55 protein-coding genes (1 of these 55 only partly in view) are annotated in these 57,671 nt (G+C 33.7%); 41 read left to right on the top strand and 14 right to left on the bottom strand.

The window, feature by feature from the left end; all coding sequences use genetic code 11:
* The 6 genes from V1468_RS11165 to V1468_RS11140 form a co-directional block, all read left to right on the top strand.
* A protein-coding gene (locus tag V1468_RS11165; protein WP_331810325.1) for an alpha-ketoacid dehydrogenase subunit alpha/beta crosses the window boundary here: on the top strand, positions 1-2,388 show its 3' portion. It extends 24 nt beyond the left edge of the window; 2,388 of the gene's 2,412 nt are visible here — the last part of the coding sequence; the start codon falls outside the window, past its left edge; it ends in the stop codon at positions 2,386-2,388.
* Positions 2,389-2,467: 79 nt separating this feature from the next.
* A complete protein-coding gene (locus V1468_RS11160) occupies positions 2,468-4,078 on the top strand; it encodes a class I SAM-dependent methyltransferase (RefSeq protein WP_331810324.1) in 1,611 nt (536 codons plus the stop codon).
* Positions 4,079-4,351: a DUF202 domain-containing protein gene (locus V1468_RS11155; RefSeq protein ID WP_331810323.1), complete on the top strand. Its 273-nt coding sequence runs from the start codon at positions 4,079-4,081 to the stop codon at positions 4,349-4,351.
* A gap of 26 nt (positions 4,352-4,377) precedes the next feature.
* Positions 4,378-4,851 (top strand): hypothetical protein, encoded by a 474-nt coding sequence (locus V1468_RS11150; RefSeq protein WP_331810322.1) that lies wholly within the window; start codon positions 4,378-4,380, stop codon positions 4,849-4,851.
* Between the two features lie 45 nt (positions 4,852-4,896).
* Positions 4,897-5,700, top strand: coding sequence for a class I SAM-dependent methyltransferase (locus V1468_RS11145; protein ID WP_331810321.1), 804 nt, complete (start codon positions 4,897-4,899; stop codon positions 5,698-5,700).
* 80 nt (positions 5,701-5,780) lie between these two features.
* Positions 5,781-6,350: a DUF4136 domain-containing protein gene (locus V1468_RS11140; RefSeq protein WP_331810320.1), complete on the top strand. Its 570-nt coding sequence runs from the start codon at positions 5,781-5,783 to the stop codon at positions 6,348-6,350.
* Here the strand turns inward: V1468_RS11140 and V1468_RS11135 are convergent.
* Positions 6,347-7,510 carry a THUMP domain-containing class I SAM-dependent RNA methyltransferase gene (locus V1468_RS11135; protein WP_331810319.1) on the bottom strand — a complete coding sequence of 388 codons (1,164 nt, stop codon included), beginning with the start codon at positions 7,508-7,510 and terminating at the stop codon, positions 6,347-6,349. The genes V1468_RS11140 and V1468_RS11135 overlap by 4 nt on opposite strands.
* 55 nt (positions 7,511-7,565) lie before the next feature.
* Here V1468_RS11135 and V1468_RS11130 point away from each other — a divergent pair, with 55 nt between their 5' ends.
* From V1468_RS11130 to V1468_RS11025, 22 genes are all read left to right on the top strand, one after another.
* Positions 7,566-8,297: an SAM-dependent methyltransferase gene (locus V1468_RS11130; protein WP_331810318.1), complete on the top strand. Its 732-nt coding sequence runs from the start codon at positions 7,566-7,568 to the stop codon at positions 8,295-8,297.
* 1 nt (position 8,298) lies between these two features.
* Entirely contained in the window at positions 8,299-8,973 is a 675-nt protein-coding gene (locus V1468_RS11125; protein ID WP_331810317.1) for a ZIP family metal transporter, read from the top strand.
* Complete coding sequence (locus V1468_RS11120) at positions 8,974-9,405, top strand: DUF4268 domain-containing protein (protein ID WP_331810316.1); 432 nt, start codon at positions 8,974-8,976, stop codon at positions 9,403-9,405.
* Between the two features lie 81 nt (positions 9,406-9,486).
* Positions 9,487-9,891, top strand: coding sequence for a hypothetical protein (locus V1468_RS11115; protein ID WP_331810315.1), 405 nt, complete (start codon positions 9,487-9,489; stop codon positions 9,889-9,891).
* Between the two features lie 126 nt (positions 9,892-10,017).
* Complete coding sequence (locus tag V1468_RS11110; protein ID WP_331810314.1) at positions 10,018-11,106, top strand: efflux RND transporter periplasmic adaptor subunit; 1,089 nt, start codon at positions 10,018-10,020, stop codon at positions 11,104-11,106.
* A gap of 18 nt (positions 11,107-11,124) precedes the next feature.
* A complete protein-coding gene (locus tag V1468_RS11105; RefSeq protein ID WP_331810313.1) occupies positions 11,125-14,373 on the top strand; it encodes an efflux RND transporter permease subunit in 3,249 nt (1,082 codons plus the stop codon).
* On the top strand, positions 14,366-15,814 hold the full coding sequence (locus V1468_RS11100; protein ID WP_331810312.1) for a TolC family protein: 1,449 nt from the start codon (positions 14,366-14,368) through the stop codon (positions 15,812-15,814). Before V1468_RS11105 ends, V1468_RS11100 begins: the two co-directional genes overlap by 8 nt.
* Positions 15,815-15,953: 139 nt before the next feature.
* The gene (locus V1468_RS11095; protein ID WP_331810311.1) at positions 15,954-16,541 is read left to right on the top strand and encodes a hypothetical protein; all 588 of its coding nucleotides are present in this window, start codon (positions 15,954-15,956) and stop codon (positions 16,539-16,541) included.
* A gap of 217 nt (positions 16,542-16,758) precedes the next feature.
* Positions 16,759-17,421 (top strand): hypothetical protein, encoded by a 663-nt coding sequence (locus V1468_RS11090; RefSeq protein WP_331810310.1) that lies wholly within the window; start codon positions 16,759-16,761, stop codon positions 17,419-17,421.
* Positions 17,422-17,616: 195 nt separating this feature from the next.
* Entirely contained in the window at positions 17,617-17,856 is a 240-nt protein-coding gene (locus V1468_RS11085) for a ribbon-helix-helix domain-containing protein (protein WP_036118677.1), read from the top strand.
* Positions 17,849-18,136 (top strand): type II toxin-antitoxin system RelE/ParE family toxin, encoded by a 288-nt coding sequence (locus tag V1468_RS11080; RefSeq protein ID WP_331810309.1) that lies wholly within the window; start codon positions 17,849-17,851, stop codon positions 18,134-18,136. The genes V1468_RS11085 and V1468_RS11080 overlap by 8 nt, the downstream gene beginning before the upstream one ends.
* A gap of 182 nt (positions 18,137-18,318) precedes the next feature.
* Positions 18,319-19,002: a hypothetical protein gene (locus tag V1468_RS11075; protein WP_331810308.1), complete on the top strand. Its 684-nt coding sequence runs from the start codon at positions 18,319-18,321 to the stop codon at positions 19,000-19,002.
* 63 nt (positions 19,003-19,065) lie between these two features.
* Positions 19,066-19,563 (top strand): hypothetical protein, encoded by a 498-nt coding sequence (locus V1468_RS11070; protein ID WP_331810307.1) that lies wholly within the window; start codon positions 19,066-19,068, stop codon positions 19,561-19,563.
* A 138-nt stretch (positions 19,564-19,701) separates the two neighbouring features.
* The gene (locus tag V1468_RS11065) at positions 19,702-20,343 is read left to right on the top strand and encodes a DUF1801 domain-containing protein (RefSeq protein WP_331810306.1); all 642 of its coding nucleotides are present in this window, start codon (positions 19,702-19,704) and stop codon (positions 20,341-20,343) included.
* A 3-nt stretch (positions 20,344-20,346) separates the two neighbouring features.
* A complete protein-coding gene (locus V1468_RS11060; RefSeq protein WP_331810305.1) occupies positions 20,347-20,739 on the top strand; it encodes a DUF1801 domain-containing protein in 393 nt (130 codons plus the stop codon).
* A gap of 24 nt (positions 20,740-20,763) precedes the next feature.
* Positions 20,764-21,231 carry a DUF1572 domain-containing protein gene (locus V1468_RS11055; protein WP_331810304.1) on the top strand — a complete coding sequence of 156 codons (468 nt, stop codon included), beginning with the start codon at positions 20,764-20,766 and terminating at the stop codon, positions 21,229-21,231.
* Positions 21,232-21,365: 134 nt separating this feature from the next.
* The gene (locus V1468_RS11050; protein ID WP_331810303.1) at positions 21,366-22,694 is read left to right on the top strand and encodes a TolC family protein; all 1,329 of its coding nucleotides are present in this window, start codon (positions 21,366-21,368) and stop codon (positions 22,692-22,694) included.
* Between the two features lie 11 nt (positions 22,695-22,705).
* Entirely contained in the window at positions 22,706-23,938 is a 1,233-nt protein-coding gene (locus tag V1468_RS11045; RefSeq protein WP_331810302.1) for an efflux RND transporter periplasmic adaptor subunit, read from the top strand.
* A complete protein-coding gene (locus V1468_RS11040; RefSeq protein WP_331810301.1) occupies positions 23,938-24,681 on the top strand; it encodes an ABC transporter ATP-binding protein in 744 nt (247 codons plus the stop codon). Before V1468_RS11045 ends, V1468_RS11040 begins: the two co-directional genes overlap by 1 nt.
* Positions 24,682-24,683: 2 nt before the next feature.
* On the top strand, positions 24,684-25,904 hold the full coding sequence (locus tag V1468_RS11035) for an ABC transporter permease (protein WP_331810300.1): 1,221 nt from the start codon (positions 24,684-24,686) through the stop codon (positions 25,902-25,904).
* Between the two features lie 9 nt (positions 25,905-25,913).
* Positions 25,914-26,945, top strand: coding sequence for a sensor histidine kinase (locus V1468_RS11030; protein ID WP_331810299.1), 1,032 nt, complete (start codon positions 25,914-25,916; stop codon positions 26,943-26,945).
* Between the two features lie 3 nt (positions 26,946-26,948).
* Entirely contained in the window at positions 26,949-27,689 is a 741-nt protein-coding gene (locus V1468_RS11025; RefSeq protein WP_331810298.1) for a LytR/AlgR family response regulator transcription factor, read from the top strand.
* Here the strand turns inward: V1468_RS11025 and trhA are convergent, their stop codons facing one another.
* Complete coding sequence (gene trhA / locus V1468_RS11020) at positions 27,690-28,319, bottom strand: PAQR family membrane homeostasis protein TrhA (protein ID WP_331810297.1); 630 nt, start codon at positions 28,317-28,319, stop codon at positions 27,690-27,692.
* Positions 28,320-28,322: 3 nt separating this feature from the next.
* A complete protein-coding gene (locus V1468_RS11015; RefSeq protein WP_331810296.1) occupies positions 28,323-29,012 on the bottom strand; it encodes a DUF4294 domain-containing protein in 690 nt (229 codons plus the stop codon).
* A gap of 124 nt (positions 29,013-29,136) precedes the next feature.
* On the opposite strand from V1468_RS11015, the gene V1468_RS11010 reads away from it, so the two are divergent.
* The 6 genes from V1468_RS11010 (at position 29,137) to V1468_RS10985 (ending at position 35,291) form a co-directional block, all read left to right on the top strand.
* Positions 29,137-30,225: a M42 family metallopeptidase gene (locus V1468_RS11010; protein WP_331810295.1), complete on the top strand. Its 1,089-nt coding sequence runs from the start codon at positions 29,137-29,139 to the stop codon at positions 30,223-30,225.
* A 133-nt stretch (positions 30,226-30,358) separates the two neighbouring features.
* Positions 30,359-30,916 carry an NUDIX hydrolase gene (locus tag V1468_RS11005; RefSeq protein WP_331810294.1) on the top strand — a complete coding sequence of 186 codons (558 nt, stop codon included), beginning with the start codon at positions 30,359-30,361 and terminating at the stop codon, positions 30,914-30,916.
* Positions 30,913-31,590, top strand: coding sequence for a PrsW family intramembrane metalloprotease (locus tag V1468_RS11000; RefSeq protein WP_331810293.1), 678 nt, complete (start codon positions 30,913-30,915; stop codon positions 31,588-31,590). Before V1468_RS11005 ends, V1468_RS11000 begins: the two co-directional genes overlap by 4 nt.
* Before the next feature lie 126 nt (positions 31,591-31,716).
* Positions 31,717-32,193 (top strand): acetyl-CoA carboxylase biotin carboxyl carrier protein subunit, encoded by a 477-nt coding sequence (locus V1468_RS10995; RefSeq protein ID WP_331810292.1) that lies wholly within the window; start codon positions 31,717-31,719, stop codon positions 32,191-32,193.
* A gap of 110 nt (positions 32,194-32,303) precedes the next feature.
* On the top strand, positions 32,304-33,743 hold the full coding sequence (accC, locus tag V1468_RS10990; RefSeq protein ID WP_331810291.1) for an acetyl-CoA carboxylase biotin carboxylase subunit: 1,440 nt from the start codon (positions 32,304-32,306) through the stop codon (positions 33,741-33,743).
* 6 nt (positions 33,744-33,749) lie between these two features.
* Entirely contained in the window at positions 33,750-35,291 is a 1,542-nt protein-coding gene (locus tag V1468_RS10985; RefSeq protein ID WP_331810290.1) for an acyl-CoA carboxylase subunit beta, read from the top strand.
* Positions 35,292-35,360: 69 nt separating this feature from the next.
* On the opposite strand, the gene V1468_RS10980 is transcribed toward V1468_RS10985, so the two are convergent.
* The 4 genes from V1468_RS10980 to V1468_RS10965 all read right to left on the bottom strand — a co-directional run bounded on the left by V1468_RS10980 (position 35,361) and on the right by V1468_RS10965 (position 39,721).
* Positions 35,361-37,148: a ribonucleoside-diphosphate reductase subunit alpha gene (locus V1468_RS10980; protein WP_331810289.1), complete on the bottom strand. Its 1,788-nt coding sequence runs from the start codon at positions 37,146-37,148 to the stop codon at positions 35,361-35,363.
* 2 nt (positions 37,149-37,150) lie between these two features.
* Complete coding sequence (locus V1468_RS10975; protein ID WP_331810288.1) at positions 37,151-38,425, bottom strand: ribonucleotide-diphosphate reductase subunit beta; 1,275 nt, start codon at positions 38,423-38,425, stop codon at positions 37,151-37,153.
* A gap of 316 nt (positions 38,426-38,741) precedes the next feature.
* Positions 38,742-39,272, bottom strand: a complete 531-nt coding sequence (locus tag V1468_RS10970; RefSeq protein WP_331810287.1) for a GNAT family N-acetyltransferase — start codon at positions 39,270-39,272, stop codon at positions 38,742-38,744.
* A 5-nt stretch (positions 39,273-39,277) separates the two neighbouring features.
* Entirely contained in the window at positions 39,278-39,721 is a 444-nt protein-coding gene (locus V1468_RS10965; protein ID WP_331810286.1) for a DinB family protein, read from the bottom strand.
* An 83-nt stretch (positions 39,722-39,804) separates the two neighbouring features.
* On the opposite strand from V1468_RS10965, the gene V1468_RS10960 reads away from it, so the two are divergent.
* Positions 39,805-41,016, top strand: coding sequence for a multidrug effflux MFS transporter (locus V1468_RS10960; RefSeq protein ID WP_331810285.1), 1,212 nt, complete (start codon positions 39,805-39,807; stop codon positions 41,014-41,016).
* Here V1468_RS10960 and V1468_RS10955 read toward each other — a convergent pair.
* Positions 41,002-41,622 carry an L-threonylcarbamoyladenylate synthase gene (locus V1468_RS10955; protein ID WP_331810284.1) on the bottom strand — a complete coding sequence of 207 codons (621 nt, stop codon included), beginning with the start codon at positions 41,620-41,622 and terminating at the stop codon, positions 41,002-41,004. The genes V1468_RS10960 and V1468_RS10955 overlap by 15 nt on opposite strands.
* Positions 41,623-41,707: 85 nt before the next feature.
* Between V1468_RS10955 and V1468_RS10950 the strand changes: the two genes are divergently transcribed.
* Together V1468_RS10950 and V1468_RS10945 are read left to right on the top strand one after the other, a co-directional pair.
* A complete protein-coding gene (locus V1468_RS10950; protein WP_331810283.1) occupies positions 41,708-42,682 on the top strand; it encodes a pepsin/retropepsin-like aspartic protease family protein in 975 nt (324 codons plus the stop codon).
* The gene (locus V1468_RS10945; RefSeq protein WP_331810282.1) at positions 42,679-43,626 is read left to right on the top strand and encodes a hypothetical protein; all 948 of its coding nucleotides are present in this window, start codon (positions 42,679-42,681) and stop codon (positions 43,624-43,626) included. Before V1468_RS10950 ends, V1468_RS10945 begins: the two co-directional genes overlap by 4 nt.
* A 17-nt stretch (positions 43,627-43,643) precedes the next feature.
* Here V1468_RS10945 and V1468_RS10940 read toward each other — a convergent pair whose 3' ends face one another.
* From V1468_RS10940 to V1468_RS10930, 3 genes are read right to left on the bottom strand one after another with little or no spacing between them, the layout of a single operon-like run.
* Entirely contained in the window at positions 43,644-44,327 is a 684-nt protein-coding gene (locus V1468_RS10940; protein ID WP_331810281.1) for a hypothetical protein, read from the bottom strand.
* Positions 44,305-44,997: a carboxypeptidase-like regulatory domain-containing protein gene (locus V1468_RS10935; RefSeq protein ID WP_331810280.1), complete on the bottom strand. Its 693-nt coding sequence runs from the start codon at positions 44,995-44,997 to the stop codon at positions 44,305-44,307. The genes V1468_RS10940 and V1468_RS10935 overlap by 23 nt, the downstream gene beginning before the upstream one ends.
* 53 nt (positions 44,998-45,050) lie before the next feature.
* Positions 45,051-47,378, bottom strand: a complete 2,328-nt coding sequence (locus V1468_RS10930) for an ATP-dependent helicase (protein ID WP_331810279.1) — start codon at positions 47,376-47,378, stop codon at positions 45,051-45,053.
* 139 nt (positions 47,379-47,517) lie between these two features.
* On the opposite strand from V1468_RS10930, the gene V1468_RS10925 reads away from it, so the two are divergent.
* Entirely contained in the window at positions 47,518-49,080 is a 1,563-nt protein-coding gene (locus tag V1468_RS10925) for an FMN-binding glutamate synthase family protein (RefSeq protein WP_331810278.1), read from the top strand.
* A 4-nt stretch (positions 49,081-49,084) separates the two neighbouring features.
* Positions 49,085-49,603 carry a DUF7935 family protein gene (locus tag V1468_RS10920; RefSeq protein WP_331810277.1) on the top strand — a complete coding sequence of 173 codons (519 nt, stop codon included), beginning with the start codon at positions 49,085-49,087 and terminating at the stop codon, positions 49,601-49,603.
* Between the two features lie 71 nt (positions 49,604-49,674).
* Here V1468_RS10920 and V1468_RS10915 read toward each other — a convergent pair whose 3' ends face one another.
* Together V1468_RS10915 and V1468_RS10910 are read right to left on the bottom strand one after the other, a co-directional pair.
* Positions 49,675-50,559 carry a patatin-like phospholipase family protein gene (locus V1468_RS10915; RefSeq protein ID WP_331810276.1) on the bottom strand — a complete coding sequence of 295 codons (885 nt, stop codon included), beginning with the start codon at positions 50,557-50,559 and terminating at the stop codon, positions 49,675-49,677.
* Complete coding sequence (locus V1468_RS10910; RefSeq protein WP_331810275.1) at positions 50,559-52,532, bottom strand: M1 family metallopeptidase; 1,974 nt, start codon at positions 52,530-52,532, stop codon at positions 50,559-50,561. The genes V1468_RS10915 and V1468_RS10910 overlap by 1 nt, the downstream gene beginning before the upstream one ends.
* Before the next feature lie 123 nt (positions 52,533-52,655).
* On the opposite strand from V1468_RS10910, the gene recG reads away from it, so the two are divergent.
* Positions 52,656-54,758 (top strand): ATP-dependent DNA helicase RecG, encoded by a 2,103-nt coding sequence (recG, locus tag V1468_RS10905; RefSeq protein WP_331810274.1) that lies wholly within the window; start codon positions 52,656-52,658, stop codon positions 54,756-54,758.
* Positions 54,759-55,098: 340 nt separating this feature from the next.
* Here recG and V1468_RS10900 read toward each other — a convergent pair whose 3' ends face one another.
* Positions 55,099-55,734 carry an SDR family oxidoreductase gene (locus tag V1468_RS10900; protein WP_331810273.1) on the bottom strand — a complete coding sequence of 212 codons (636 nt, stop codon included), beginning with the start codon at positions 55,732-55,734 and terminating at the stop codon, positions 55,099-55,101.
* Between the two features lie 259 nt (positions 55,735-55,993).
* Between V1468_RS10900 and V1468_RS10895 the strand changes: the two genes are divergently transcribed.
* Positions 55,994-57,385 (top strand): short-chain fatty acid transporter, encoded by a 1,392-nt coding sequence (locus V1468_RS10895; protein ID WP_331810272.1) that lies wholly within the window; start codon positions 55,994-55,996, stop codon positions 57,383-57,385.
* Positions 57,386-57,671 lie beyond the last annotated feature (286 nt).

Raw genomic sequence — 57,671 nt, 5'->3', positions numbered from 1 at the left:
ACAGAAATTACCTTCGAAGATTTTAAAGCAGAAGTAATCAATGATTACAAATTAGCTGTTACAAGTAGAGAATGTAGTTTACTTGGTCGTAGAGAGGTTTTAACTGGTAAAGCCAAATTTGGGATTTTTGGTGACGGTAAAGAAATACCACAAATTGCTTGGGCAAAAGCATTTGAAAATGGTGATTTTAGATCAGGTTATTACAGAGATCAGACCTTTATGATGGCTATTGGTGAATTAACCATAGAGCAATTCTTTGCAGGATTGTATGCAAATACAGACTTAAAAGAAGAGCCAATGTCTGCTGGTCGTCAAATGGGAGGGCATTTTGCTACACATAGTTTAGATGAAAGTGGTAATTGGAAGAATCTAACAGAACAAAAAAATTCGAGTGCAGACATCTCACCTACTGCTGGGCAAATGCCAAGATTGTTAGGTTTAGCACAAGCTTCTAAAATATACAGAAATGTTGAAGGTATAGACACAACTAACTTTTCTAAAGAGGGAAATGAAATTGCTTGGGGAACCATAGGAAACGCAAGTACAAGCGAAGGTTTGTTTTTTGAAACCATCAATGCTGCAGGAGTACTACAAGTGCCAATGGTTATTAGTATTTGGGATGATGAATACGGTATTTCAGTACATGCAAAACATCAAACGACTAAAGAAAATATCTCAGAAATATTAAAAGGTTTTCAACGTGACGAAAACAACAATGGTTACGAAATATTTAGAGTAAACGGCTGGAATTATGCCGAATTAATAGACACCTACCAACGTGCAGCCAAAGTTGCCAGAAAAGAACATGTGCCTGTAATGATTCATGTGCAAGAGTTAACACAGCCACAAGGACATTCTACTTCTGGATCTCACGAACGTTATAAAAACGAAGAGCGGTTAGCATGGGAAGCCGAGTACGATTGTAATGCTCAGATGCGTCAATGGATAATTGAAAATAACATAGCAACAGACGAAGAATTAACTACTTTAGAAAAAGACATTAAAAAAGCTGTGAGAGATGGCAAAAAAGCGGCTTGGGCTTCTTATATAAATCCAATAAAAGAAGAAAAGAAAGAAGCCTTAACATTAATAGAAAGCGTAGCCAAAATAAGCTCTAACAGTGTATTTATCTCTAAATTAAAAAATGATTTAGAAGCAATAGATGAACCTTTACGAAAGGATATTCTATCATCAGCTCGCAAAACCTTGCGCTATATCATTTCAGAAGAATCTAATGAAAAGTTAGCGCTTCAAAACTGGATAAACAGTTACATAGAAAAAATACAACCTAAGTACAGCTCTCACTTATACAGTGAGTCTAAACATAAAGCCGAATTTCAAAAAGAAATAGTACCGACGTACAACGGAGACACTACAGAAGTAGACGGACGTGTAATATTAAGAGATAATTTTGAAGCCATTTTTAATAAGTATCCTGAGACTTTAGTTTTTGGTGAAGATGCGGGACATATTGGTGATGTCAACCAAGGTCTAGAAGGCTTACAAGAAAAATTTGGTGAGCTTAGAGTTTCTGATACTGGTATACGAGAAGCTACAATTTTAGGTCAAGGAATCGGTATGGCTATGAGAGGTCTTAGACCAATTGCTGAGATTCAGTATTTAGATTACATTTTGTATGCTTTACAAATAATGAGTGACGATTTGGCTACAGTACAATACAGAACCAAAGGTCGCCAAAAAGCACCATTAATCGTAAGAACACGTGGTCATAGACTAGAAGGTATCTGGCACTCTGGTTCTCAAATGGGAGGTATTCTTAACCTAATTAGAGGTATTCATGTTTTAGTACCTCGTAACATGACTAAAGCTGCAGGCTTCTACAACACACTTCTAGAGAGTGATGAACCTGCTCTTATCGTAGAATGTCTTAATGGTTACCGTTTAAAAGAAAAGATGCCAAGTAATATTGGTGAGTTTAAAACACCTATTGGAGTTGTAGAAACTATTAAGGAAGGTGAAGATATTACACTTGTATCTTATGGTTCTACTCTGCGATTAGTAGAACAAGCCGCAAAAGAATTACTAGAGGTTGGTATTGATGCTGAAATTATAGATGTACAATCTTTGTTACCGTTTGATTTAAATCATGATATCGTTAAGAGTATTGCAAAAACTAATCGTGTTATGGTTATTGACGAAGATGTAAAAGGTGGTGCATCAGCTTACATTTTAGATCAAATATTGAACGAACAAAATGCATTTCAACATTTAGATAGCCAACCAAAAACATTAGCTGCTAAACCTCACAGACCAGCATATGGCACAGATGGTGATTATTTCTCTAAACCATCAGTAGAAGATATTTTTGAAGCTGTATATGATGTGATGCACGAGTCAAATCCTGCGGATTATCCTAAATTGAGATAAACCCATTAAGAATATTATAAAATCAAAAACCATCATAATTATGATGGTTTTTTTATATTTAAGTACTAATATATTCTTCATGCTAACAAAGTCAGATAAATCTCAATTGAGAGGTATAATTTTTCGTCATTTAGATGGTATAGCTACAGCAACTTCAGCATTTGCTTTGCATAAAAAACAAATTCTAGATTATATCTTAGAAAAAAAATCTATTAATTTAAAATCACTCTCTGACATTTTTAATGCTAATGAAGGTTACCTTAATGTTGCACTTAGAGTTTTGTGCTCTCAAGGTTGGCTAGAGCAAGACCTCAGTAATAAAGACAATACAGTAACATACTCTACCAACGAAAAGTCAGAGGTAGCATTTCAATTGGTGTACCTTTATGAAGACGCAGTAAACCTATTGCGCTATTCTGATAGATTTGCTACCGAAAAAATGATAAGTACAGATGCGTTTATTGCATTAGAACGCATTTTTAAAAAGTTTGAAAATAACTTTGGCCTAGACATTTCGGATGAGACTTCAATAGAATACCAAATCTACAAACATATTGAAGGCACCATTGCAGGACCTATCATTGTTTTATTAGGTGTTAACGGATTGTTTCACAAGTATTTTATGGAAGCCTCCTTTACGGCTGAAGAATACCATAAAGATCCTGAAAGCTTTAAAAAAATCCTCGATTTCTTTTCACATCTAGGATGGTTTAAAAAGAAACGAGATACGTATCAATTTACTGACAAAGGTCTCTTTTTTGCAAAACGTGCCAGCGCTTATGGTGTAACCGTATCTTATTTACCAACATTTTTACAACTAGACGAACTCATTTTTGGTAATCCATTAGTACTTAAAACAGATTCACCAAATGATACTGAAAAGCACGTACATCGTGAAATGAATGTTTGGGGAAGTGGTGGTGCTCATGCCACGTACTTTAAAGTTATAGATAAGGTGATCATCGATTTGTTTAACAGACCTATTGACCTTCAGCCTAAAGGCATTTTAGATATGGGTTGTGGTAATGGTGCATTTATAGAGCATATTTTTAATATTATTGAGCAACAAACCCTTCGTGGTAAACTATTAGACGACCATCCATTGTTTTTGGTTGGAGCAGATTTTAACAAAGCAGCTTTAAAGGTTACTAGAGCCAACCTGATTGCAGCTGATATTTGGGCCAAGGTGATTTGGGGAGATATTGGCAGACCAGATCTTTTAGCTTCAGATTTAAAAGAAGACTACAATATAGATCTCAAAGATTTACTCAACGTTAGAACATTCTTGGATCATAATCGTATTTGGGAAGCACCAAATAACAAATATGATTTTATTAGCACATCAACAGGCGCATATGCTAGTGCTGGTAATCGTTTAAACAATAATGATGTGGAAGCATCATTACTAGAGCATCTCAGCAAATGGAAACCTTATGTTGATAAATTTGGCTTGTTAATCATAGAATTACACACCATTGATCCTTCTCTAACAGCAAAAAATATTGGTAAAACTGCAGCTACAGCTTATGATGCCACTCATGGTTACAGTGACCAATACATTGTAGAAGTTGATGTGTTTAGAAACATCGCAGAAAAAGCAGGCTTAGCACCAGACGACATGCACTTTGCTAAATTTCCTGATAGCGAACTAGCAACTGTAAGTATTAATTTATTAAAAGGAAAAGATTAAATGTCAGAAATTAATAAAGACGAAAGTAAAGCTTTAATAACTCGTGATTGGCTGGCAATTGAGCGCACTAAGCTTGCTAACGAACGTACCTTTTTAGCTTACTTTAGAACATTTTTGGTAATACTCGGTACAGGAGTCACTATTTTAAAACTCGAGTTCTTTTCAGATTTAAAATCTTATGGTATTATTCTTATCATAGTCTCTGCTTTTATTCTAAGTATAGGTATTTTCCGATTATTTAGAGTGAAACGTACCATTAGAAAACACTATTAAAATTCCTTTATAAAGATTATCTCTAAATGAAGATAGAATCTATCGTTACCATAAAAAAAGAACTTCAGCACTTACCAAAAGAAGATTTATTAGAGCTTTGCCTTCGTCTTGGTAAGTTTAAAAAAGAGAACAAGGCACTACTCACCTATTTATTATTCGAAGCACATGATGAAGATGGTTACGTTGCAAGCGTAAAATCTTCGTTAGATGAATTGTTTGATGGTATAAACACAGATAGTTACTTCTACATGAAAAAAACCATACGGAAGATTTTGCGTCAGATTAGAGTATATAGCAGATATTCTAACAAAAAATCTACCGAAGTTGAGCTCCTACTCTACTTTTGCGAGCAACTAAACGAGCTTAGACCATCCATACATAGAAATAAAACACTAAGTAATCTATACCAAAGACAAATTCTGGCTTTAAAGAAAAAAATCAGTGTACTTCATGAAGATTTACAATACGATTATAATTTGCAATTAGAAGCACTACGGTAATTTTTCAATACACTATATTTGCCTTCAAATTTTATAGAATCAAAAATGAATAAAGCGAAACTTTCTAACCTATTAAGGCAACTCAATCTTATCTATGTTGCTGATCTTATTAGATTTCGCATTCAAAAATTCAAAAACAGAAAAGCTAACGCTCAGTTTAGAAAAGCACATCCAGAAGTTGTACTTCCACCAGATTATTTAATGTATGAGTCATTTCAGATGAATTATGACAAATACTATAATGGTGGGAGAAACATGGCTAAAAACCTATCGGAATACTTTAAAAAACATATAGAATTAAAGGATAAAAGTGTTTTAGATTGGGGCTGTGGACCAGGCAGAATTATTAGGCATATGCCAGAAGTAATAAATAATGGCTGCCAATTCTTTGCAACAGACTACAATAAAAACTCTATAGATTGGTGTTCTGAAAACTTACGAAACATCCAGTTTAATAAAAACGAATTAGAAGCAAAACTATCATACGAAGACAATTCAATGGATGTTATCTATGGTATTTCAATTTTCACACACCTCTCAGAACAAATGCATTACGATTGGTTTAACGAATTACTTCGTATTTTAAAACCAAATGGTATTATGCTATTAACCATGCATGGAGATAATTTTAAAGTAAAACTAACTGAGGCTGAACTTTCAGATTATAATCAAGGTAAATTAGTGGTTAGAGGCAGTATTAAAGAAGGCCACAGAACTTATGCCGCTTTTCACCCAGAGGCATTTGTTAAAGATTTATTTAAAGCAACCACTGTATTAGAACACATACAGTTGACTTCAGAGACAAAATCTTGGGTACCACAAGACATCTGGATTATTAGAAAACCGTAACATACTCTTAAACTTGACAAATGTCATAGTAATTGTGATGTAGAATTTAGAACTTTAAGAACATTCTAAATTACTGCGTTATGAGAGTTTATTCAATAATTTCGGGATTTATATTACTACTGCTTTTTAATTGTGCTGCAACAAGCGAAGTCGTTTACGACTACAACTTAGATGTGGATTTTAACCAATACGATACCTACGTACTCTGTATTGAGGATTTTACTGTTGAGCATCTTAACTATCCGCTACTAGATAACGATTTGGTAAGACAAACCATTGGTGATGCTGTTGCTTTAGAAATGGAAAACAAGGCACACAGAACCAATGTTCTTAATCCACAATTGCAGGCTGGTTTTAGAATTATCATCAGCGAAGAAACCGTAGAGTTTGAAAACTGTGAGCATTCTAAACATTTAGAATATTGGGAAAGTTGTACCATACATGAGGAAACCTATGAAGAGGAAACACTAATTGTGTATGTTGCCGATTTTGAAACCAATAAGGTATTATGGCATGCTTCTGTATTGTGCGAACTCAACAAACCAGAAAAAAAATTAATACCATACATTAATGGTTTGGTTAAAGATTTGTTTGATACCTACCCAAAAACACAAGTAGGTCGCAATCCTGATGAACAAAAAGAACTTTAATCGTTTTGTTTTTTGGCTTTTCGGCTGCCTTCGTACATTTCATATTTAACTAAGCGCGATTCTAATTTTGCGTTAAATACTTTTATTTTTCGAGATGGTCGCAAACCAATGTATTTTAAAGCTTCGAGATTAGAGGTTACCAGCCATGCATCCGTATTTGGGTAACCATGTTTTAGTGTTGTGCCGATATTACCATAAAACTCTTCGATATTAAGATTTTCTAAACGCTCACCATATGGAGGATTAAAAACCATATGTAATTTAGATGAACCTGCTTTTTGAGTTTTAAAGAAATCCTCATGCTGTATATGAATAAACTCATCTAAATGCGCATTCTTAATGTTTTCCTTAGCTTTTTTTACAGCAGAAGGAGACTTATCATAACCTATAATTTTATGATGAAAATCTCTGGTTTTTTTCAGTAAAGATTCTTCAATTTTTTCAAATAAATCCACGTCCCAATCTTCCCAACGTTCAAAAGCAAATTCCTTACGCATTAAGTTTGGCGGAATGTTACATGCAATCATAGCTGCTTCTGCCAAAATAGTACCACTACCACACATAGGATCCATAAAATCGGACTGACCATCCCAACCACTCATCATAATTAATCCTGCTGCCAAAACTTCGTTTATCGGAGCAATATTAGTTGCTGTTTTATAGCCTCGTCTATGTAAGGATTCACCAGAAGTATCTAATGAAATGGTACAGCGTTGACGATCTATATGCACGTTAATTTTTAAATCCGGAAAACGTAAATCTATATTAGGTCTGTTGCCATCTTGCTCTCTAAAACGATCTACAATAGCATCTTTGGTTTTTAAAGCTGTGTATTTAGAATGTGTAAAAACACTATGATGTACCGTAGCATCAACAGCCAAAGAACCATCAGACTTTAAGTAATCTTCCCACTTAATACTTTTTACGTTATTATACAGATCTTCCTCTCTGGCAACTCTAAAAGATTTAATAGGCTTTAATATTTTTATTGCTGTTCGCAATCCCATGTTTGCTTTGTACATAAAACCTTTATCACCAACAAAACTCACGTTTCTAACACCCTTTTCTACTTGCATTGCTCCAAGTTGAGTGAGTTCTTTAGCTAATATATCTTCAAAGCCAAATAAGGTTTTGGCTACCATTTTGAAATTATTGTCCATATAACACGTCAAATAGATTGCAAATTTAAACTATTTTTGCAGGACGTAATATGTTATGACAAATTCTACAAAACAATGGTACGCTTCGTGGTTTGATACACCATACTACCATATTTTATATAAAGACAGAGATTATACTGAAGCACAGCTTTTTATGGATAACCTCACCGATTACCTCAATATTCCAGAAGGTGGAAAAATTCTGGATTTAGCTTGTGGTAAAGGCAGGCACTCCATATACCTAAACTCATTAGGTTTTAACGTTACTGGTGTGGACCTGTCGGAGCAAAGTATAAAACATGCCAGCCAGTTCGCTAATGATACATTAAAGTTTGCTGTGCACGATATGACCAAACCGTATCCTGAAACTTTTGATGCTGTCTTTAATTTATTTACAAGTTTTGGCTACTTTGAGGATGATACTTGTAACCTAAAAACCATAGCAGCCATTAAAGAAGAATTAAACGATTATGGTTTTGGTGTCATAGATTTTATGAACGTTAACTACGTTACAGAACATCTAGTTGCTGAAGATATAAAAACAGTTGAAGGTATAGATTTTCATCAAAAAAGAAGTGTTAAAGACGGTTATATCGTTAAAGATATTAGTTTTAAAATTGATGATGAGCCTTACCAATTTCAAGAACGTGTAAAAGCTTTAACCTTAAATGATTTTCAAATTTTATTTGAAAAAGCAGGTGTCCATTTATTAGATGTTTTTGGAGATTATAAATTAGGTAAATATTATCCTCAAAGCTCTGAGCGTTTGATTATGATTTTTAAATAGAATGAACAAGTACCTTTTTCCCATTTATGCTATAATAATTGGTGTTATCATCGCATTTCTAACCAAAAAGCAAAAGTCAATATATACTAAATTACTACTATCATTTAGTGGAGCTTTTTTACTGGCACTTACACTTTTTGATTTACTGCCAGAGGTTTATGAGCATTTAGAAGCCAAAAAAACTGGTCTTTTTATAATGTGTGGTATTCTGTTGCAAATTATATTAGAGTTTTTATCTAAAGGTGCCGAGCATGGCCATGTACACATACATAAAAAAGACACTGCTTTTCCTTGGTTATTATTTATAAGCTTATGTATTCATAGTTTTTTAGAGGGTTTTCCTATTCATCAGCATAATGATATGGTCTATGGTGTTTTAGTACATAAAATACCTATTGCTGCACTCTTAACATCTTTTTTATTACAATCAAAGTATACAAAAGTTCAAGCTTTAAGTTTTATGTTGGTCTTTGCTGTAATGACACCTCTAGGTACACTGGTATCTAATACAACGTCTATTGGTACTACCCTACTTATGAGTATAAATGCTTTGGTAATTGGTATCTTCCTACATATCTCTACCACCATTTTATTTGAAACAGGTGATGGACACAAGTTTAATTTATCTAAACTAATAGCTATTAGTATAGGTGTATTAATTGCATACTTTATATAAATGTATAGTAAAGAAGAAAGCCGCCTATTACGACAAGAATTCTGGACCAGCTTCGGTAAATCATTTCCAAGAAAGTGGTTGCTGTATAATACTAAAATTAAAGGGCTTTCTTTTAAATTTCATTTCGACACAAAAAAAGCTCTTATATCTCTTGATTTAGAAGATGATCTCGAAAACCGTATTAATTGTTGGGAAAAACTAGAAGCACTCAAAAATATACTTCATACAGATTACTTACCTGATGCAATCTATGAGGAAGAATATTATTTAGAAAACGGTAAAGAAATATCGCGTATTTACCTTCCATTAGAACAGAAAGTATCTATCCATAACAAAAATACATGGAGAGCTGTTATGGAATTTTTTAATGTAAATATGATCTTATTTGAAACCTTTTTTGAAGAATATAAGGATATTATAAAAGGATCGTAAGCACTAAAACTCTTAAATTATAATTAAAAATTCTCTTTTTTTTGTTAATGTGTATCGATTGCAATAATTTTGGATGCTGAAATGAGAAACACTTTTAGAACATATCTGTATCTTACACTGGCTTTGTTACTAGGCTCCTTGTCTAGTTTCCATGCCTATGCAGTTACCTCTATAAGTAGTAATGAAACATATTCAAATCAGTATTTACAGGATTCTGATATTGATTCATTTCATTTCACAGGAGCTCATCAAACATCTGATAAAGATTACTTCGCAGAAGTACCAGAAATTGATGAATCTGAGAATGAAGAGTCTACTACAAAAACAAAATTAGACTCTACAATTTTTCACGCAACAGCATTTATTAATGCGCTTCTTTTTGAAAACTCCTCTAAAGAGCTTGAAAAGAGTGTTTTCCGTTCACCTAATACAATAACCAGACCTAAGGAAAGGTTATTTCTCTATTTTCAGGTTTTTATAATTTGATTTTGTACAACCGAAGAAGAACTCTAAAGTTCTTACTTTCTTAAGGAGTATTTTACTCCTAAGCACATTCCATCTGAGTACAGATGCTTAAGTACAATTATATCACATTATAAAAATTTCAAAAAATTGAAAACAAAATTTATTGTAACCATTTTTGCAGTATTACTTACACTACTATTTTCAAGCTGTGAAACCAAAAAAGAAAAACACGAAGAATCTACAACCTTTCTAGTAACGCACCCTGTTAAGAAAGACACCTCAACAACAAAGGATTATGTAAGTCAGATTCACTCAATAAGACATATAGAGCTCAGAGCTTTAGAAAAAGGCTATCTAAAAAACATTTATGTAGACGAAGGTCAATTTGTAAAACAAGGCCAAAAGATGTTTCAAATAATGCCAAACATCTATGAAGCTGAACTAAGTAGAGCTAACGCAGAATTGCATGTTGCTGAAATAGAACTACAAAACACGCAGTTATTAGCAGATGGCAATGTTGTATCACCTAATGAACTTGCTATGGCTAAAGCCAAATTAGACAAAGCTAAAGCAGAAGTAGCTCTAGCTCAAACGCATTTAGGGTTCACCAATGTAAAAGCACCTTTTGATGGTATTATGGACCACCTAGAAGTTAGAGAAGGTAGTCTTTTGGATGAAGGAGAGCTTCTTACAAAACTATCAGACAACAGTAAAATGTGGGTTTACTTTAATGTTCCTGAAGCTGAATATTTAGATTACATTACAAGTAAGGAAAAAGGTAATAAACAAAAAGTTTCACTTCTAATGGCTAACAACAAACCTTTTAATCAAACAGGTATTGTTGAAACTATTGAGGGAGAATTTAACAACCAAACAGGTAATATTGCATTTAGAGCAACCTTTCCAAATCCTGATGGCATTTTAAGACATGGCGAAACTGGAAGTATACTTATGACAGCACCTTACAAAGATGCTATTATAATTCCTCAAAAAGCAACCTTTGAAATACTAGACAAAACATATGTTTTTGTAATAGATAAAAACAATACTGTGATGCAGAAACAAATATCCATTGCTGCAGAACTACCTCATCTTTTTATTGTAGACAAGGGTCTCTCTGAAAACGACACCATACTTTTAGAAGGTATAAGGATGGTAAAAAACAAGGAAAAGATTAAAACCGAAATGGTAAATCCTACCGAAGTTTTATCCCATCTCGAATTATACGCAGAGTAACCTAAATCTACAAACATTATGTTTAAACAATTTATAAAAAGACCTGTTTTGGCAATTGTCATTTCGGTCATCATACTATTTATTGGTGGGCTTTCCATTAAGCAATTGCCAGTATCACAATTTCCACAAATTGCACCTACTACTGTAAATATTTTTATTGCATATCCAGGATCCAGTGCTGATGTACTGGTAAAATCTACATTAATACCTCTAGAAACAGCAATAAATGGTGTACAAGACATGCGCTATATTGCCTCTGATGCCACTAGTGCTGGTGAAGGCACAATTCGTATTATTTTCGATCCAGGTACAGGCCCAAATGAAGCTGTTGTAAGAGTAAAAACAAGAGTCGATCAGGTGATGCCATTATTACCAGAATTGGTTCAGCGAGAAGGTGTAATCATTACACCAGTTCAGCCAAGTATGCTAATGTACGTTAACCTTTTTAGCGACGATGATCATACAGACGAAAAGTTTCTTTACAATTATGCTTACACCAAAATTGTTCCAGAAATACAGCGTATTAAAGGTATTGCCAGTGCCCAGATATTAGGAAGTAGAAAATATGCGATGCGTGTTTGGTTAAAACCAGATCGTATGCGTGCTTACAAAGTATCGGCTGAAGAAGTATTAGAGGCTATGGATGAGCAAAGTATAATTGCACGTCCTGGTCGTTTAGGAAGAAGTTCGGGTATAAAAGCACAATCCTTAGAGTATGTACTCACCTACCAAGGTAGGTATAATGAACCTGAAGATTACAAGAATATCATTATTAAAGCTAATGAAGAAGGTGAAATTCTTCGTTTAAAAGACATTGCAGATGTTGAACTTGGTAGTGAGTTTTTTGATATCTACTCTAATCTAGATGGCAAACCATCTGCATCAATTGTACTAAAACAAACTTTTGGTAGTAATGGTAGTGACGTTATAGATGCTGTAAAAGAAAAGCTTAATGAGCTTAAGGAAGACCTTCCTCCAGGAATAAATTATAAAATAAGCTATGATGTTTCTAACTTTTTAGACGCTTCTATAGAACAAGTAATTCACACTTTGAGAGACGCATTTTTCTTAGTAGCCGTTGTAGTATTTTTATTTTTAGGAGATTGGCGTTCAACATTAATTCCAATAATCGCTGTTCCTGTATCACTAATTGGTGCATTTTTTATTATGCAATTATTTGGTTTATCTATAAACCTTATTACGCTTTTTGCCCTTGTTTTAGCCATTGGTATTGTAGTAGATGATGCTATTGTTGTAGTTGAAGCAGTACACGCCAAAATGGAAGAAGAACACTTAACTCCCTTCGATGCTGTTAAAAGTGTTATTGGAGAAATTGGTGGTGCAATTATTGCCATTACCCTAGTTATGGTATCAGTATTTGTACCTATATCCTTTATGACTGGACCAGTTGGTGTTTTCTACAGACAGTTCTCTATTACCATGGCTGGTTCTATTATTATTTCAGCATTAGTTGCACTAACACTAACACCTGTATTGTGTGCAATGCTCTTAAAGCACAATACTGGAGGAAAGAAAAAATCTCCTATAGATCGTTTTATGGACTGGTTCAATAGAGGTTTTGAACGTCTTACAGGCAGATACATAAAGGTGTTGAACAAAATTGTAGCACGTAGAGTATTAACTTTTGGTATTCTGGCTGCATTCTGTGCAGGTATATATCTAACAAACAAAGTTTTACCTGCAGGTTTTATTCCTAGTGAAGACCAAGGAATGATATATGCTATTATACAAACACCACCAGGTGCAACATTAGAACGCACAAATGAAGTTGCCAAAAAACTTCAGGAAATATGTGAAGAAACCGAAGGCGTACAATCGGTATCGTCGTTGGCTGGTTACGAAATTATGACTGAAGGCCGTGGATCTAACGCTGGTACATGTTTAATAAACCTTAAGCCTTGGTCTGAACGTCATCACTCGGTTCATGAAATCATGGAAGAGCTTGAAGAAGAAACTAAAAACCTTGGAGCTGTAATAGAATATTTTGAACCTCCAGCAGTTCCTGGATTTGGTTCTTCAGGAGGATTCTCAATGCGTCTATTAGACAAAACAAATTCTACAGATTACCATGAATTTGAAAAAATAAATAACAATTTCATGGATGCCTTACGAGAGCGCAAAGAAATCACTGGTTTGTTTACATTTTATGCTGCTAATTATCCACAGTATGAAATAAAAATAAATAACAAGGTTGCCATGCAGAAAGGAGTTTCTATTGGTAAAGCCATGGAAAACCTAAACATCCTAATTGGTAGTACCTATGAACAAGGTTTCATAAAATACGGTAGATTCTTCAAAGTATATACGCAAGCTGCTCCAGAGTACAGAGCCTTACCTACAGATTTAGACAAACTTTTTGTTAAGAACGAAGAAGGAGATATGGTACCTTATTCATCATTTATGACCTTAGAGAAAAAATTAGGACCTAACGAAATAACACGTTACAATCTGTACAATTCTGCTGCAATTCGTGGTTTACCAGCTGCTGGCTTTACAAGTGGTGATGCCATTAAAGCCATACAAGAAGTTGCAGAAGCCACTTTACCAAGAGGCTACGATGTTGCTTGGGAAGGCCTATCTTATGACGAAGCGTCTCGTGGTAACGAGTCTATTTACATTTTTGTAGTTGTACTCATTTTTGTGTATTTGGTTTTAGCCGCACAATACGAAAGTTTCCTATTACCACTTGCTGTAATTCTATCATTACCTGTTGGTATTTTTGGTTCATTCTTCTTATTAAAAGTCATGGGACTAGCCAATGATATTTATGCGCAAATAGGCATAATTATGCTTGTTGGGCTTTTGGGAAAAAATGCTGTACTAATTGTAGAATTTGCTGTACAAAAACGGAGTCAAGGTTCTACAATATTAGAAGCCGCAATAGATGGTGCCAGAGCACGTTTCAGACCAATTTTAATGACCTCTTTTGCTTTTATAGCTGGCTTAATTCCATTAATCATTGCCTCAGGTGCAGGTGCAATTGGTAATCGTACTATTGGAGGTTCATCCCTTGGTGGTATGCTGCTAGGAACATTATTTGGCGTTTTAATAATACCTGGACTATACTACATTTTTGGCAAGATGGCTGATGGTAAAAGTCTTATTAAGGACGAAAAAGATCAACCTCTTTCTGAAGAGTTTATTGAAAGAAGTGAAGCCGAAGATCAAACCAGAACTAATACTGAAAGCATCAATAGACTTCAAAAGTTAATTAACAAATTAAGAAAAAGTAATAAAGATGAATAACATCAAATTATATAACATAAAGACAAGATTTCTCTTTGTTTTAGTCTCGTTTTTAATCTTAAGTGCATGTGTACCTACACAAAAAGCAATTAGAGAAGAAAGCAAAATCGTTCCTGAATATTATCAAAATATAGAAACAGATACGATAAATTCTGCTCAGATACAATGGCGCGATTTCTTTTCTGACGAAAATTTAATAGCTCTTATAGATACTGCATTAGTCAACAATCAGGAGCTTAACATTATGCTGCAGCAAATTGCCATAGCTAACAACGAGATAAAAATTCGTAAAGGCGAGTATCTTCCTTTTGTTAATGTTTATGCTGGTGCTGAAGTAGAAAAGGTTGGCGAGTATACCAGAAATGGTGCTGTAGAACACAATTTAAACGTTCGTGAAGATGAAGAATTTCCTGAGCTACTTACCAATTTCACAGCAGGTCTATCCGTAACTTGGGAATTAGATATTTGGAAAAAACTAAGAAACGGCAAAAAAGCTGCTGTTTTAGAATATCTAAGTACCATGGAAGGCAAAAACTTTATGGTTACCAATCTGGTTGCTGAAATCGCAAGCACATATTACGAGCTTTTAGCCTTAGATAATCAATTAAGCATTATTGAACAAAATCTCGAAATTCAGCAAAATGCCCTAAAAATGGTACGACTTCAAAAGCAAGCTGCCAGAGCAACACAATTAGCTGTAAGACGTTTTGAAGCCGAAGTATTAAAAAACCAAAGCAACAAATACAATATTCAGCAACAGATTGTAGAAACCGAAAACAAACTCAACTTTTTAATTGGTCGTTTTCCACAACCTATAGAGAGAAATACAGATGGTTTTATAGAGCGAAATATCGATATAATTTATACTGGCATTCCATCACAATTACTTTCTAATAGACCAGATATTAAACAGGCAGAATATGAGTTGGAAGCCTCCAAACTGAATGTAAAAATTGCCAGAGCAAACTTCTATCCTTCTATTGGTATAAAAGCAGGTGTTGGTTTAGAAGCTTTTAAACCAAAATATATTGTAGACACACCACAATCTTTATTATATAATTTGGTTGGAGATGCTGTAGCTCCACTAATTAACAGGAATGCTATAAAAGCTGAATACAAAACAGCTAATAACAGACAATTACAAGCTGTTTTTGAGTATGAAAAAGCAATCTTAAACGGTTATATAGAAGTTGCTAACGAACTCTCTAATATTAATAACCTAAAGGAAAGTTACAAGCTTAAAGAGCAACAAGTAGAAGCTCTTACAGAATCTATTGACTTGTCCATTAAGCTTTTTAAATCTGCAAGAGCAGAATACACTGAAGTATTGCTTACTCAACGCGAAGCTTTAGACTCTAAAATAGAAATTATAGAAACCAAGAGAGATCAGTTTTTAGCCAACATCAAACTTTACCAAGCTTTAGGTGGTGGCTGGAACTAACCCTTAATACCCTTAATTAATTTCATAAGCCATTCTGCAATTCTTTGTAGAGTGGCTTTTTTTATTACACTTTCATTTATCTCCACAAATTCACAAATAAAACCATATATTAGTTGGTATATAACGAGTTGGCAATAATATGAAAAGACAAACTAGAATAATAATTGCAATTGTATTTCTTCTCACTTCATTGTTGAGTAGTTTTTATTTTTTACCTAAAGAATCTGAATTATACTTGAAAAGTGACATATCCGAATTACGCAGTTCTATTTTACCAATCTCAATTTTATTATCCATTGTTTTAGCCTTCATAATTGCTTTTCATAAATCTGAATTTAATGGTGGAAAATGGTCTAAAGCTATTTACATAGGATACATTGGAATTACAAGCTATCTGATTTTGAGTTTGACATCTGACTTATTAACGACCATTGCTCTGAAAACAAACAGAATAACTAAAAACGAAACTGTGAATAAAAATTTCGTTATAAGTACATTCACAGTAACTACCAATGGAGAATTAACGGAATCTGGACCTTGGGTTATTAGATCTGAAAACAAATATGAAGTTCGTGGAAGAATCAAAGATAAATCATATGAAGATGATGTTGACGGAATATTTATGGACAAAAATGACTATGCAAAAATTGAACATAAAGAAGAATTCAAAATCACTTTATCAAATGGACTTTTCGGAATTCCTTATGAACCAATAATAAATGACTAAATACTATTGCCAACAATGTATAACCGCAATTACGGCGGATTCGACTACGTCCGAATCCACTCGGAATTGCTAAAGTCAGTCCAAACCGAAAAGTTTGCGTACTTTAACCCGTAACTGACGGTTATACGAGACCGTTGGGGCAATTTGAAGAAAGACAAAAGAAACTATCAAGTAGCATGACAAATAAATCTTGACTTGGATAACATTGAAAAGAAAATTGAGAAATTCAAAATATAGACAATTAGGAATACCAAGTTTATTTATAGTTGGTGGTGGATTTGCAATATTGTTTTTAATTGGATTATTTGTTTTAAACTATAACAACTATCGTGAAACAAACGCTGGCTATTCATACTCTGACCTGAAAGATAGATACCCAGTTATTGAAGATATTGAAACCTATGACTTCATGAATCACACACTCTTTGACGGTGACAGTATTCTGACAGACTCAATGGAGTTTATGAAGCTAAACTGCTTTTCTTTGAAACACAGTTCAGATTTAAAATCGTTCATCAATTCAATAAGTGACAGCTTATTAAGTAGTTCTGACAAGAAATTTATGAGAAATCAATTGACAGATGAAGTTTACTTGTGGGACAATGAAAGATTGATAAATGCTTGGTGTCTTATTCCAAGTGACTTTGCTAAAATAAATCGTTCTGACACGACTGATTATTGGGAAGAGTTTAGAGCGAATTTTGGCAAGTATGGACACCACCACTATTCAAGGCCTATATTTAACCAAGACAAGAATATTTGTGTAATTGAGCATAGCGGACAAGGCGATTGGCTTATGGGTAGTGGAGACATTCTTTTATTCAAAAAAGTAAACGGAAATTGGAGACTGTTGAAAGAAGAAAATTTATGGATAAGTTAAAAAACAAAAACTGCCCCCAACAAAGTGTATAAATATAGGGCTGATAGGGGTTACGGAGAGTTTTCTGCTCTCAACAAACATCCTGCTCGCTGGACACTGACATAGTTCTAAAGCCCTACATTTCATACACAAACCGTTGGCTAAAATTTGTAAATGATTCGAATTTGGTGTATATTTACATCAAAATATGTAGTTATGTCAAGACAAAGTATATCATTTACAAAACCGAACGATGAATGGCTAAAAGCCCAAGTGGACAATAAAGAATATTCTAGCAAAAGCGAATTAGTTAACGATTTAATTAGACAAGCCCGAAAACAGCAAGTTCAAATTGACTGGATTCGAGCTAAAATTGAAAAAGCTGAAAATAGTGGATTTACGAATGACAGTAAAGAAAGTATTTTAGCTCAATCAAAGTCTTTGCTGAATGGCTAAATACAAACTGACAAATGAAGCGAAAAATGACTTGATTCGGATTCACCATTACGGAGTTAAAAAATTCGGAATGACCCAAGCGGACAAATATTTTGAGTCTTTTTTTGAATATTTTGACATTATCGCTGAACGTCCTTTTTCCTTTGAATCTGTTGATTATATAAAAAAAGGATACAGACGTTGTGTTTGTGGAGTTGATAGTATTTTCTATAAAGTCAATGAAAATAATATTGAAATAGTGACAATAGTTGGAAGACAAGATTTGAATGAAAAATTTTAATGAAATTAAAAAAACTGTAACCAACAATGTATAACTGCAATTACGGCGGATTCGACTATCCTTCGACTACGCTCTGGACAGGCTCAAGCGAATCCACTCGGAATTGCTAACGCCAGTTCTTAACCGAAAAACATTATCTTTAATCCTATAACCGAGGATTATACGAGACCATTGCCACACATTTGAAAAATCTGCTCGACATAATAATCTTAATTCTAATTTTGACCTCGTGTCAGAATGAAAAAAAGCTGAATGGAACTTGGATATCATCCTACAAATTTTCTGACAATGATTCCATTAAAAACTATGATGTTGGAGACTTTCCTTTCAATCAGCTAATAACATTTGATAATGGAACTTTCCACATAATAGAATTCAAATATGATTCTTACGAAAATAAAAGAACTGCTCAATTTGAACTTAAAGGAAAAAATTTATTAGATTTTGAAAATAAATACTTCGTAATTTCTGGAAATGAAGACTATAATTCCGAAATAATTGACCCATTGACAAAGGACAGTCTGGTATTCAAAAATTACAATCAAAATAGTGTTTATAAAAGATTAGTTGACTCTTTAAAAAATAAGTCGATCGACATAAAACTGAGAGGAAAAAAATTCGTACGGAATTTTAGAAAATGGACTGATACAATTCAATTTATAAATGACTCAGTTTATGTGAGTAATTCATGGAAATTTGGAGACTCTGACCATTTTATGTGGGAACGAATAAAACATAATGGATTTGATATATTATTCACCGAAAATTATGCACCATTCATATTAAAAAAACAAATTGGAGATGAAATTTATGTGTCAGTTTTAGGAAATAAAAAGGAAGATTATATTTTAAAAGAAATTGAATAAAACTGGTGGCAACAACATTTAAAGCTCATTACAACTGAATTCTTTAATAGCGCTACCTATACTATGAAAAAAATCGTTCTATTTACAATAGTCTTAATTTCGATTAACAGTTTTGCACAAGAAAAACGAAAAATGTTTAAAGCGGAATTTGCGTCGTTCACTATCCAATGCGAAAAGATTGGCAGACTATTAATTGACAAAACAATAGCGTCTGACCTATCAGAATGGTATGAAGGTAGTGATTTGGGAAAATTAAATTCTGAAATAGCAGCCTTTGAATCTGAAATTGATGGTTCTGATTTGGAGGTTACATATTACTTATCTCTTATGAATGAAAAACCGTTGATCTATACGTTTGATTTTCGTAATGCGGAAAGCGGAACACCATTTGGACAGATATTCATTCGATTTAAAAATGATGATAATACTTTAGTTGATAACTTAAGAATAGTCACTAAATCAAAAATTGAAGAAATAGAATCTGAATCTGAAAATTCAGACTTCCCAAAACTTCCACCACCTCCAAAACCTACCAAAGAGACAAATAAAAGTGGTAATTAAACTATGATATTTAAACAATAAATTTTGTCAGCTATATAATTATTAATCTTATTAATTATCTTTCAATCACCTAAAAAAGCCATACTAGAGACTTATAATTTTTATTTTAAAACTATCGGTAAGTAAATCATAAACCATATGAATCCTAAAGTTACTGCGTATTTAGACAATTTAAATAGATGGCAAGAAGGACTGACACTACTGCGTAAAATTATACTAGATTGTAACTTAACGGAAGCTTACAAATGGAAACATCCTTGTTACACTTATAAGAATAAAAACGTAGTTATCATTCATGATTTTAAAGACTACTGTGCCATTTCATTTTTAAAAGGCAGTTTAATAAAAGACACAGAAGGTATTCTAATTCAACCCACAGAAAACATACAAGCCAGCAGACAAATAAGGTTTACAAACCTCAATGAAATTAAAACACTTTCAACCATAATTAAGCATTATATTTTTGAAGCTATTGAGGTTGAAAAATCAGAACAAAAAGTAGCCTACAAGGCACTTTCAGATTACGATATACCTACTGAATTAGAAGAGCAGTTTCAAAATGATAATGACTTTAAAAATGCATTTAGCAACCTAACTCCAGGAAGACAAAAAGGATACCTGTTATTCTTTAACAAAGCCAAACGATCTAAAACCAAGACTAACCGAATAGAAAATAACAAACAACGTATTTTAGATGGCTATGGACTAACAGATTGTACCTGCGGACTCTCTAAACGAAAACCAAATTGCGATGGCTCTCATAAGCAATTAAACGCATAGAAGATGAACTCTGACATTACACTTTATAATCAAAACCAAGAAGATGGAGCACGAGAAATTTGTGAGCAATTATCTACTATTCTTTATCAATTATTGCCTAATGCCGAAAACAAAATATGGCACAGACATCCAGTATGGTTTTTAGAAGGTAATCCTATTGTAGGTTACAGTAAACTTAAAGCAGGTATACAACTTATGTTTTGGAGTGGCGCAAGCTTTGAAGAAGAAGGTTTAAAACCTGGAACCGGAAAATTTAAAGACGCATCTAAACTCTATACTTCTGTAGATGAGATTAATCTCGAAGACTTAAACCGTTGGATTGAAAAGTCTAAATTAATTCAATGGGATTATAAAAACATCTATAAACGCAAAGGTGTGTTACTTAGACTCAAATAATTAAAAAAACATTCTTGAATATCTATGAACTCAACCCAACTAGCCAACAGACTTGGAAAAGTTATTTTAAGTGGCACATGGATAGCTAACACCAACATTAAAGATCAAATAGAAAACTTAGATTACACCATTGCCAACAAACAAGTTCAATCGCTAAATACCATAGCAATTTTAGCGCAACACATACACTACTATGTGTCTGGTATAAAAAACGTTTTTATTAACGGCCACTTAGAAATAAGAGACAAATTTAGTTTTGATTTTCCTCCTATAACATCACAAAAACAATGGAATTCGTTTCAAAATCTATTTTGGAAAGACACCGAAGAATTAATTCAGCACATCAGTGATTTATCAGAATCTGAACTCCAAAACCCATTCGTAGATGAAAAATATGGTAGCTACCAACGCAATATTGATGGCTTAATAGAACATGCTTATTACCATCTTGGGCAAATTGTACTGATAAAGAAGATGATAGAATCGTCTTAAATCACTTTGACATCCTAAAATTCTCGTCGATAAAAAAGACCAAAACGTATAGTAAATAGCCTTAAACGTCTATTATACTTTATTAAGGTAGCCTTTTGTTTCACATTTGATGTGTAAATTAAAATACACGTCTGATGAAACGACTTCAAATTATATTAATAGTATTCATAGTGCAAATAGGATTTGCACAGACAGAAAACTCTTCAACAAAACAAATATGGACACTGCAAGACTGCATTGCTTATGCCATTGAAAATAACATTACAATAAAAGATGCCACTTTAAACAAATCTCAGGCAGATGTTAACTATTATGAAGCTAAATCTTCAAGATTACCAAACCTTTTTGGTTCAGCTTCTCAAAGTTTTACAAATGGCAATTCAATTGACCCTATTACTAGTGATTATGTAAGTGACCAAATACATAGTACCAATGTTGGTTTAAGCAGTTCTATAACTTTATTTCAAGGAAATCAAATTAACAATCAGATTGCACAAAACGCCTTACTGGTTACTCAAAGTCACTTTTTAGAAGAAGAAGCAAAAAATAATATTATACTCAGTGTTTTAGAAAATTACCTTCAAATTTTGCATGCTAAAGAAGGGATTACCATTGCAGAAAACAACTTAAAATCTACAGAGCAAGAAGTAGAACGTGCAAAGGCAAGATTAGATGCTGGTACTATTGCTTTAAGTGATTATACCGAAGCTCAAAGTCAGGCTGCAACAAACAAATATGCTTTAATCAATGCCAAAAACACACTCCAACAATATATCATAGCTTTAAAACAGTTACTAGAGCTAAACCCTACTCAAAATATAGAAATTGAAACGTTAGATGAAGGTACCGACTATTCATCCATCCTATTAGATAAAATTACGATATATAATAGAGCTCTAGGAATTTTACCAGAAGTTAATGCAAGTAACCTAAACATAGAAGCCAGTGAAAAAGGGCTAGATATTGCAAAAGGTGGCTACCTGCCAACACTATCTTTAACCTCTAGCCTTGGCTCTGGGTATACAAGTATAGATGATAATACATTTTCAGATCAGTTTAATGTCAACTTTAATCAGCGTATTGGCTTATCATTAAGCATTCCAATATTTAACAGAAATCAAACTAAAACAGCCGTAAAAACAGCTGAAGTTAATATAGAGAAAGCTAAAGTTGCTAAACAATCTACCGAAAAGGAAATCTACCTAAAGGTTGAAACTGCATACCAAAATGCATTATCGTCTCAAGAACAACTTGTTGCAGCAGAAGCATCTATGGAAGCTGCAAAGCAATCATACAATTTAGCACAAAAAAAGTATGAGTTAGGTGGATTAAGTACAACAGATTTAGTCATCAGTCAAAATACATATACAGGTGCACAACAGGATTATTTGCAAGCCAAATACCTGAATATACTCTATCATCAATTATTAGAATTTTATCAAGGAAATGCCATAACTCTTTAATCATAAAAATTATGAAAACAAATAAAAAAATAATTACCGCAACGATAACATTAGCTATTATTGCATTGGTCCTTTATCTTTTATTAAAACCAAGCCAAACAGTAATCGTTGAAGCAAAAACCATAGTAGCAACAACAGGCAATGTCACTAACTTAGTTACTGCAACTGGCACCATAGAACCAATAACACAAGTAGAGGTTGGTACTCAAGTCTCTGGAGTTGTAGAAAAAATCTATGTAGATTATAATAGTGAAGTTAAAGAAGGGCAACTTATCGCTGAATTAGACAAGACTAATTTAAAAGCTTCAGTCGTGCAAGCACAAGCCAATTACGACAATGCTTTGAGTCAAAAAAACTATACCGAAACTATTTACAACAGACAAAAAACTCTTTTTGACAACCAGGTAATTAGTAAAGCCGATTATGACGATGCACTTTACAGTTACCAAACAGCCAAAGGTACTGTAACACAACGTTATTCAGAGCTTCAAACTGCAAGAACAAACTTGGGCTATGCCAATATTTACTCACCAATTGATGGTGTGGTGTTATCGAGAGATATTGATGAAGGCCAAACCGTTGCTGCAAGCTATAGCACACCTACCCTATTTACTATTGCTCAAGATTTAAAAGAAATGCAGGTAGAAGCAGATGTTGATGAAGCTGATATAGGAAATGTAAAAGAAGGTCAACGCGTGTCCTTTACTGTAGATGCTTATATAGGAGAAACATTTGAAGGTGAGGTTACACAAGTTAGGCTCAACCCAACAACGACATCTAATGTAGTAACCTATACTGTGGTAATAAAAGCACACAACCCTGATTTAAAACTAAAACCAGGATTAACAGCTACAATCTCTATTTATACTTTAGAGCTAAAAGATGTATTAACAACGCAAGCAAAAGCAGTAAACTTTAAGCCAGAAACAGCATTAATGTCACAATACATAGAACAAAATAACTTAGAAACACCAAACCCATCAGACAATAACGCAACAAATAAAAAAGAAGAACAAACTATACTTTGGGTACTAAATAATGATAAAACCATAGAGCCTAAACCTGTAAAACTTGGCGCAAGTGATGGTGTAAACGTTCAAATTTTAGAAGGTATCTCTAAAGGAGAGAAGCTGGTGTATAGTCTTAAAGAAGGCAGCAGTACTGCAGAAATTACATCTGAAGCAACTAGCGAAAGCCCTTTTATGCCAAAACCACCTGGATCTAACAAAAAGAGTAAATCATAATGGCTAAAGAAATTATAAAAATAGAAGACTTAAAGCGTCAATTTACCATGGGATCAGAAACCGTACACGCTTTAAAAGGGATTTCATTTACTATTGAAGAAGGTCAGTTTGTAACCATTATGGGCTCTAGTGGCTCTGGTAAAAGTACAATGCTTAACATTTTAGGTTGTTTGGATCAGCCAACATCAGGAAATTATGAAATTGATGGAGTTAAGATGAAAGATTTATCTAAAAATGAATTGGCAAAAATTAGAAATGAAAAGATTGGATTCATCTTTCAATCATACAACTTACTAGCACGTACAAGTGCTATAGAAAATGTAGAATTACCCTTATTATATAACAGTAAAGTAACTTCTGAAGAGCGAAGGAAACGTGCAATCAAAGCTTTAGAGATGGTTGGTTTGGGCGAACGGCTGCACCACACTCCTTCGCAACTTTCAGGAGGACAACAACAACGCGTAGCCATTGCAAGATCATTGGTTAATAATCCTGTAATGATTTTAGCAGATGAAGCCACTGGAAACCTTGACACCAAAACATCTTACGAAATAATGACATTGTTTCAAGAATTAAACGCAAAAGGCATTACAATAACATTCGTTACACACGAGCCAGATATTGCTGCGTTTAGCAGTAGAACTGTTGTGTTAAAGGATGGGGAAATTTTACAGGATTACAAAAACCATAAGGTACAATCTGCTGCAGAACACTTGGCAAAACTATCTTTAGAAAATCATTAGTTATGAGACTATTAAACTTACTTAAAATAGCTTACAAAGCAATCATTTTAAATAAAATGAGAACCTTGCTTACGATGCTTGGTATTATCATTGGTGTTGCTTCTGTAATAACAATGTTAGCAATTGGAGAAGGCTCTAAAGAGAGTATTCGTACTACCATATCAAGTATGGGCTCTAACATGATTACAATAAGACCAGGCGCTGATGATAGAGGTCCAGCGCGAGGAAGTGGAGGAAATGTACAAACACTTACACTAAATGATTACGAAGCCATAAAAGAACAGAGTAAACTATTAAGTTACATAACACCAATGGTTAATAGTAGCGGACAGATTATTAGCGGTTCTAACAATTGGCCTAGCTCAATATATGGTGTTTATCCTGAATATTTAGACATTAAGGTTGTTGGTTTACAAAGCGGAAGTATGTTTACTGATGCTGAAGTAAAAACAGCTTCAAAAGTTGCTTTAATTGGTCAAACCGTTGTAGATAATGTATTTCCAAATGGCGAAGACCCTGTAGGTCAAATGATTCGTTTTAATAATATTCCTTTCAAAGTAATTGGTGTTTTAGAAGAAAAGGGTGAAAACACCTTTGGGCAAGACCAAGACGATATTGTCATTGCTCCTTTTTCAACTGTGCAAAAACGTATTTTAGCTATCGATTATTTAAATCAAATTATGGCTTCAGCTATTAGTGAAGATGATGCACCTGAAGCTGTAGAACAACTAACAGATATTCTAAGAATTCAGCACAAACTATTAGATAATGAAGAAGATGATTTTACAGTACGCTCTATGGAAGAATTAATTTCTACATTTAGATCCACAAGTGAAATGCTGACCGTATTGCTAGTTGCTGTTGCAGGAATTTCACTTTTAATTGGAGGTATTGGTATCATGAACATTATGTACGTATCTGTAAAAGAGCGTACTAAAGAAATAGGGTTGCGTATGGCTGTTGGTGGTAAAGGTTCAGATATTTTGATGCAGTTTCTAATCGAGGCCATTTTAATAAGTATTACTGGTGGTTTACTAGGCGTATTATTAGGTTTAGGCGCAACAGTTTTCATTGAAAATTTCTTAAATTGGCCTACAAGCGTAGCTATGTATTCTATTATTATTTCTTTTGCAGTATGTGCTATTACCGGAATATTTTTTGGATGGTATCCTGCTAGAAAAGCTTCTGCTTTAGATCCTATAACAGCTTTACGCTACGAATAAAATAGTCTTATGTCTAAAAACAATAAAATAACTCTATTTGCGCACTTATTAGTATGGTTGGTTTTATTTTCTACTCCATTTGTTTTGGCTTATGGACAAGAAGATATCAATAGAGTGATTGCTCATTTTATTGTACCAATGATATTTTATGCCGTAATTTTCTATACAAACTATTTTGTTTTAGTTGATCGGTATTTGTTTACTAAAAAAATGGTTCTTTTTATAGTATTCAACCTTCTGATGATAGTGCTATTTGTCTACCTTAAAGATGTTATAGAAAACACCTTTTTTGAACAAGTTAATAGAAAACGACCAGAAGGTGATGGTGAAGGCCCACCAGTAAAACTATTTATTTATGTACAAATGTTGTCGTATGTAGCACCTCTGCTATTTTCAATAGCTATAAAAACGACAAAACGCTGGGTAAAAACAGAAGCTGAACGTAAGGAAGCCGCTAATTTTAAACTAAAATCAGAATTACAGCATTTGCACTATCAATTGCAACCGCATTTCTTTTTCAATTCATTAAACAATATTTATGCGTTGGTAGATATTTCACCAGAAGAAGCAAAAACTTCTATTCACAGTTTAAGCAAATTAATGCGGTATATGCTTTACGAAACCAATGTTGAGTTGATTTCACTATCAAAAGAAATCGATTTTATGACCAAGTACATTGAATTAATGAAGTTGCGTGTATCTGATAAAACAACTGTGAGTTATAGTTTTCCTAAGGAAGAAATTGGAATAAAAATAGCACCTTTATTATTCATTTCATTGATAGAAAATGCCTTTAAGCATGGTGTTTCGGCTAGTCAAGAGAGTCAAATAGAAATTTCAATGGTATTGGAAGGCAAAACCGTAAGTTTCAAAACACTAAATAATAATTTTCCGAAAAAAGTAGATGACAAGAGTGGTTCAGGTATTGGATTACAAAACTTAGAAAAGCGTTTACAACTTTTATATGCAGATAATTATACCTTTAATACATCTGTTGAAAACGGCTTATTTTCAGTAACTTTAGAAATAGAAACCACATAATTTATGAGTACTCTAAAAATATCTTGTGTAGCTGTAGATGATGAACCTATGGCATTAAATTTAGTTGAAAGCTATATTGAAAAGACGCCGTTTTTAGAGCTTAAAACTAAATGTAGTAGTGCTATTGAGGCAATGCAATTTATTAAAGAGCATCCTGTAGACTTACTTTTTTTAGACATACAAATGCCCGATTTAACAGGAATAGAGTTCTCTAAAATGTTGCCAGATAACACACGTGTAATTTTCACAACGGCCTTTGATCATTATGCGCTAGAGGGATTTAAGGTTGATGCAATAGACTATCTACTAAAACCTTTTGATTATGCTGAATTTCTGGCTGCTGTAAACAAGGCACAAAAATGGTTTAATCTTGTTAAAGGAAAATCTAATGAAGCTCAAATTATTTCAAAAGAAAAAGAATTCTTATTTGTAAAGTCTGAATATAAGCAACTACGTATTAAGCTAGATGATGTACTCTATTTTGAAGGTTTAAAAGATTATATAAAAATATGGTTAAAAGATAACCCAAAGCCAATTCTAACCTTAATGAGTTTGAAATCTTTGGAAGAAGAATTACCCAGTACACAATTTATGCGTGTCCACCGCTCCTTCATTGTTTCTCTTAATAATATTGATGTTATTGAGCGTAGTCAGATTATCATCAATAAACAGCGTATAACCGTTTCAGAACAATACAAACCTAAATTTTTAGAGTTTATAAACAACAACTCACTCAATTTATAGCTATATCACATGATTAAAAATCATAAAGAAGTGGCAAATAGCACCTCCTAATACAAACAAATGCCAAATAACATGATTATAAGGAATTCTTTGGATTGCATAAAAGACAATACCTACTGTGTAAGACAAACCACCAGCAAATAACCACAAAACACCAGTTGGTCCAATCGCATCAGCTAGGTTAGAATAGTCAAAAACAATTAACCAACCCATCACGAGGTATAATAGTGTAGAAAAAAGTTCAAATCGACCTGTAAAAAAGAGTTTTAAGATTAGTCCAAAAGCAGCAATTCCCCAAACCACCCAAAACAATGGCCAGCCATTACTCTCTCTAAGTGTTATTAACAGTACTGGAGTATAAGTACCTGCAATAAGTAAATATATGCTTATATGATCTACAATTCTAAAATAATGCTTGCGCTTCTCCCCTTTTACAGCATGATAAAATGTAGATGCTAAAAACAGGATAATTATAGATATACCATAAACAATGACACTAAAAAGACTCCAAGGTTTTGTCTTGTTATCAGAAAACACAATAAGTAAAACCAAAGCAACAATTCCCAGGGCAGCACCAATACCATGAGACCAAGCGTTTAGTTGTTCCTCTAGTTTGGTTTGTGTACGCATTAATTATTCAGATTTGTTAGATTTCTTTTTAGATTTAGACCATTTATTTACACAAGCATAATAGTCTATTTCAAATGCTGGTTCTTGTTTTTCTAATATGCCATTTTGAAACGCTCGTTGTAAAATATCTTCAATTAAATAATCCTCTTCTACTACTAAAGGATCAAACTCTTCCTTTAAAGAAATATTAAACAATTTTGCTGTACTATTAAACCAAAAGGCACGCCAACCATTTCGCAACTCTTTAATAAGATCAAAGGTTGTTTTTCCAGTTTGTCTGTGTATAAGTTTCACCAGTATTTGTCCTTCGGTTTTTGTTAGTTTTTTTAGCTCAGCAGAAAACTCATCTTCAATATACCGTTGTATTACTTTAGCATACTTTTTTCTATCGCGTTTTCGCTCTAATAAATCTAATCGTTTTTGTAGAGTTTCTAAACGTTCTGCTGCTAATTTAGCATAAGGAAAAACCTTATGAGTTTTTCGTCTCAAAACAACATATCTAATACGTGCTTTTCTGTCTTTAAAACTAAGATTAGGAAGCATTAAAACTTCATCTAACTCAACTTCAGTAACAGGAATAGAATCCCCTTCAATAATCATATAATGTACCGCTGTAGAATCTTGCTCCACAGGATCTTCCTGAGCAAAAACTAAAGCAGAAAACAGCAACATTATGTAAGTTATATACTTCATGTTGAAATTGATATCTAAAACCGTTCCAAAAAACAAATTTCAGGGAATTCAAAATTAACAATTATTACTTCCTTTAACCCTAAAATCGTATTAATATTATTATTTTTAAGGAAAATTTTTACCAATGGCTAAAAAGCAATTACTCAACAAAAAGTCGATGGACTTTTTAGAAAAATATTTAAATAATGCCTCACCTACAGGTTACGAATGGGATGGGCAAAAAATATGGATGGATTATCTAAAACCGTATGTAGATGAATTTATAACAGATACTTACGGAACTGCTGTAGCAGTTATAAATCCTAAGGCAAAATACAAAGTTGTAATAGAAGGACATGCTGATGAAATCTCTTGGTATGTTAATTACATCTCAGACAACGGTTTATTGTACGTGATAAGAAATGGAGGTAGCGACCACCAGATTGCACCAAGTAAAGTTGTAAACATCCATACCAAAAAGGGTATTGTAAAAGGTGTGTTTGGTTGGCCTGCCATACATACTCGTAATAAATCTAAAGAAGAACCACCAAAACCAGATAACATTTGCATAGATATTGGCGCAAAAGACAAAGATGAAGTTGAAAAAATGGGAGTTCATGTAGGTTGTGTTATTACATATCCTGATGAATTTCATATTCTTAACAAAGACAAATTTGTTTGTAGAGCACTAGATAATAGAATGGGTGGTTTTATGATTGCTGAAGTGGCACGTTTACTACACGAAAACAAAAAGAAATTACCTTTTGGACTTTACATAACCAACTCTGTACAAGAAGAAATTGGCTTACGTGGTGCGGAAATGATTACTCAAACTATTAAACCAAATGTAGCTATTGTTACTGACGTAACTCACGATACCACAACACCAATGATAGACCCTAAGAAGCAAGGTTTAGCAAAAATTGGTGATGGTCCTGTGGTTGCTTATGCTCCTGCTGTGCAACAAAAGTTAAGAGACTTAATTACAGATACTGCTGAAGAAAAGAAAATACCTTTTCAGCGTGCTGCATTATCGAGAGCTACAGGTACAGATACTGATGCCTTTGCATACAGTAATGGTGGTGTAGCTTCTGCCCTAATCTCTTTACCATTGCGTTACATGCATACAACGGTGGAGATGGTTCATAAAGATGATGTTGAAAACGTCATAAAACTCATTTATGAAACGCTTCTAAAAATTAAAGACGGAGAAACGTTTAGCTATTTTAAATAATTAAAAAAGACGGTCTGAGAAGTAGGAAAACTGTCATTCTGAATTGTCCCACTGAGCGCAGTCGAAGTGTATTTCAGAATCTGAAACAAGTTCAGATTGACAAAAAATGCTTTTCAGACCGTCTTTATTTTATATGGACGAATACATAGACATAGTTACTGCAACAGGTGAACCAACCGGTAAAACTGCCCTTAAATCTGAAGCCCATAAAAACGGTTGGTACCACAATACAATCCATCTCTGGCTATACACCAAAAATGATGAAATTTTATTACAACAACGCTCCCATAAAAAGGTAATTCATCCATTACTTTGGGATGTTTCAGCAGCGGGACATATAGATGCTGGAGAAACTTTTGCAGATGCTGCTCTAAGAGAAACAAAAGAAGAAATCGGACTGACATTAAAGCCTGAAGAATTGATTAAAGTAGGCACAAAACTTCATGAAAGTTCTTATGCTAACGGGACTATTCAAGATAATGAATTTCATCAGGTTTATATTGCAGAATTAAAAGTAAATCTATCGGATTTGAAGCCACAAGAAGAAGAGGTTGAGGCTTTAAAACTTGTTACTTTTGATGAGTTTGAGACTTTGTTAAGTCAAAGTGAAACAAACAATCACTTTATACCAACCAACAAATCGTATTATAGTTTTATCTTAGATGCAATTAAAGCCCAACTAGAACTATGAATTTAATTCTATGTGCTGTTGCACCAATATTTACGATAATCATTTACATTTATTTTCATGATAAATATGAAAAAGAACCAGTTGGGCTTTTAATTGCTAATTTTCTTTTTGGTGCAATAGTTAGCATTATTATTGTAACTATCCTTTATATTTTTACAGGACGCTTTATTCCTATTACGGATGAATATAGCGTTTGGCAACAATTTATTCAGGCTTTTGTGGTTGTAGCCCTTTCTGAGGAATTTAGTAAATATGTTATTGTAAAGTATTTTGCCCAACCAAAAAAAGCATTTAATGAGCCCTATGATGGTATTATATATGCAGTGATGGTATCAATGGGTTTTGCTTGTACAGAGAACATCATGTATGTTTTACAAGGTGGTTACGAAACTGCAATCTTAAGAGCTTTTACTGCTGTACCAGCACATGCAACCTTTGGAGTTTTAATGGGTTATTTTATGGGATTGGCAAAATTTTCAAACAATAGAATAAAACTCAATATGGCTGGTTTATTTTTAGCAGTATTGTTTCATGGCGCTTATGACTTCTTCCTGTTTATACGATTTATTCCTGGTATCTCAATTGGTGCCTTTGTGTCCTTAATTATTGGTGTTATTTTATCAAGAAAAGCGATTCGCAGACATCAAGATAACTCAACATTTAAAACCGATTAGAAAACACAATTTACACTGTCATTAAAATGTTATAATCTCTTAAAGTCTTTCTGTAAACATGATTTATTTCATATTTTAGAAGTCCATTAAAATATAACTTAGCCAAAGTTTAATAAACCTCTACATATGTATAAAGCAAAAGTTAATGCTTCTTATGAGTTTGATGTAACCGAAGAAGCAGTAGACCAACTTGATGCTGTTGAAACCTCAACAAATAAGTATCATATTCTTCAAAACAACAGTTCAATTAAAGCTAACATTGTTAGCTCAGATTTCAACAAAAAAACATACAGTGTTAAAGTTAATAACAACACTTATGATGTTGCACTAAACGATGCATTAGATCAGCAAATAGTTGCTCTAGGCTTTGAAATTGGTGCTTCTAAAAAAGTAAACGATATTAAAGCACCTATGCCTGGATTAATCTTAGAGATTAATGTAACAGAAGCTCAAGAAGTTAAAGAGAATGATCCGTTATTAATTCTTGAAGCCATGAAAATGGAAAACGTTATCAACTCACCTCGCGATGGAGTTATAAAATCTATCAAAGTCAGTCAGGGAAATACTGTTGAAAAAAATGCACTTTTAATCGAATTCGAATAAAATGATGAGTCAGTTCGAGTGTTTTGTGAAGTATGAACAAAATGTATCGAGAACTTCTCGGTAAGATTTTTTATCAAAAATCACTCGAAGTGACGCCAAAAGAAACTCATATGAAAAAAATATTAGTTGCCAATCGTGGCGAAATTGCAATTCGTGTGATGCGAACTGCAAAAAAAATGGGAATAAAAACTGTCGCTGTATTTTCTGAAGCCGATAGAAATGCACCTCATGTAAAATTTGCAGACGAAGCTGTTTGCATTGGTCCTGCACCATCTAATCAATCTTACCTTAAAGGAGATAAAATTATTGAAGTTGCAAAATCTTTAAATGTCGATGGTATTCATCCTGGTTACGGTTTCTTAAGTGAAAATGCAGATTTTGCTGAGTTATGCGAAAAAAATGATGTTATTTTTATTGGTCCACGTTCTAAAGCCATAAAAATGATGGGAGATAAATTAGCAGCTAAAGATGCTGTTAAAGATTACGATATTCCAATGGTACCTGGTGTAGATCATGCCGTTACCGACCCAAAAGAAGCTGTTGAAATCGCGAAACGAATTGGCTTACCTATTCTTATTAAAGCAGCTGCAGGTGGTGGTGGAAAAGGAATGCGTATTGTTGAAAACGAAAAAGATGTTGAAAGCCAGATGAAACGTGCCATTAGTGAGGCTACTTCTGCATTTGGTGATGGTTCTGTTTTTGTTGAAAAATATGTAACCTCACCAAGACACATCGAAATCCAGGTGATGGCAGATACACATGGTAATATTGTTCATTTCTTTGAACGCGAGTGTTCTGTACAACGTCGTCATCAAAAGGTAGTTGAAGAAGCGCCTTCTGCCATATTAACTCCAGAATTAAGAGAAAAAATGGGACAAGCAGCTATAAACGTAGCACGTTCTTGTGATTATGTTGGTGCTGGTACAGTTGAATTTTTAATGGATGCCGACCATAATTTCTATTTCTTAGAAATGAACACGAGACTACAGGTAGAGCATCCTGTATCAGAGTGGATTGCTGGTGTAGATTTAGTCGAGCTTCAGATTAAAGTAGCTCGTGGTGAAGTTTTAGACATTAAACAAGAAGACCTAAAAATTAATGGTCATGCCTTAGAGCTTCGTGTGTATGCCGAAGATCCTATGAATGATTTCTTACCAAGCGTTGGTAATTTGGAAGTTTATCAATTACCTGTTGGTGAAAATATTCGTGTAGATAATGGTTTCGAAGAAGGTATGGACGTACCAATCTATTATGATCCAATGCTATCTAAACTTATCACTTATGGCAAAACACGTGCAGAAGCTATTGAGCTTATGATAAAAGCAATTGATAACTATCACGTTAAAGGCGTACAAACTACATTACCTTTTGGTCGTTTTGTTTGTGAGCACGATGCGTTTAGAAGTGGAAACTTCGACACTCATTTTGTGAAGAAGTACTACTCACCTAGCCTTTTAGAAGAGCAGCATAAGGCTGAAGCAGAAATTGCTGCCAAATTAGCCTTGAAGCAATATTTAGCAGACCAAAAATTACTAAGACTACCTAATTAAGATACTATGAGTTCTAAAATAAAAACACTAAATGAAAAAATGGCCTTATCTAAATTAGGTGGAGGTCAAAAACGAATAGATAAACAACACCAAAAGAAAAAATTAACAGCAAGAGAGCGTATTCTCTACCTATTAGATGAAGGTTCTTTTGAAGAAATTGGCGCTTTGGTAACACATAGAACTAAAGACTTTGGTATGGAAAACCAAAAATTCTATGGAGATGGTGTAGTAACAGGTTATGGTACTGTAGATGGACGTTTAGTTTATGTTTTCGCGCAAGATTTCACGGTTTTTGGTGGTTCTCTATCTGAAACACATGCCGAAAAAATCTGCAAAATCATGGACATGGCTGTTAACGTTGGTGCACCAATTATAGGTCTTAACGATTCTGGTGGAGCACGTATCCAAGAAGGTGTACGCTCTCTAGGAGGTTATGCTGACATTTTTTACAGAAATGTTCAAGCATCAGGTGTTATTCCTCAGATTTCCGCTATAATGGGACCTTGTGCTGGTGGTGCTGTATACTCACCTGCCATGACCGATTTCACTATTATGGTTCAAGATACAAGCTACATGTTTGTAACTGGTCCAAATGTTGTAAAAACTGTAACCAACGAAGAAGTAACAAGTGAAGAACTTGGTGGTGCAAGTGTACATTCTACCAAATCTGGAGTTGCCCACAAAACTTCTGCAAATGATGTCGAATGTCTTGAGGATATCAAAAAACTATTAAGTTATCTACCACAAAGTAACAGAGAAAAACCAGAAGATTTAGAGTTTGAACTTAAAGAAGAAATTAGAGAAAGTCTTTCTGATATAGTTCCTGATAATCCTAATAAACCTTACGATATGCACAGTGTTATAGAAGGTATTATTGATGAAAATTCATTCTATGAGATTCATAAAGATTATGCTGAAAACATTATAGTTGGTTTTGCAAGACTTGGTGGAAAATCAATTGGTATTGTTGCCAATCAGCCGATGTTTTTAGCAGGTGTTTTAGGTGTAAAAAGTTCTAAAAAAGCCGCTAGATTTGTGCGTTTTTGTGATGCTTTCAATATTCCATTGTTAGTATTAGAAGATGTACCTGGTTTCTTACCTGGAACGGATCAAGAATGGAATGGCATCATTGTACATGGTGCCAAGTTATTATATGCATTTAGTGAAGCTACTGTACCAAGAGTTACTGTAATTACACGTAAAGCGTATGGAGGAGCCTATGATGTAATGAACTCTAAACACATAGGTGCGGATATGAACTTTGCTTGGCCAAATGCTGAAATTGCCGTAATGGGAGCCAAAGGTGCTGCTGAAATTATTTTTAAACGTGAAATTTCTGCTGCAGAAGATCCTGAAGCGAAATGGAAAGAAAAAGAAGCTGAATACGCAGAACTTTTTGCTAACCCTTATAGTGCGGCAGAACGTGGTTACATTGATGAAGTTATTTTACCACAAAATACACGAAGAAAACTAATAAAAGCATTTAGTATGCTTGAGAATAAAGAAGTTAATAAGCCTAAACGTAAGCATGGTAACATTCCATTATAATTTTTACTTACATTAATAAAAAAAACCCGATTTTTCAATCGGGTTTTTTTATACTATATACTTTAGAATTTAAGCTTCACAGCTTGCACATTCTTTCTTTTGCTTAAACTTCTGAGCAGCATTCATACTATGTTGATAGTATAGTGACTTTAAACCTAATTTCCATGCTGTAACGTGGATTTTGTTAATCTCCTTCACAGACATATCTGGATGTATAATTATATTAACTGACTGTCCTTGATCAATATGGTTTTGTCTATTAGCTGCTTGATAGATAATATCCATTTGATCGATTTCAGAATAAGTTTTAAAGACATCTTTTTCTTCCTCAGTCATAAAATCTAAATGCTGTACAGAACCATCGAAATCTCTAATACTTCTCCATACTTCAGTCGTGTTTTGACCTTTAGACTCTAAAAATGCTTCTAAATATGGGTTCTTAATCGTTGTCTTAATCTTTGCAATATCTTTTACATAGATGTTAGACCAGATTGGCTCAATACCTTGAGATACTTGTCCTAAAATAAACGCAGAAGATGTTGTTGGCGCAACAGCATTTAAGGTTGTATTTCTTCTACCATAGCCTTTTAAAACTGCTGGTTCTCCAAACTGAGCAGCTAATTCTTCAGATGCCTTGTAAGATTTCTCCTTTATAACTTTAAATATCTCACTATTCAAATTAAATGCCTCCTGACTGTTAAATGCTAACATCTTAGACTGAAGTAAAGAATGCCACCCTAAAACACCTAAACCTAATGCTCTGTTATCTTTTGCAAAGTTATAAGCACGCTCCATAAATAGGAATGTTTGCTGATCGTCTTTGTTTGGAGAATTCTTATAACGCTCTAATTTCTCTGTAAATTCAGTGATTATTGCATCTAAGAAATAGATCATAGTCTCTACAGCATCTGTATCTTTCCAATCTTCGTAATGCAATACATTTAGTGAAGATAAACAGCATACAAAAGACCAGTCATCATTAGATGGCAACATAATTTCTGTACACAGGTTACTCGCATAGATTGGCATCTTTTTGTCTTGATAGACGTCTGCAGCACCATTATTAGCATTATCTGTAAAGAAGATGTAAGGGTAACCCATTTCACCTCTTCTCTGTAATACTTTTGCCCAAACCGTACGTTTTTCTACATCACCATCAATCATTTCTTGCATCCAATCGTTAGTAACTGTAACACCATGTGTTAGCTCTTGGATTGGATTTCCTTCAGTACCTATTTCTAAGAACTCCATAATGTCTGGATGATCTATTGGCAAGTATGGTGAAAAACGTCCACGACGCACAGACCCTTGACTTACAACATCGACCATAGACTCAAACAACTGCATAATATGTACAGCACCAGAAGCCTGACCATTATTTTTTACAGCAGCACCACGATGTCTTATTTTACCAAAGTAACCAGAAGTACCTCCGCCAAGTTTTGACATCATACCTACTTCTGATTGGGTATATAAAATATTACCCATATCATCATCTACATGCGAGCCAAAACAAGATATAGGAAGACCTCTTTCTTTCCCAAAGTTAGACCATACTGGTGATGACAAGGAAAAGTAGCCTAGAGACATGTAGTTAAAAAACTTATCTGCATAACCAGGAATTCCTAAAATTTGTTCTGCTCTGTCTGCAATTTCTTTAATGCGCTCTTCTGCAGACACACCTTCAGTAAGGTAGCCAGATGCTAAAAATTTACGACTATGATCTGTTAACCAACTAAAGTCACCATCTGTTTTGGTTTTTAGTTGTTGTAACGATTTTTTTCTTGCGTTTATTAATTCGTTTTCTACTTTACTTTCTGTACTGTTCGCGCTATTAATCTGGTTTTGTTCTATCATTTTTAAAAAAGGTCATCACTGGTTATACTCTGGGTTCTTTTGCTGTAGTTGATTGATCGCTTCACGAAGAAATCACCATGTTTGGTTCCTATTATTTCATCATCAAACCATTCAGTCTCTGCTAATAATTTTTCGTCTGTATCAAATATTGTATCTATTCCAATACTATTTAAAGATCTATTAAATCTATCTTTAAGGAATTCATTTACAACTGCTTTTGGTAAGAAGTCTATTTCTCCTTTTTCAAAAATCCAGTCTACAATTTTACTTTCTGCATCAAAGGCCTCTCTACACATATCCTGAACAGTTGCATTGTAATCTTCATCAAACCATTCTGGGTTTTCGTTTTTGATAATTTTAATAATATCTATTCCGAAATCACCATGGATTTGCTCTTCTTTTGATGTTGCTTCAACTACATTAGAAACACCTTTTAATACATTCTTATGCTTATTGAATGCCATTATAATAAGGAACTGAGAAAATAGAGATACATGCTCTATAAATAATGAGAATAATAAAACTGCATCTGCATATGCTCTATTATCTTCACTTTTAGAATTCTTTAATGCAGTTTCTAAATACTGAACACGACGCATTATCACAGGTTTTTTCTTTAAGTCCTTAAATTCTTTGTTAAGACCTAAAATCTCTAATAGATGTGAGTATGCATCATGATGTCTTACTTCACTCTCAGCAAATGTTGCACCAACAGACCCTATCTCTGGTTTTGGCATTTTATGATAAATGTCTCCCCAAAATGATTTTACTGCTACTTCTATTTGAGAGATAGCAAGCATAGTGTTTTTAATTGCACTACGTTCTACGTCTGACAATCCTGCTTTAAAGTCCTGAATATCACTTGTAAAATTAAACTCTGTATGAATCCAATACGAATGCCTTATTGCGGGCACATACTCATATAAATCGGGATATTCATATGGCTTAAGGTTAATTCGTTTTTCAAAGATGTTTGTCTTACGTTTTCTTGCTTGTTCATCTCTATAAAGTATGTATGCTTTAGCAACATCAAAAAATTCATTTTTCATTAATGAATCCTCAACAGCATCTTGTATTTCTTCTACTGTTGGCACATACTTTGGCTCTTTTTCTTTTTGCTTTAATAACACATCTAAAACACTCTGAGAAATGCGCTCAGCATCTTCTAAACTTCCATGTTCTAGTGCTGTCATGGCCTTTAGAATTGCATTTGTAATTTTATTAAGTTGAAATGGTTTTGTTGAAAAATCCCGTTTCTGGATATGTGTTATTTGCATGAGGAAAATGTATTTAGATTAATATTTGGACGAAGTCAAATATCCAATTTATTCCTCCTTTTTTCGAGACTACATTTTCATTTTTTTTAACACTTTTATTAACATTGAGATAACGTTAAATAAACATCAATAAAACAGCCTATTTGAAAAAATATATTCAAAAAAATGGTTAATTTTTATCATTGTTTTGAAGATTATACAATGAAAAAATCACCTAAATATTTATGAACAAATTCTTAACAATCTGTATATAAAACATTTAAATTTCTTATGTGGATTATCGTCTTAAAACGATAGTAAATCTGTGCTAAACCTTTTAATCAAAGACCTTTCCGTAATAATTTAGATCAACCACTTCTCCTTTGGTCGTTTTGTAGTCTCTTCTTATGGTCCCTTCAAGTTCAAATCCATTTTTTACAATTACAGCTATACTTCCTTTATTTCTAGCATTAGCCCTACAGAGTAGCTTTATAAATTTATACTCTTTTACAATATGTTCAACTACAAGTTTAGCAGCTTCAGTCACTATACCTTTACTCTCGTAACGCTTATCGATAAATGATCCTAGCTCTGCTTTAGGTAGGTTTTTATCAATATTTTTTACATCAACAAGACCAATAAATTCACCTGTATTTGTATCCGTTATCATATAAGGTAAATAGTTGAAATTTTTAATTTTTTCCTGAATTTCTTCACAATACAAAAGTGTATCTGCCAAGGTTTTAGTTTTTGAAACTGTACCGGCAAAAAAATCCTCTAGACGACTTCTGTTATTCTCTATAAGATTGAAAAATGCCTTGCCTTCGTTTGGTTGAAGAAGTCTTATTTTAAAATTTTCAAATTCCATATTTTCTAGTCTAACAAACGTCTGTGATAATTAATCTGCCCTAAATGATATGCCAGATGCATAGATAAATGCAAAAGAAAATACTCAGTTGTCATCTTTTCTTTAAATGGATTTTTTTCGTATTCCTTATCCAAATCACTTTGCGTTAAACTACTCAAGGTGTTTTCTACAACCATTATGGTATCATTTATTTGTTTTATTAACTCTTCTACAGAAATATTTTTTAAAGAAAATTCTAAGTCTCTCTGCCTAACATATCCTGTATTTCCTAAGGCAGTTCCAATAAAATGGTTTAGGTTACCTACTAAATGAAGTGCTAAATTACCAGCTGAATTAGAAACTAACTTATCTGTAATCCAAAGGTTAGATTCTTTATTGTAGAGTTGAATTTCTTCTTTTAATTTGGTTAAATCCCGCTTGAATAATTTTATTAGGTTTTTGGTTAACATGGTAACAGTTATTTGAATGTTAATGTTGCGTTATTGTATGGTAACTCTTCAAAAATAGATAATAATTGACTTACTTTTGCCCTATGCAAAATGAAAACCAATCTCAATTAGAGTTTATTGTACTAATGGCTGCACTAATGTCTATTGTAGCATTATCTATAGATGCTGTATTGCCTGCTCTTCCTACAATTGGAACTCATATTGGAAGTCTAGGTGATACTGAAAATCAAAAATTAATAACAACAATATTTTTAGGTCTGGGTATTGGTCAGCTAGCTTTTGGTCCACTTTCAGATAGTTTTGGAAGAAAGCCCATGGTATATGTTGGCTTTTTTGTTTTTATCATTGCGTCTTATATCTGTATTACGACCAAAAGTTTTGAAATGATGCTTTTAGGTAGGGCATTGCAAGGTATTGGATTATCTTCTCCAAGAACTATGAGTATTGCGATTGTAAGAGACTCCTATAGTGGTGACCATATGGCAAAAATCTTATCTGTTGTGGTAATGACGTTTATTTTGGTTCCTGTTGTAGCACCTATGCTTGGACAGTTTTTAATGCAACATTTTGGTTGGAAATCTATTTTTACATTTAACTTAGGTTTTGGTCTACTAATAATGTTTTGGTTTTGGAAAAGACAAAAAGAAACTCTAAAACCTGAATATAAGAAAACGTTTAGACCTGCTATATTCAAAAGCGGAACTATTGAGTTTTTTAGAATAAAACCTGCCGTTATTTATACTTTATTTTCTGGCTTAATTACTGGCTCTTTTATGGTTTACCTTAGTACTGCGCAACAAATATTTCAAGTGCAATATGATTTGGGAGAATATTTTCCTTACATTTTTGCAAGTTTAGCTGTAACTATAGGCTTAGCTACTTATCTTAATAGTGCTTTGGTAATGCGTTTTGGAATGCGTAATCTTGTAAATGTAGCCTTACTATCCTTTATTGGCATTTCTCTTACTTATGTAATTTTGTTTGGTTTTTCTGGCAATCCTAGTATTGAAGTGTTAATAGGCTTTTTTATGTTACAATTTGCCAGCGTAGCATTTCTGTTTGGTAACCTTCGTGCTTTAGCTATGGAACCTATGGGACATATAGCAGGTATAGGTTCTGCACTAAATGGATTTATTTCTACAGTAATGGCTGTACCAATTGCTAATTTTATAGGTGGTTTCGTAAAAGAATCGGTGACACCTTTATTTGTTGGCTTTTTAGTTTGTGGTATTATTTCTCTTATTCTTTTTTACTCAATTAGTGCAAGAGTAAAAACAATACTAAAAAATATCTAGAGGTCCTTTTCCTTCTCTTACAACTTTAGGTGATTCATCTGAAAGGTCTATAATAGTAGAAGCTTCGTTTCCACCATAACCACCATCTATTACCAAATCAACTAAGTTATTCCACTTCTCTAAAATTAGTTCTGGGTCTGTTGTATATTCTATAATATCATCCTCATCTCTTATAGACGTTGATACTATTGGATTACCCAAGGCGTTCACCAACGCTAATGCTATAGAATTATCTGGCACCCTAATCCCAACAGTTTTTCTTTTCTTAAATGGATTTGGCAAACTTTTAGAACCTGGCAAAATAAAAGTATAAGGACCTGGCAAAGCACGTTTCAGAATTTTAAAGGTCGAGGTATTTATTTGTTTAACATAATCACTAAGATTGCTCAAGTCTTCACACACAAAAGAAAAGTTAGACTTTTCGAGCTTTACTCCCTTTATCTGTGCAATACGCTCAAGCGCCTTAATATTAGTAATATCACAGCCTAGACCATATACGGTGTCGGTTGGATAAATAACTAAACCACCTCGTTTTAAAACCTCAACTACTTTTTGAACCGCTTTTGGGTTCGGGTTTTCAGGATATATTTTAATGAATTCTGCCATAAATTAAAGATACGTATAAATGCTAAAAAAATTATAATCTTTTTTTTAACTGTAACAATTAATATGCATTTACAGTCTATATAGTATGCATCAATCAATCAAAATAATCATCGTACTCTTGTTTTTTGCAAAAAGTTTTGCAACAGAAACAAAACCTATAAAGGATGTTCCTCCTTTCTTTTTTACAAAAGCAGAATTTGTTAATGCTTCTACTACGCGTATACCTTTTAAGGTTATAGATCAACTCATAGTTGTTGAAGTAGAAATTCTTGATGAAGTTGGCGACTTTATTATAGATACAGGTTCTGAAGCACTTATTTTAAACAGCGTTCATTTTAAAACTACAAGAAATTTTATTGATGAAAGTGAGCAAAAAAGTGGAATAAATGATAACATTGAAGATGTTAAAGAAAAACATCTCAATCTACTAAGCATTAATGACATCAGTCTAGAAAAACTCAACGCTGATGTTATAGATTTATCTCATATTGAAAAAACCAAGAAAATCAAACTTCTAGGTATTATAGGCTACAGTATTCTCAAAAATTTTGAAGTCTTTATAGATATGCATTTAAATCAATTAACCATAACCAGAATTGACAAAAAAGGAAATAAACTCTCCGATAAAGTTTATGCAGAAACCATTGAGGACAGCATAGATTTTAATCTAAAAAAACACACTATAATTTTAGATGCCTACGTTGGTGATAAAAAGGTTGTATTTGGTTTAGATACAGGTGCAGAATACAATCAACTTAATAAAAACTTAGATTCAGAAATTTTAGATTACTTTTATCCAAGCAGAGAATTAAAGCTTACAGGTGCCAGTGGTAAGAAAAAAAAGGTTTTGGCAGGAAAATTGTACAGAGTAAAATTGACAGATTCAATTTACTTTGGACCAATGAAAACAGTAATTACTAATTTGAGAAAAATGAATACTGCTTTCGGCACTAATCTAGATGGTGTTTTAGGTTTTGAATTCTTCAAACAAAAGAGAACAATAATTAATTACAGAAAAAAGAAGCTTTATTTTATAGCAAATCCTATTACTGAACCTTGACAATAACAAATAAGATATTACTACCTTTTTTAGGTCTTTTATTTTTAACCATCAACATTAATTCCCAAAACAAAAAGGGTTACAAGATTGAAGGAGATAATCTTACATTTATATTTAATGTTAACGACTATCCAAACATAAAGAATAATGGAGATGATATAGAATACGTGTGCGTTTCTGGAGAATTTAATGATTGGACAAGAGACAATGACAAATGGAAAATGACCAAAGTCAGCGACTCCATATATGAATTAAAAAGAGATCTTTCAATCTTTACGTCAGATTTTGACTGGGAATTTAAGTTTATTGTCAATGGATTTCATTGGGCAGAACCATCTGAAGATTTTGAAAATATTGTAGACGCTAGAGATTATGGAGGCCAGAGGTTAATGACTTACAACCTTAAACTTTATAGTGCTTTTGCAACTGATTATGGCAATGTTACCTTTAAACTAAAGGGATATAAAGACGCCAAAAAAGTTATTCTTAGTGGCACTTTTAACCGTTGGGACGAAACTGGTTTTAAAATGAAGCCAATAGATGATGGCTGGGAAGTAACCTTGCAGTTAAAACCAGATATCTATCAGTATAAATTTATTATTGATAAAAACCTATGGATTACAGATCCTCAAAACCCTTCAAAGGTTGAAAACGAATACGGAGGCTACAACTCAGTAATTGACATACAGAAAAATGTAACATTTAAACTTTGCGATTATCTAGATGCAGACACCGTTATTCTTAGTGGTGATTTTAATGATTGGACAGAGGATAATTGCGAAATGACAAAAATTGATGATTGTTGGGTTTATAACATAAGTCTATCTGGAGGAAAACACCATTATAAATTTATTGTCGATGGAGAGTGGATTACCGATCCTACAAATTCTGTTAAAGAATATGATGATGATGGCAACATCAATTCAGTTTGTATGGTAAAATGATTTCTTGTTATTAGGTACTAAAACGATAGCTTTTCTGTAAATGCTGCACTTCCAAAATTAAATTTTAGACCAACATTCAATGTGTTATAAGTTCCTTCTTCAAAGAATGATTTCAACTCATTTGGCACCCTAATATCTGTCTTTATTTTTCGCCAATTGTATTCTAACAGTATATTTAAGTTTCTAACAAACTCATACTCTAACGTTACTCCAAAGTTTCTTAGTTTACCAAAATCTCTGTTACCATATCCAGATTGAATTGAATTTGTTAACGTAGCATTTCCAAAAATCGAAGTGTTAACACCTAACCTAACTTTAGGTAACGGAATAAACTCATAGCCGATTACACCAGAAATTTCTTCAACAGTACTCTCAGTATAATTACCTAACAATTCAGTATTTATATTGTTAAAATTGCTAAAGCCATAACTAAAACCTACAAAGAAGTTTTTGAACACATAAATCTGAAATTTAAAATTATAACCTCCTTTACCTTCAAATCCTTCGCCAATAAAATTGTCTCCATACGACATTGGATTTTGATATGCTATTGAGATTGCTCCAAAATATTGACGTTCGTCATCAAACAAAAAAGGAACTTTTGAGTTTTTTTTATTTTGGCTTATACTATCGTTTTGAGCATTCAGCTGAAAACCAAACACAAGAATAATTAAAACTTTAGTAGCTAAATTCAAACGCATAATCAGCAGAATTAATGGTTATAATTTCAGAAACCTCATCACCTTCATTAAGACTATAGGTAAACTCAACTTGAGATTGTAATGGCACAACAAAGCTTCTGTTTTCGGCATTAGGAGATAAATTATTTAAGGTAGATCCTATAAACCTCATGCTATTACAATTACTCTGAGTTTCATTTAAAACACCATCCTCATAAACCTCTACACAATCAGCATCAAAATATGAAAAACTGTATTGCAGTGTATTGTCCTCTCCACTTTCTCTTATAATATTATAATTGAAATTAGTAATCGATTTCAACTCAACAGTTTCCAAGTTAAAAGTAAGATTATTAGGTGTGAATTCTTCCGTATTAGTTTGATAGCGATACGTAGAAAATTGATCACCAAACGAAATATCTACAAGAAACAATTCATTTGGTCCAAATAAAGCAGTTACACTAAAATTTCCTGAAGCATCACTTACTCCTTCACCTAACAATACACGGTCCGCACCAAAGGCATCTGCATCTGCATACACTCGAATACTTGCATTAGCAATTGGTTGTGTGTTTTGGTCTGTAACATTACCAGTTACCAAAACTCTAATGTTATTTTGTATTTCAGTGTCTTCACAACTAAAAACAGCGATTAGTATTAACCAAATCGCAAAATGAAGCCTTCTGAGCATAATGAAAAGTTTATTTTTAGATGAGAAAAACTACAAAGGGTTGCGTTAAAAGACTAAGAAATAATTTCTAGCTTAGCAAAACGCAAAAGCAATTTTTTAGTACTTCCGCCTTCAAACTTAATTTCGGCTTTTAAGTCACCACCAGCTCCTTCAATTTTAAGAACTTCCCCTCTACCAAAACGTTGATGATTCACAATATTGCCAACCGTTAATTTGGTGTCAAATAAATTAGCTCCAGTATTGGTCTGACTTACCGGCTTTAATTTTTTTGGAGTACTAATTTGAAACTTCTCAGGTTTCTTGGTCTCTTTCTTTTTAAACTTTGGAGACTTTGGTTTTGCAAAACGGACCTTATTAGGCTCAATGTCACCAAAAATTGAAGCATCTAACATTGGGTTGAAACGTTGCTCTTTTAACGGAGTTGTGATGTTTATAAATTCATCATCAATTTCTTCAATAAATCGGCTTGGCTCTGCATCAATTAGTTTTCCCCATCGATAGCGTGATACTGTATAAGTAAGATAGGCTTGCTCTTCAGCTCTCGTTAAAGCCACATAAAACAAGCGACGTTCTTCTTCAAGCTCACTTCTGGTATTCATACTCATGGCACTTGGAAACAAATCTTCTTCCATACCAACAATAAACACATGAGGAAACTCTAGACCTTTTGCCAAGTGAATAGTCATTAAAGCCACATGATTAGGATCGCCTTTATCACCGTCCAAATCCGTTGCTAATGCCACATCTTCTAAAAACTCAGCTAAAGAACCTGTACTATCTGCAACTTCTATCTGCCCTTCAACAAAATCTTTAATACCATTCAATAATTCCTGAACGTTATCCAATTTAGTAACACCTTCTGGTGTACCATCCTTACCTAACTCGCGTATAAGACCACTTGTTTTAGCAACGTGTTCTGCCAATTCAAACGCATTAGCATTTTGGTTCATAACCTTGTAACTTTCTATCAACGTTACAAAATCCTTTAGCTTATTTTTGGTACCATTATTAATATTGATAGATACACTATCAATATCTTTCATAATGTCATAAATGGTCTTTCCTGTCGCATTGGCTGCTACAACTAAACGATCTACCGTAGTCTGACCAATGCCTCTTGCTGGATAATTAATAACACGCTTTAAAGCCTCTTCGTCTGAAGTATTTAAAATTAAACGTAAATAAGCCGTTACATCTTTAATCTCTTTACGTTGATAAAACGACAAACCTCCATAAATTCTATATGGAATATCACGCTTTCTTAAAGCATCTTCAATAGCACGAGACTGCGCATTTGTTCGATATAGTACTGCAAAATCACTATTTTGTAATTGCTTATTCATTTTGGTTTCCCAAATGGTACTAGCTACATAGCGACCTTCGTCTGCGTCTGTCATCGTTCTATGCACAATGACCTGTTCTCCAACATCATTAGCTGTCCAGACAATTTTATCTAGCTTAGTTTTATTGTGTTCTATAACAGAGTTTGCAGCACCTACAATCATCTTTGTAGAACGGTAGTTTTGTTCTAACCTATAAACTTTTACATCGTCATAATCCTTCTGAAAATTAAGGATGTTATTAATATTTGCACCACGAAAGGCATAGATACTTTGCGCATCGTCACCTACCACACAAATGTTCTGAAAACGATCAGACAAAGCTCTAACAATAAGATACTGCGAGTGGTTGGTATCTTGATACTCATCTACTAAAATGTATCTAAAACGGTCTTGATATTGCGCCAATACTGCAGGAAAACGTGTTAACAATTCGTTAGTTCTTAATAACAAATCATCAAAATCCATTGCACCCGCTTTAAAACAACGATCTACATATTCTTTGTAAATCTCTCCCATTTTTGGCCTACGTGCCATGGCATCAGCCTCCATAAGCTCTGGATTTCTAAAATAAGCTTTAACTGTAATGAGACTATTCTTATACGAAGAAATACGACCATAAACCTGTTTGGTTTTGTAGATATCCTTATCTAATCCCATTTCTTTTATTATAGAACCGATTAGCTTTTGCGCATCTTGAGTATCGTAAATGGTAAAGTTACTCGGAAAGCCTAAATGATGCCCTTCGAAGCGAAGAATCTTAGCAAACACTGAGTGAAATGTACCCATCCAAAGGTTTTTAGCCTCGCTATCACCAACGATATCAGCAATTCTACCTTTCATCTCACGAGCCGCTTTATTTGTAAAGGTTAATGCCAAAATATTAAAGGCATCTACTCCTTGACTCATCAGGTAAGCAATACGATATGTAAGTACGCGTGTTTTACCAGAACCTGCACCAGCAATGACAATCATTGGTCCATCTTTCTGAATAGTTGGTGCTAATTGGGCTTCGTTTAATTGACTAAGATACTTTTCCAAAACTTCATTTTTTCAAATCGTGAAATTACACATTGTCCTAGGCTTATCCATGCATAAAATCCAATAATTATAAACAAAATATCAAAAGTTTTATATAATCAATTTTCAATATCTTAGTGCAAAATTTTTATTTCAGATTATGGATTCCGTATTAGAATTCTTAGGCAATATACCTTGGTGGCTTTGGATTATCATTTTTTTAGCACTCGTAGCTATAAGAGACATCTTTTTTCAGCGTAAACATACTATTAGTCATAATTTCCCAATAGTAGGTCATTTACGATACTTACTAGAAAGCATAGGGCCCGAAATGCGTCAATATTTTGTTGCTAACAATCGTGAGGAATTACCTTTTAACCGCATAGAGCGTGGGTGGATTTATGCATCGGCAAAACAAGAAAACAACTACGAAGGTTTTGGTACAGATAGAGATATATACGCACATCAGCATATTTTTATAAACAATGCTATGATGCCTTATAAGGTTGAAAAAAATCATCCAAGTGCACTCGACAAAACATTTGCTCCTTGTGCAAAAGTAATGGGTGCCTATAACAAGCGAAAACGTCCATACAGACCAGCATCTATTATAAATGTTTCTGCAATGAGTTTTGGTTCTTTGTCCGCAAAAGCCATAGAATCTCTAAACAAAGGTGTTAAGCTAGCAGATGCATACCATAATACTGGTGAAGGAGGTTTATCTCCATATCATAGTAATGGTGGTGATGTTATATTTCATTTTGGTACTGGTTATTTCGGAGTACGTGCTGAAGACGGAGGTTTTTCAATGGAAAAAATGGTAAAATTAGTTGAGGATAATCCGTTTATAAGAGCTATTGAAGTAAAACTATCTCAAGGTGCAAAACCTGGAAAAGGCGGAGTTCTTCCTGGAAAAAAAATCACTAAAGAAATAGCAGAAATTAGAGGTGTTGAAGTTGGTAAAACTGTATTATCACCTCCAAATCACAAAGCCTTTTCTACCGTTTCAGAACTAGTTGATTTTGTTGAAAGTATTGCCAAAGCTACAGGTTTACCTGTTGGTATAAAAGCTGCTATTGGAAAATTAGACCAATGGAAAGAACTTGCTCAGATTATGGAAAAGGAAAACCGTGGACCAGACTTTATTACCATTGATGGTGGCGAAGGTGGTACAGGTGCAGCACCACCAAGTTTTGCGGATCATGTCTCTTTACCTTGGGTTTATGGATTTAGTGATTTGTATAAACTTTTTCAAAAACATAATCTTACCGAACGTATTGTTTTTATTGGCAGTGGAAAACTCGGATTTCCTGCAAAAGCAGCAATGGCATTTGCAATGGGAGTAGATTGTATTAATGTTGCACGCGAGGCTATGATGAGTATTGGATGCATACAAGCACAAATTTGCCATACCAACCGCTGTCCTGCTGGTGTGGCCACCCAGAAAAAGTGGTTACAAAATGGCATTAATGTACCTCTAAAATCTGAGCGTTTAGCACAGTATTTTAAAACCTTTAGAAAGGAACTTATGGAAATTACGCATGCAGCAGGTTATGAACACCCTTGTCAATTTAATATGCGTGACATTGAAATGAACGTAGATGATCATAACCTAACAAAAGAGTTTAAGCACACCTTTAATTACGAAAAGACACCAGTTGCTTTTAAAAATATGCAAGAATTAAAAGATTGTGTTTATCTTGGCGGCAAAAAGGATAACTAATTTTATGGAACAACAACTTCTTAATCTTTTAATGTACACAATTCCTGCACTTATAACGGGTGCTATTGCCTATTTGTTTTTTAGAGAGCAAATGGATAACGAAAACAAAAGACGTCATTTTTTACTCACAAAAGATTTACAAAAAGAATCATTCCCATTAAGACTTCAAGCGTACGAACGAATGTCTCTTTTTTTAGAACGTATTAAGCCGCAAAGCTTATTAACAAGAATTAATCCAACATCTTCAAATAAAGATAATTACGAAAACTTACTTATAGCTACAATTGAACAGGAATTTGAACATAATCTAACCCAACAAATTTATGTTAGCGACCAATGTTGGAGTATAATTTTAGCTGCAAAAAATGCCACCATTCAATTGATTAGAAAAGCAAACATGAATGAAAAAACAGATAGCGCAGACAAGTTGCGTGAAGTGGTTTTAACTGAGCTTATGGATAAACCTGCACCAAGCAATGCAGCGCTTTCTTTTATAAAAGAAGAAGTTGGTGAGATGTGGTAGATGTCTAGTGTCTAGTGCCTAGCAAAAATAAAATAGCGATACACTTTACACTTAAAACTCTCGACTAATTACTAAACAGAATGCTTTTTCTCAGCATAATCATAGCCTTGTTCCCACCACTTTTCCATTAAACGCTTACTAAAAATTAGAGAATTTTCAGTTAAACTCTTAGGCGTATAATAAAGATTTAATTTTACGTTTCTGTTTTTTGCTGCAAGTTGACCTATAACAATATCGCTTCGCTCTACCTGATCGAGTAAGTGCCCAAATAAATTCATCATTAATGAAAATGGGTTTTTTCCAAGCACACGTTGCTTACCAAGGTTTTCGGCTTCGAGAACAATAGCATCTACTTCTGTTGCACCTCTTAAAATAGCTTCTCTTATAGGGATTACACACCCTAAACCACCATCTGCATACTCATAACCATCAACCATTGCCAAAGACATAAATGGAATATAATTACACGAAATCCATATCCAATTACAAAACTCATCATAGGTACAATCATTTATAGATTTATACTCTACACGATTCATAGACAGATTACTTACTGTAACCACCACATCATGTTTTTCGCGCTTAATATGTTGGTACTCCTCAATAGTAAAATGTTTCCTTATATGCTTTCTAAGTGCCTTACTTTCGCCAAAAGTACGTTTCATTCTTACAAACTGCCACAATGAGTTTACAAAATCAATAGACACATATTCTCTATCCCCTTTTTTGCGCTGTACAAAGGGACTTACACTAAAAATATCTTGTTGCTGAACGTTAGTAAAAATATCATAAAGCTTACCGATTTTACCCAATGCTAAATGAGGCACTAACAGACTTCCTGTTGATGTTCCTAAAAACATATCATACTCTCGTTTTTCGCGCTCCATAAGGTATTGCGCTACTCCACCTGCAAAAGCACCTTTACTTCCACCTCCTGAAATTACTAATGCTCGCATTATTTTTTGTTCTCTAATTTTTCGGACATATCTTTTGCAAACTTAACCATTCTCCAGTTATGATGCGATTTTGCTTTTTCGAGATTAGATTTACAAGTATCATTACATGCATTCATAAGATTAAGATAGTTAAAGGCATTCATACGCAAATCCGCATTGTAGCGCTCATCTGTGTAGCTTACTAACTCTTCAAACAAGCCTTGTTTATTATCGGCCTGATAAAATGGTGTATTAAGATTTAAAGCAATCCATAGCAAACGCACATTCTTGTCATTAAAGCCAACTATATTTCTCGTTTTAGATAAGTATTTTGCTCTATCCTCGGGAAAAGTGTTCCAAAGATTATACAAAGCATTTTCTATAGTTACGTAAGACTTATCATCTAACAACGTTTCATAGTTTTCCTTTAGCGCTTTTGGTATTTGCCTTACGTATTGCGAAATTGCTTGCCTTACCTTAAAACCATGCTTAAAGGTATCATTTGTTACCAATTCTGGCATTTGAGAAATCACTTTAACCTTTGCTTCGTCTGAAACATAATATCTTAAATACTCTTTACACTTAGAAGTTTTCGCCTGGCAATCTACCATGAGGTACTCATTAATAAAAGTAGATTCATTTTGAAGCAACCCAAAAGCAGCATCAACAGGAAAATTCTTTCGCTTAATCCACACATCAACAAACATATTAAGCGATTTACCATAAAAACGCTCTACTTCTTTTATAAAATCTGAAGTTTCAACATTTTTAAACTGATGTTTTTCCAAATAAGCTTTCACGGCCTTTTTAAACACATCCTCACCAACTAAACTTCTCAACGCATGAAGCACCCAAGCACCACGCTGATAAAAGGTCAAACTACTCGACTTTGCATTTAAAAGCGACGTACCATCTCCAGCTAAATCTTGTCGTCCTAAATCTACAGCAGATTCATATAATTTGAAATAATAATGATTATCACCAAAAATATCGCGCTCTGCTAACAAGGCGTAATAGGTTGCAAAACCTTCTTGCAACCAATGATGCTCACCAGACGTTGCCGTTACCAAATCACCAAACCATTGATGAGCCAATTCGTGCGCATTAACATTGACATAGCTTTTATCATTAAAACCTATATCATCTACCATAAAAGCATCTGAAAAAATGGTACAGCTCGTATTTTCCATACCAGCATACAAAAAATCGTGCACTGGCACTTGTTTGTAGTTTTGCCATGGGTAAGCAAACCCAATCTCTTCCTCTAAAAAATCGAACATTCTTTTACTATAGCGATAGGTTGGCTCAACTTTTAAAGAATCTTCAGGATAGTAATAAAAATCTAAAGGAATACCGCTTTTTGAAATTTCTTTTTTAACCTCATAATTACCCACAACAAAAGCAACCAAGTAACTTGACATAGGCTTTTGCATATTGTATTGATATTTCATACAGTTGTCTGGCAAAGGAACACTTAACGATTGAACACCATTCGACAAAAATGTATCTAAATCACAATCAATAAAACCTATATTAAATATGATTTTATCATTAACGTCATCTATACTTGGCAACCAGTTACTTGTATACTTCCCTTGGCCTTGTGTCCAAACTTGCCACTCATCATTTCTCTCCAAAAAATACATCGCTTTTTTAGGGTAAGCTATATAATCAAAAAATATCGTGTATTTTTTTTCCTTTTCAAATGGGTATTTAAAATAAATCTTATCATCATAAAATCTAAAATCTAAAGACTCCTTATCGCCTTCTGTTCGAATATAAACATTGTCAAATTTCATATCTACAGCATCTAAAAAAATTGAATCTGTTGATTTTAAAATTTCCAAATTGTACCAAACTTTACCATATACTTTGGAAGAATCTGGAGTTATTCCTAAATATGTTTTAGCGCTTTTATAATCCACATAATCCGTTTGCTGTGCATTAGAAAACACCGAAATGAACAGCAGACAAACAACCAATAATTTTTTCATAATTCTGATTAAATCAAGGATTAGACCAAAGTAAAACTTTTAAAACAAACACTAAACCTAATAGATTAGAAATAATAAAATTTTAGAATTATCCCTTTATAAGAATTTGGTAAATTCGCAACTATGAGTGTGAACTTACAAACACCTATCGATTACCTTAAAGGCGTTGGACCTAACCGAGCTGATTTATTACGCTCAGAATTGGGTATTCACACCTATCAGGACTTGATTAACCTCTTCCCAAACCGTTACATTGACCGTACCAAATACTATAAAATCAACCAATTACAACGCAATAATGCCGAAGTACAAGTTATTGGACAAATAACCAGCTTTAGAGAGGTTGCTCAAAAACGTGGAAAACGCTTAGTAGCTGAATTTAGAGACGATACTGGTCTTATGGAACTCGTATGGTTTAGAGGACAAAAATGGATAAGAGAAAGCTTAAAAACAGGACAGCCTTACGTTATTTTTGGTAAAACCAATTGGTTTAATGGCAAATTCAGTATGCCACATCCTGAAATAGAACTGCTATCGGAACATGAAAAAAATCTGCGTTCTGCCATGCAAGCCATTTATCCGTCTACCGAAAAACTATCAAATAAAGGGATAACAAATCGTGTTGTAACCAAAATAATGCAGCAATTATTTTTGGAAACCAAAGGACGTTATGCTGAAACTTTATCGGATACAATTAGAGGAGAATTAAAATTATTATCAAAATCTGATGCACTTTTTAATGTGCATTTTCCGAAGTCTCCAGAGCTGCTTTCGAGAGCTCAATTTCGACTAAAATTTGAAGAATTATTTTACATTCAATTGCAATTAATTCTGAAAAATTTAATCCACAAATCAAAAATAAAAGGCTTCACTTTTGAAAAAGTAGGGGACTATTTCAACACCTTTTTTAAAGACTATTTACCGTTCGATTTAACTAATGCACAGAAACGTGTTCTTAAAGAAATCAGGGCAGATTTAGGCAGCAACGCACAAATGAATCGCCTTTTACAAGGAGATGTAGGTTCTGGTAAAACTATAGTTGGATTTATGTCAATGCTCATGGGACTTGACAACGGTTTTCAATGCTGTTTAATGGCGCCAACTGAAATTTTGTCAGTTCAGCACTATAACGGATTATTAGAATGGTGTAATAAATTGAATATCAGTATTTCATTATTAACAGGTTCAACCAAAACTTCAGATAGAAGAATTATTCATGAAAATCTCGAAAATGGCACTTTACAGATCTTAATTGGTACTCATGCGCTGCTCGAAGATAAGGTGAAATTTAAAAATTTAGGACTTGCTATTATTGATGAACAACATCGTTTTGGAGTAAAACAAAGATCGAAATTGTGGCATAAAAACGAACTTCCTCCTAATGTTTTAGTCATGACTGCTACTCCAATTCCGAGAACCTTGGCAATGTCTGTTTATGGCGACTTAGATATTTCAATTATTGACGAATTACCTGCTGGTAGAAAACCGATAAAAACAGTTCATCGATACGACAATAATCGACTGAAAGTTTTTCGATTTATGAAAGACGAAATTGCAAAAGGCAGACAAATCTATGTCGTGTATCCTCTCATTCAAGAAAGTGAAAAAATGGACTATAAAGATTTGATGGATGGCTACGAAAGTATCTCAAGAGAGTTTCCAACACCAGACTATCAAATCTCAATAGTTCATGGAAAAATGAAAGCCGAAGACAAAGATTATGAGATGCAACGCTTCGCTGAAGGCAAAACCAACATTATGGTTGCAACTACTGTTATTGAAGTTGGTGTTAATGTACCAAATGCTTCGGTTATGATTATTGAAAGTGCAGAACGCTTTGGTTTATCGCAACTGCATCAGCTTAGAGGACGTGTTGGTCGTGGTGCTGAGCAGAGCTACTGTATTTTAATGACTGGGCATAAACTGAGTAACGACAGTAAAACGCGTTTAGAAACCATGGTACGCTCTAGTGACGGTTTTGAAATTGCTGAAGTAGACCTAAAACTTAGAGGTCCTGGAGATATCATGGGCACACAACAGAGCGGTGTTTTAAATCTTAGAATTGCAGATATTGTAAAAGACAAGGACATTCTTGAACGCGCCAGATATCATGCGAAGTCGGTTTTGAAGCTTGACCCAAGCTTAGCTTTACCTGAGCACAAAATGATTTTGAATACTTACAGACAAATGAGTAAGTACCGTAATATCTGGAATTATATTAGTTAAGGTTTTCAAATTGCTCTCAGCAAAAAGTTCTCGATACGATTTCTCGTAACTCAAAATCACTCTAACTGACGGAATTTGTGAAGATATGAGATTCCTGCTTTCGCAGGAATAAAAAAAGGCCTGGCACCAACAACAACCAGACCTTCAAAACATAACCAAACGTGTTTTGCTGATGAATATATTTTCAAGGTAGACGGTTTTTGAAAGCGAGGCTGTTAGCAACTTGTTAAAGAACAGTAACCAATTGTTAATTAACGTATTATTAAGACAAAAGAAAAGAGGCATGAACAAATCACACCTCTTCAAATTTTCAACTTTTACGCTGAAATAAACTTCTTTATTAATTCATAGCAACTTCAAAGGCTTTACCTATCAAGGTTTCACCTTCTAAAATTTCAAAAGTTTTGTTTTTAGGAGCATCGTCATGCAAAGCTCTAACCAACGTTTGCGCTACATCTGCTCTACTGATTTCTCCCTGTTTATTCAATTCGTTTTCTGCAATTTCAATTTTACCTTTACCTTCTTCATTTTTTAATGTTCCTGGTCTAATAATCGCATATTTCAAATCACTTTCTCTTAAATGCTTATCTGCATTTTGCTTGGCTTTCATATAATCTTTAAGGTCTTCAAACTTCGCTGGAGTATTAGCGCCCATTGAACTTAACATCACAAATTTATTAACATTTGCCATCTTGGACACATCTATTAGTCGTTTTGCACCTTCCTGATCAACCTCAAAAACATTCTTTCCGCCAGATCCTGCTGCAAACACCACTTTATCTACATTTTTAACAACATGGGTTAAATCCTTGGTTAAATCACCTAAAACGGTATCTATATTTTCATTTTTGAACTGCTCTAACTGCGACTCTTTTCGCACCATAGCAATCGGATTAAAATATTGCGAATTTTTTAAAAGGTTAACAACTTGTTTTCCTGTGGTACCATTGGCACCAGCAACTAATACATTTTCCATAAATTATTTTGTTCTTTTATCATGTTTCCTAAAGCTTCTTTTTCTGCTTTAAGTGTAACCACGTTATGTGAAATTACAAATCATTTTCATTTATTATAATTTAATATATCTAATTACAAATTGTGTTAAGGTTGCCCTAATTTATATGGACAAAACGCTAAAACAGTCTTAAAACCATCCTACAAATCAAAGAATACTTTGTTGAGTCCGTTTTTAAAATTCAATGTAAATTCCGATTTTTAGCAAAACAACACCAACCATGATTACCAAACTCGGTCAGAAATTTACGGATGCTTTTACCAAATACATGCCAAGTGCTTATGTGTTTGCGCTGCTACTTACACTACTCACTTTTGTTTTAGCCTTGGTATTTACAAACCACCAACCTATAAATATTTTACAAGGCTGGTATGATGGCTTTTGGAGTCTTTTGTCGTTTGGTATGCAGATTGTGCTTATTATAATTACCGCATACTGTATTGCGCAATCGTCACCTGTAAAAAAAGGGATTGACCATATCACCAAATACATAAAAACACCAACACAGGTTTATGTAATTATCATTTCGCTTGGTGCTTTATTCTCTTTAATTAGCTTTGGAATGGTCGTGGTTACTTCTATTTTGGGACGTGAATTGGCTTTGCGAATTAAAGGTATTCACTATCCGTTTTTAGTGGCTTGTGTGTACTTTTCTTTTAATGGTTGGGTTTGCGGTTTATCGAGTTCTATTGCCTTGTTGCTTAATACCGAAAACAACTTTTTGATACAAGAAGGTATTTTAAACGATACCATTTCTACAAGTTATACTTTAGGAGCGACGCTAAATATTGCGATGATTATTTTGTTTGTAGTAGTTTCTCCATTATTGATTTGGTTGCTAATACCTAAATCATATGAAGGCAAAGAACTCAAGGATTTACAAACCTCGTTAGATGACGAAACCGATTCGGTTAAGGATGAAGCACTCTCTTACAAATTACCTTACAAAGCACTATCTGATGCATTAAATAATGCTAGTTGGTTGCAGCTTACTGTTGCTGTACTTGGAATAGCCCATATTGTTTACCACTTTGCCACCAAAGGCTTTGACCTCAACTTTAACATTATGATCTTCATTTTTCTTATCGTTGGCATGCTCTTACACATTACACCAATGCGCTTTAGCATTGCTATGAAACGTGCCAGTAGCAATATTTCTGGTGTGTTGTTTCAATATCCGTTTTACGCAGGTATAATGGGCATTATGCTCGCTTCTGGTTTGGGTGAAAAAATCACTAATGCTTTGGTGACTATTGCCACTACCGAAAATTACGCTTTTATATCCTATCTATCAGGTGGCATCATAAATTTTGCAATACCGTCTGCAGGTGGTGAATTTGCGGTTATTGGCCCAAGTATTTTAAATATGGTACAAGAACTCGGCACCAACCTCTCACCTACTGAAGTTACAGCTATGACAGCCAGAGCCTCTATGTCTGTAGCTTACGGAGAAAGCTTAAGCAATTTACTACAACCCTTCTTTTTGCTCGTCGTTTTCCCTGTAATGGGCAAAGGAATTAAAATACAAGCCAGAGATGTGGTTGGCTATTTATTTATTCCTTTTGTGGTATTGTTTGTGGTGCAGGCACTTTTGGTGACATACTTACCATAACAACAAAACCCTATTTAAGCTTATAAAAGTGTGACATAACTCATTTTGCATGGTTATGACACAACTTACAATAAGATACTGAATAACAAATAATTAGGATTGTATTTACGTACTTTTTTGGCTAGGTTTGCATATATAATCGTTGTACGTAAGCTGAGAAAACCGATGAACAAACTAAAATTATTACTTGTCTTATTTCCAGTTGTCTTTTTCTATTGTGAAAGAGAATTTGATTATGGAAATTCTGAATTGTTCGAAAAGATTGACTTAACTGACATTAATATCC

This window comes from Winogradskyella poriferorum (genome assembly GCF_036553625.1).
GTDB lineage: Bacteria > Bacteroidota > Bacteroidia > Flavobacteriales > Flavobacteriaceae > Winogradskyella > Winogradskyella poriferorum.
The sequence above is the reverse complement of the archived record's forward strand: the minus strand, read 5'-3'. Positions and strand labels throughout refer to the sequence as shown.

Excerpts from the sequence above, each read along its gene's own strand:
- V1468_RS10965 (WP_331810286.1), bottom strand. The coding sequence starts at position 39,721 with ATGTTAACCAAAAACCTAATAAAATTATTCAAGCGGGATTTAACCAAA.
- V1468_RS11060 (WP_331810305.1), top strand. The coding sequence starts at position 20,347 with ATGAACTCTGACATTACACTTTATAATCAAAACCAAGAAGATGGAGCA.
- V1468_RS11040 (WP_331810301.1), top strand. The coding sequence starts at position 23,938 with ATGGCTAAAGAAATTATAAAAATAGAAGACTTAAAGCGTCAATTTACC.
- V1468_RS11150 (WP_331810322.1), top strand. The coding sequence starts at position 4,378 with ATGAAGATAGAATCTATCGTTACCATAAAAAAAGAACTTCAGCACTTA.
- V1468_RS11115 (WP_331810315.1), top strand. The coding sequence starts at position 9,487 with ATGAGAAACACTTTTAGAACATATCTGTATCTTACACTGGCTTTGTTA.
- V1468_RS10915 (WP_331810276.1), bottom strand. The coding sequence starts at position 50,559 with ATGCGAGCATTAGTAATTTCAGGAGGTGGAAGTAAAGGTGCTTTTGCA.
- V1468_RS11030 (WP_331810299.1), top strand. The coding sequence starts at position 25,914 with ATGTCTAAAAACAATAAAATAACTCTATTTGCGCACTTATTAGTATGG.
- V1468_RS11025 (WP_331810298.1), top strand. The coding sequence starts at position 26,949 with ATGAGTACTCTAAAAATATCTTGTGTAGCTGTAGATGATGAACCTATG.
- V1468_RS11080 (WP_331810309.1), top strand. The coding sequence starts at position 17,849 with ATGGCTAAATACAAACTGACAAATGAAGCGAAAAATGACTTGATTCGG.
- V1468_RS11095 (WP_331810311.1), top strand. The coding sequence starts at position 15,954 with ATGAAAAGACAAACTAGAATAATAATTGCAATTGTATTTCTTCTCACT.
- V1468_RS11000 (WP_331810293.1), top strand. The coding sequence starts at position 30,913 with ATGAATTTAATTCTATGTGCTGTTGCACCAATATTTACGATAATCATT.
- V1468_RS10955 (WP_331810284.1), bottom strand. The coding sequence starts at position 41,622 with ATGGCAGAATTCATTAAAATATATCCTGAAAACCCGAACCCAAAAGCG.
- V1468_RS11005 (WP_331810294.1), top strand. The coding sequence starts at position 30,359 with ATGGACGAATACATAGACATAGTTACTGCAACAGGTGAACCAACCGGT.
- recG (WP_331810274.1), top strand. The coding sequence starts at position 52,656 with ATGAGTGTGAACTTACAAACACCTATCGATTACCTTAAAGGCGTTGGA.
- V1468_RS10970 (WP_331810287.1), bottom strand. The coding sequence starts at position 39,272 with ATGGAATTTGAAAATTTTAAAATAAGACTTCTTCAACCAAACGAAGGC.
- V1468_RS11100 (WP_331810312.1), top strand. The coding sequence starts at position 14,366 with ATGAATAACATCAAATTATATAACATAAAGACAAGATTTCTCTTTGTT.
- V1468_RS11045 (WP_331810302.1), top strand. The coding sequence starts at position 22,706 with ATGAAAACAAATAAAAAAATAATTACCGCAACGATAACATTAGCTATT.
- V1468_RS10910 (WP_331810275.1), bottom strand. The coding sequence starts at position 52,532 with ATGAAAAAATTATTGGTTGTTTGTCTGCTGTTCATTTCGGTGTTTTCT.
- V1468_RS11125 (WP_331810317.1), top strand. The coding sequence starts at position 8,299 with ATGAACAAGTACCTTTTTCCCATTTATGCTATAATAATTGGTGTTATC.
- V1468_RS11010 (WP_331810295.1), top strand. The coding sequence starts at position 29,137 with ATGGCTAAAAAGCAATTACTCAACAAAAAGTCGATGGACTTTTTAGAA.
- V1468_RS10895 (WP_331810272.1), top strand. The coding sequence starts at position 55,994 with ATGATTACCAAACTCGGTCAGAAATTTACGGATGCTTTTACCAAATAC.
- V1468_RS11130 (WP_331810318.1), top strand. The coding sequence starts at position 7,566 with ATGACAAATTCTACAAAACAATGGTACGCTTCGTGGTTTGATACACCA.
- V1468_RS10950 (WP_331810283.1), top strand. The coding sequence starts at position 41,708 with ATGCATCAATCAATCAAAATAATCATCGTACTCTTGTTTTTTGCAAAA.
- V1468_RS10980 (WP_331810289.1), bottom strand. The coding sequence starts at position 37,148 with ATGATAGAACAAAACCAGATTAATAGCGCGAACAGTACAGAAAGTAAA.
- V1468_RS11145 (WP_331810321.1), top strand. The coding sequence starts at position 4,897 with ATGAATAAAGCGAAACTTTCTAACCTATTAAGGCAACTCAATCTTATC.
- V1468_RS10925 (WP_331810278.1), top strand. The coding sequence starts at position 47,518 with ATGGATTCCGTATTAGAATTCTTAGGCAATATACCTTGGTGGCTTTGG.
- V1468_RS11155 (WP_331810323.1), top strand. The coding sequence starts at position 4,079 with ATGTCAGAAATTAATAAAGACGAAAGTAAAGCTTTAATAACTCGTGAT.
- V1468_RS10935 (WP_331810280.1), bottom strand. The coding sequence starts at position 44,997 with ATGCTCAGAAGGCTTCATTTTGCGATTTGGTTAATACTAATCGCTGTT.
- V1468_RS10985 (WP_331810290.1), top strand. The coding sequence starts at position 33,750 with ATGAGTTCTAAAATAAAAACACTAAATGAAAAAATGGCCTTATCTAAA.
- V1468_RS11015 (WP_331810296.1), bottom strand. The coding sequence starts at position 29,012 with ATGAAGTATATAACTTACATAATGTTGCTGTTTTCTGCTTTAGTTTTT.
- V1468_RS11135 (WP_331810319.1), bottom strand. The coding sequence starts at position 7,510 with ATGGACAATAATTTCAAAATGGTAGCCAAAACCTTATTTGGCTTTGAA.
- V1468_RS10920 (WP_331810277.1), top strand. The coding sequence starts at position 49,085 with ATGGAACAACAACTTCTTAATCTTTTAATGTACACAATTCCTGCACTT.
- V1468_RS11120 (WP_331810316.1), top strand. The coding sequence starts at position 8,974 with ATGTATAGTAAAGAAGAAAGCCGCCTATTACGACAAGAATTCTGGACC.
- V1468_RS11085 (WP_036118677.1), top strand. The coding sequence starts at position 17,617 with ATGTCAAGACAAAGTATATCATTTACAAAACCGAACGATGAATGGCTA.
- V1468_RS11140 (WP_331810320.1), top strand. The coding sequence starts at position 5,781 with ATGAGAGTTTATTCAATAATTTCGGGATTTATATTACTACTGCTTTTT.
- trhA (WP_331810297.1), bottom strand. The coding sequence starts at position 28,319 with ATGCGTACACAAACCAAACTAGAGGAACAACTAAACGCTTGGTCTCAT.
- V1468_RS11055 (WP_331810304.1), top strand. The coding sequence starts at position 20,764 with ATGAACTCAACCCAACTAGCCAACAGACTTGGAAAAGTTATTTTAAGT.
- V1468_RS10960 (WP_331810285.1), top strand. The coding sequence starts at position 39,805 with ATGCAAAATGAAAACCAATCTCAATTAGAGTTTATTGTACTAATGGCT.
- V1468_RS10995 (WP_331810292.1), top strand. The coding sequence starts at position 31,717 with ATGTATAAAGCAAAAGTTAATGCTTCTTATGAGTTTGATGTAACCGAA.
- V1468_RS11065 (WP_331810306.1), top strand. The coding sequence starts at position 19,702 with ATGAATCCTAAAGTTACTGCGTATTTAGACAATTTAAATAGATGGCAA.
- V1468_RS11160 (WP_331810324.1), top strand. The coding sequence starts at position 2,468 with ATGCTAACAAAGTCAGATAAATCTCAATTGAGAGGTATAATTTTTCGT.
- accC (WP_331810291.1), top strand. The coding sequence starts at position 32,304 with ATGAAAAAAATATTAGTTGCCAATCGTGGCGAAATTGCAATTCGTGTG.
- V1468_RS10900 (WP_331810273.1), bottom strand. The coding sequence starts at position 55,734 with ATGGAAAATGTATTAGTTGCTGGTGCCAATGGTACCACAGGAAAACAA.
- V1468_RS10975 (WP_331810288.1), bottom strand. The coding sequence starts at position 38,425 with ATGCAAATAACACATATCCAGAAACGGGATTTTTCAACAAAACCATTT.
- V1468_RS11070 (WP_331810307.1), top strand. The coding sequence starts at position 19,066 with ATGAAAAAAATCGTTCTATTTACAATAGTCTTAATTTCGATTAACAGT.
- V1468_RS11050 (WP_331810303.1), top strand. The coding sequence starts at position 21,366 with ATGAAACGACTTCAAATTATATTAATAGTATTCATAGTGCAAATAGGA.
- V1468_RS11105 (WP_331810313.1), top strand. The coding sequence starts at position 11,125 with ATGTTTAAACAATTTATAAAAAGACCTGTTTTGGCAATTGTCATTTCG.
- V1468_RS10940 (WP_331810281.1), bottom strand. The coding sequence starts at position 44,327 with ATGCGTTTGAATTTAGCTACTAAAGTTTTAATTATTCTTGTGTTTGGT.
- V1468_RS11035 (WP_331810300.1), top strand. The coding sequence starts at position 24,684 with ATGAGACTATTAAACTTACTTAAAATAGCTTACAAAGCAATCATTTTA.